Origin of the sequence: Polaromonas sp., assembly GCF_030680935.1 — a bacterium.
Classification (GTDB): Bacteria; Pseudomonadota; Gammaproteobacteria; order Burkholderiales; family Burkholderiaceae_C; genus Polaromonas.
The window spans coordinates 55,455-111,214 of sequence record NZ_JAUXUP010000042.1; the positions used below are offsets into that span (position 1 = coordinate 55,455).

The 55,760-nt window shown below is 63.1% G+C and carries 56 protein-coding genes (2 of these 56 cut by a window edge); 33 read left to right on the forward strand and 23 right to left on the reverse strand.

Annotation, left to right across the window (positions count from 1 at the left end):
- From Q8L50_RS11160 to Q8L50_RS11170, 3 genes are all read left to right on the forward strand, one after another.
- Positions 1-1,818: the 3' portion of an efflux RND transporter permease subunit gene (locus Q8L50_RS11160; RefSeq protein ID WP_305348744.1), read on the forward strand. 1,356 nt of this gene lie to the left of the window's left edge; 1,818 of the gene's 3,174 nt are visible here — the last part of the coding sequence; its start codon lies off the left edge, out of view; its stop codon occupies positions 1,816-1,818.
- Between the two features lie 211 nt (positions 1,819-2,029).
- Positions 2,030-3,037, forward strand: a complete 1,008-nt coding sequence (locus Q8L50_RS11165; protein ID WP_305348745.1) for a sodium:calcium antiporter — start codon at positions 2,030-2,032, stop codon at positions 3,035-3,037.
- A gap of 168 nt (positions 3,038-3,205) precedes the next feature.
- On the forward strand, positions 3,206-4,540 hold the full coding sequence (locus tag Q8L50_RS11170) for a TAXI family TRAP transporter solute-binding subunit (protein WP_305273042.1): 1,335 nt from the start codon (positions 3,206-3,208) through the stop codon (positions 4,538-4,540).
- Positions 4,541-4,703: 163 nt separating this feature from the next.
- On the opposite strand, the gene Q8L50_RS11175 is transcribed toward Q8L50_RS11170, so the two are convergent.
- Both Q8L50_RS11175 and ettA read right to left on the reverse strand, forming a co-directional pair.
- Complete coding sequence (locus tag Q8L50_RS11175; RefSeq protein WP_305273039.1) at positions 4,704-5,240, reverse strand: DUF1415 domain-containing protein; 537 nt, start codon at positions 5,238-5,240, stop codon at positions 4,704-4,706.
- A 126-nt stretch (positions 5,241-5,366) separates the two neighbouring features.
- Positions 5,367-7,028 carry an energy-dependent translational throttle protein EttA gene (ettA, locus tag Q8L50_RS11180; protein WP_305273035.1) on the reverse strand — a complete coding sequence of 554 codons (1,662 nt, stop codon included), beginning with the start codon at positions 7,026-7,028 and terminating at the stop codon, positions 5,367-5,369.
- Positions 7,029-7,314: 286 nt separating this feature from the next.
- Between ettA and Q8L50_RS11185 the strand changes: the two genes are divergently transcribed.
- Both Q8L50_RS11185 and Q8L50_RS11190 read left to right on the forward strand, forming a co-directional pair.
- Positions 7,315-9,006, forward strand: coding sequence for a DEAD/DEAH box helicase (locus Q8L50_RS11185; RefSeq protein ID WP_305273032.1), 1,692 nt, complete (start codon positions 7,315-7,317; stop codon positions 9,004-9,006).
- A 7-nt stretch (positions 9,007-9,013) separates the two neighbouring features.
- Complete coding sequence (locus Q8L50_RS11190; RefSeq protein ID WP_305348746.1) at positions 9,014-9,577, forward strand: epimerase; 564 nt, start codon at positions 9,014-9,016, stop codon at positions 9,575-9,577.
- Positions 9,578-9,655: 78 nt separating this feature from the next.
- Here Q8L50_RS11190 and Q8L50_RS11195 read toward each other — a convergent pair whose 3' ends face one another.
- The 8 genes from Q8L50_RS11195 to Q8L50_RS11230 all read right to left on the reverse strand — a co-directional run bounded on the left by Q8L50_RS11195 (position 9,656) and on the right by Q8L50_RS11230 (position 16,540).
- Complete coding sequence (locus tag Q8L50_RS11195; RefSeq protein WP_305348747.1) at positions 9,656-10,039, reverse strand: hypothetical protein; 384 nt, start codon at positions 10,037-10,039, stop codon at positions 9,656-9,658.
- A gap of 57 nt (positions 10,040-10,096) precedes the next feature.
- Positions 10,097-10,615, reverse strand: coding sequence for a gluconokinase (locus tag Q8L50_RS11200; RefSeq protein WP_305348748.1), 519 nt, complete (start codon positions 10,613-10,615; stop codon positions 10,097-10,099).
- A 31-nt stretch (positions 10,616-10,646) separates the two neighbouring features.
- Positions 10,647-11,852: a mandelate racemase/muconate lactonizing enzyme family protein gene (locus tag Q8L50_RS11205; protein WP_305348749.1), complete on the reverse strand. Its 1,206-nt coding sequence runs from the start codon at positions 11,850-11,852 to the stop codon at positions 10,647-10,649.
- Between the two features lie 63 nt (positions 11,853-11,915).
- A complete protein-coding gene (locus Q8L50_RS11210) occupies positions 11,916-12,920 on the reverse strand; it encodes a TRAP transporter substrate-binding protein (protein WP_305273017.1) in 1,005 nt (334 codons plus the stop codon).
- A 42-nt stretch (positions 12,921-12,962) separates the two neighbouring features.
- On the reverse strand, positions 12,963-14,261 hold the full coding sequence (locus Q8L50_RS11215; protein ID WP_305273014.1) for a TRAP transporter large permease subunit: 1,299 nt from the start codon (positions 14,259-14,261) through the stop codon (positions 12,963-12,965).
- The gene (locus tag Q8L50_RS11220) at positions 14,258-14,815 is read right to left on the reverse strand and encodes a TRAP transporter small permease (protein WP_305273011.1); all 558 of its coding nucleotides are present in this window, start codon (positions 14,813-14,815) and stop codon (positions 14,258-14,260) included. The genes Q8L50_RS11215 and Q8L50_RS11220 overlap by 4 nt, the downstream gene beginning before the upstream one ends.
- Before the next feature lie 26 nt (positions 14,816-14,841).
- Entirely contained in the window at positions 14,842-15,585 is a 744-nt protein-coding gene (locus Q8L50_RS11225; protein WP_305273008.1) for a FadR/GntR family transcriptional regulator, read from the reverse strand.
- Positions 15,586-15,589: 4 nt separating this feature from the next.
- The gene (locus tag Q8L50_RS11230; protein ID WP_305348750.1) at positions 15,590-16,540 is read right to left on the reverse strand and encodes a 2-hydroxyacid dehydrogenase; all 951 of its coding nucleotides are present in this window, start codon (positions 16,538-16,540) and stop codon (positions 15,590-15,592) included.
- A gap of 86 nt (positions 16,541-16,626) precedes the next feature.
- On the opposite strand from Q8L50_RS11230, the gene Q8L50_RS11235 reads away from it, so the two are divergent.
- The 10 genes from Q8L50_RS11235 (at position 16,627) to Q8L50_RS11280 (ending at position 27,374) form a co-directional block, all read left to right on the forward strand.
- Entirely contained in the window at positions 16,627-18,369 is a 1,743-nt protein-coding gene (locus Q8L50_RS11235; protein ID WP_305273003.1) for an IlvD/Edd family dehydratase, read from the forward strand.
- Between the two features lie 15 nt (positions 18,370-18,384).
- Positions 18,385-19,389 (forward strand): D-erythronate dehydrogenase, encoded by a 1,005-nt coding sequence (denD, locus tag Q8L50_RS11240; RefSeq protein WP_305273000.1) that lies wholly within the window; start codon positions 18,385-18,387, stop codon positions 19,387-19,389.
- Positions 19,390-19,394: 5 nt separating this feature from the next.
- The gene (locus Q8L50_RS11245) at positions 19,395-20,291 is read left to right on the forward strand and encodes a 2-dehydro-3-deoxygalactonokinase (protein WP_305272997.1); all 897 of its coding nucleotides are present in this window, start codon (positions 19,395-19,397) and stop codon (positions 20,289-20,291) included.
- An 18-nt stretch (positions 20,292-20,309) separates the two neighbouring features.
- Positions 20,310-20,948 carry a 2-dehydro-3-deoxy-6-phosphogalactonate aldolase gene (locus tag Q8L50_RS11250; protein ID WP_305272994.1) on the forward strand — a complete coding sequence of 213 codons (639 nt, stop codon included), beginning with the start codon at positions 20,310-20,312 and terminating at the stop codon, positions 20,946-20,948.
- The gene (locus Q8L50_RS11255) at positions 20,945-21,760 is read left to right on the forward strand and encodes an SDR family NAD(P)-dependent oxidoreductase (protein ID WP_305348751.1); all 816 of its coding nucleotides are present in this window, start codon (positions 20,945-20,947) and stop codon (positions 21,758-21,760) included. Before Q8L50_RS11250 ends, Q8L50_RS11255 begins: the two co-directional genes overlap by 4 nt.
- Positions 21,761-22,197: 437 nt before the next feature.
- Complete coding sequence (locus Q8L50_RS11260; RefSeq protein ID WP_305272989.1) at positions 22,198-22,647, forward strand: DUF302 domain-containing protein; 450 nt, start codon at positions 22,198-22,200, stop codon at positions 22,645-22,647.
- Between the two features lie 11 nt (positions 22,648-22,658).
- Positions 22,659-22,904, forward strand: coding sequence for an SHOCT domain-containing protein (locus Q8L50_RS11265; protein WP_305348752.1), 246 nt, complete (start codon positions 22,659-22,661; stop codon positions 22,902-22,904).
- Positions 22,905-23,024: 120 nt separating this feature from the next.
- On the forward strand, positions 23,025-25,427 hold the full coding sequence (locus Q8L50_RS11270; RefSeq protein ID WP_305272982.1) for a heavy metal translocating P-type ATPase: 2,403 nt from the start codon (positions 23,025-23,027) through the stop codon (positions 25,425-25,427).
- A 24-nt stretch (positions 25,428-25,451) separates the two neighbouring features.
- On the forward strand, positions 25,452-26,714 hold the full coding sequence (locus tag Q8L50_RS11275; protein ID WP_305348753.1) for an MgtC/SapB family protein: 1,263 nt from the start codon (positions 25,452-25,454) through the stop codon (positions 26,712-26,714).
- Positions 26,715-26,729: 15 nt separating this feature from the next.
- Complete coding sequence (locus Q8L50_RS11280) at positions 26,730-27,374, forward strand: DNA-3-methyladenine glycosylase I (RefSeq protein WP_305272977.1); 645 nt, start codon at positions 26,730-26,732, stop codon at positions 27,372-27,374.
- Between the two features lie 71 nt (positions 27,375-27,445).
- Here the strand turns inward: Q8L50_RS11280 and Q8L50_RS11285 are convergent, their stop codons facing one another.
- The 3 genes from Q8L50_RS11285 to Q8L50_RS11295 are packed head-to-tail and all read right to left on the reverse strand — an operon-like array spanning position 27,446 to position 30,586.
- Positions 27,446-28,846: an MATE family efflux transporter gene (locus tag Q8L50_RS11285; protein ID WP_370869785.1), complete on the reverse strand. Its 1,401-nt coding sequence runs from the start codon at positions 28,844-28,846 to the stop codon at positions 27,446-27,448.
- An 11-nt stretch (positions 28,847-28,857) separates the two neighbouring features.
- Positions 28,858-30,108 carry an MFS transporter gene (locus tag Q8L50_RS11290; RefSeq protein ID WP_305272971.1) on the reverse strand — a complete coding sequence of 417 codons (1,251 nt, stop codon included), beginning with the start codon at positions 30,106-30,108 and terminating at the stop codon, positions 28,858-28,860.
- A complete protein-coding gene (locus Q8L50_RS11295) occupies positions 30,101-30,586 on the reverse strand; it encodes a MarR family winged helix-turn-helix transcriptional regulator (RefSeq protein WP_305272968.1) in 486 nt (161 codons plus the stop codon). The genes Q8L50_RS11290 and Q8L50_RS11295 overlap by 8 nt, the downstream gene beginning before the upstream one ends.
- A gap of 50 nt (positions 30,587-30,636) precedes the next feature.
- Between Q8L50_RS11295 and Q8L50_RS11300 the strand changes: the two genes are divergently transcribed.
- Positions 30,637-31,200: a PaaI family thioesterase gene (locus tag Q8L50_RS11300; protein ID WP_305272965.1), complete on the forward strand. Its 564-nt coding sequence runs from the start codon at positions 30,637-30,639 to the stop codon at positions 31,198-31,200.
- Positions 31,201-31,473: 273 nt separating this feature from the next.
- Here the strand turns inward: Q8L50_RS11300 and Q8L50_RS11305 are convergent, their stop codons facing one another.
- Positions 31,474-32,223: a transglutaminase family protein gene (locus Q8L50_RS11305; protein ID WP_305348755.1), complete on the reverse strand. Its 750-nt coding sequence runs from the start codon at positions 32,221-32,223 to the stop codon at positions 31,474-31,476.
- Between the two features lie 157 nt (positions 32,224-32,380).
- Here Q8L50_RS11305 and gloA point away from each other — a divergent pair, with 157 nt between their 5' ends.
- The 14 genes from gloA (at position 32,381) to Q8L50_RS11375 (ending at position 45,672) form a co-directional block, all read left to right on the forward strand.
- A complete protein-coding gene (gene gloA, locus Q8L50_RS11310) occupies positions 32,381-32,791 on the forward strand; it encodes a lactoylglutathione lyase (RefSeq protein ID WP_305348756.1) in 411 nt (136 codons plus the stop codon).
- Positions 32,792-32,804: 13 nt separating this feature from the next.
- Positions 32,805-33,485, forward strand: coding sequence for a TetR/AcrR family transcriptional regulator (locus tag Q8L50_RS11315; RefSeq protein ID WP_305348757.1), 681 nt, complete (start codon positions 32,805-32,807; stop codon positions 33,483-33,485).
- 214 nt (positions 33,486-33,699) lie between these two features.
- Positions 33,700-34,287, forward strand: coding sequence for an NAD(P)H-dependent oxidoreductase (locus tag Q8L50_RS11320; RefSeq protein WP_305272956.1), 588 nt, complete (start codon positions 33,700-33,702; stop codon positions 34,285-34,287).
- The gene (locus tag Q8L50_RS11325; protein WP_305348758.1) at positions 34,284-35,549 is read left to right on the forward strand and encodes an amidohydrolase family protein; all 1,266 of its coding nucleotides are present in this window, start codon (positions 34,284-34,286) and stop codon (positions 35,547-35,549) included. The genes Q8L50_RS11320 and Q8L50_RS11325 overlap by 4 nt, the downstream gene beginning before the upstream one ends.
- Complete coding sequence (locus Q8L50_RS11330; protein WP_305348759.1) at positions 35,546-36,400, forward strand: creatininase family protein; 855 nt, start codon at positions 35,546-35,548, stop codon at positions 36,398-36,400. Before Q8L50_RS11325 ends, Q8L50_RS11330 begins: the two co-directional genes overlap by 4 nt.
- 77 nt (positions 36,401-36,477) lie before the next feature.
- On the forward strand, positions 36,478-37,461 hold the full coding sequence (locus tag Q8L50_RS11335; protein ID WP_305272946.1) for an ABC transporter substrate-binding protein: 984 nt from the start codon (positions 36,478-36,480) through the stop codon (positions 37,459-37,461).
- Entirely contained in the window at positions 37,461-38,276 is an 816-nt protein-coding gene (locus tag Q8L50_RS11340; protein ID WP_305272944.1) for an ABC transporter ATP-binding protein, read from the forward strand. Before Q8L50_RS11335 ends, Q8L50_RS11340 begins: the two co-directional genes overlap by 1 nt.
- 10 nt (positions 38,277-38,286) lie before the next feature.
- Positions 38,287-39,093, forward strand: a complete 807-nt coding sequence (locus Q8L50_RS11345) for an ABC transporter permease (protein ID WP_305348760.1) — start codon at positions 38,287-38,289, stop codon at positions 39,091-39,093.
- Between the two features lie 81 nt (positions 39,094-39,174).
- Positions 39,175-40,545: an FAD-binding oxidoreductase gene (locus Q8L50_RS11350; protein WP_305348761.1), complete on the forward strand. Its 1,371-nt coding sequence runs from the start codon at positions 39,175-39,177 to the stop codon at positions 40,543-40,545.
- The gene (locus Q8L50_RS11355) at positions 40,542-40,997 is read left to right on the forward strand and encodes a RidA family protein (RefSeq protein ID WP_305272934.1); all 456 of its coding nucleotides are present in this window, start codon (positions 40,542-40,544) and stop codon (positions 40,995-40,997) included. The genes Q8L50_RS11350 and Q8L50_RS11355 overlap by 4 nt, the downstream gene beginning before the upstream one ends.
- A 174-nt stretch (positions 40,998-41,171) precedes the next feature.
- The gene (locus tag Q8L50_RS11360; protein WP_305348762.1) at positions 41,172-42,119 is read left to right on the forward strand and encodes an ABC transporter substrate-binding protein; all 948 of its coding nucleotides are present in this window, start codon (positions 41,172-41,174) and stop codon (positions 42,117-42,119) included.
- 12 nt (positions 42,120-42,131) lie between these two features.
- The gene (locus tag Q8L50_RS11365; RefSeq protein ID WP_305348763.1) at positions 42,132-43,184 is read left to right on the forward strand and encodes an aromatic ring-hydroxylating dioxygenase subunit alpha; all 1,053 of its coding nucleotides are present in this window, start codon (positions 42,132-42,134) and stop codon (positions 43,182-43,184) included.
- A complete protein-coding gene (locus tag Q8L50_RS11370) occupies positions 43,178-44,254 on the forward strand; it encodes an aromatic ring-hydroxylating dioxygenase subunit alpha (protein WP_305348764.1) in 1,077 nt (358 codons plus the stop codon). The genes Q8L50_RS11365 and Q8L50_RS11370 overlap by 7 nt, the downstream gene beginning before the upstream one ends.
- Entirely contained in the window at positions 44,251-45,672 is a 1,422-nt protein-coding gene (locus Q8L50_RS11375; RefSeq protein WP_305348765.1) for an amidohydrolase family protein, read from the forward strand. Before Q8L50_RS11370 ends, Q8L50_RS11375 begins: the two co-directional genes overlap by 4 nt.
- Before the next feature lie 90 nt (positions 45,673-45,762).
- Here the strand turns inward: Q8L50_RS11375 and eda are convergent, their stop codons facing one another.
- The 3 genes from eda to Q8L50_RS11390 all read right to left on the reverse strand — a co-directional run bounded on the left by eda (position 45,763) and on the right by Q8L50_RS11390 (position 48,959).
- Positions 45,763-46,425, reverse strand: coding sequence for a bifunctional 4-hydroxy-2-oxoglutarate aldolase/2-dehydro-3-deoxy-phosphogluconate aldolase (eda, locus tag Q8L50_RS11380; protein WP_305348766.1), 663 nt, complete (start codon positions 46,423-46,425; stop codon positions 45,763-45,765).
- Positions 46,416-48,236 (reverse strand): phosphogluconate dehydratase, encoded by a 1,821-nt coding sequence (gene edd / locus Q8L50_RS11385; RefSeq protein ID WP_305348767.1) that lies wholly within the window; start codon positions 48,234-48,236, stop codon positions 46,416-46,418. Before edd ends, eda begins: the two co-directional genes overlap by 10 nt.
- Before the next feature lie 168 nt (positions 48,237-48,404).
- A complete protein-coding gene (locus Q8L50_RS11390) occupies positions 48,405-48,959 on the reverse strand; it encodes an OmpA family protein (RefSeq protein ID WP_305348768.1) in 555 nt (184 codons plus the stop codon).
- 103 nt (positions 48,960-49,062) lie between these two features.
- On the opposite strand from Q8L50_RS11390, the gene Q8L50_RS11395 reads away from it, so the two are divergent.
- Complete coding sequence (locus Q8L50_RS11395; protein WP_370869786.1) at positions 49,063-49,698, forward strand: gamma-glutamylcyclotransferase; 636 nt, start codon at positions 49,063-49,065, stop codon at positions 49,696-49,698.
- A gap of 48 nt (positions 49,699-49,746) precedes the next feature.
- Positions 49,747-50,262, forward strand: a complete 516-nt coding sequence (locus Q8L50_RS11400) for a superoxide dismutase family protein (RefSeq protein ID WP_305348769.1) — start codon at positions 49,747-49,749, stop codon at positions 50,260-50,262.
- A gap of 2 nt (positions 50,263-50,264) precedes the next feature.
- Here Q8L50_RS11400 and Q8L50_RS11405 read toward each other — a convergent pair whose 3' ends face one another.
- On the reverse strand, positions 50,265-50,858 hold the full coding sequence (locus Q8L50_RS11405) for an NTP transferase domain-containing protein (RefSeq protein WP_305348770.1): 594 nt from the start codon (positions 50,856-50,858) through the stop codon (positions 50,265-50,267).
- A 23-nt stretch (positions 50,859-50,881) separates the two neighbouring features.
- Between Q8L50_RS11405 and pdxH the strand changes: the two genes are divergently transcribed.
- On the forward strand, positions 50,882-51,532 hold the full coding sequence (gene pdxH / locus Q8L50_RS11410; RefSeq protein WP_305348771.1) for a pyridoxamine 5'-phosphate oxidase: 651 nt from the start codon (positions 50,882-50,884) through the stop codon (positions 51,530-51,532).
- 7 nt (positions 51,533-51,539) lie between these two features.
- Here the strand turns inward: pdxH and folK are convergent, their stop codons facing one another.
- From folK to Q8L50_RS11435, 5 genes are all read right to left on the reverse strand, one after another.
- Positions 51,540-52,082 (reverse strand): 2-amino-4-hydroxy-6-hydroxymethyldihydropteridine diphosphokinase, encoded by a 543-nt coding sequence (gene folK / locus Q8L50_RS11415; protein WP_370869787.1) that lies wholly within the window; start codon positions 52,080-52,082, stop codon positions 51,540-51,542.
- 8 nt (positions 52,083-52,090) lie between these two features.
- The gene (gene pcnB / locus Q8L50_RS11420) at positions 52,091-53,692 is read right to left on the reverse strand and encodes a polynucleotide adenylyltransferase PcnB (protein WP_305348773.1); all 1,602 of its coding nucleotides are present in this window, start codon (positions 53,690-53,692) and stop codon (positions 52,091-52,093) included.
- A 62-nt stretch (positions 53,693-53,754) separates the two neighbouring features.
- Complete coding sequence (locus Q8L50_RS11425) at positions 53,755-54,444, reverse strand: HAD family hydrolase (RefSeq protein ID WP_370869788.1); 690 nt, start codon at positions 54,442-54,444, stop codon at positions 53,755-53,757.
- Positions 54,441-55,127, reverse strand: a complete 687-nt coding sequence (hda, locus tag Q8L50_RS11430) for a DnaA regulatory inactivator Hda (protein WP_305272894.1) — start codon at positions 55,125-55,127, stop codon at positions 54,441-54,443. Before hda ends, Q8L50_RS11425 begins: the two co-directional genes overlap by 4 nt.
- Before the next feature lie 6 nt (positions 55,128-55,133).
- On the reverse strand, positions 55,134-55,760 hold the 3' portion of the coding sequence (locus Q8L50_RS11435; protein ID WP_305272891.1) for an AI-2E family transporter. 444 nt of this gene lie beyond the right edge of the window; 627 of the gene's 1,071 nt are visible here — the last part of the coding sequence; the start codon falls outside the window, past its right edge; the stop codon is at positions 55,134-55,136.

Consider the following 55,760-nt stretch of genomic DNA (forward strand, 5'->3'; position numbering starts at 1 on the left):
TCGCTGCTGATCATCACGCTGTCTTTCATCCCCGTGTTCACACTGGAGGCCCAGGAGGGGCGGCTGTTTGCCCCGCTGGCGTTTACCAAGACGTATGCCATGGCGGCGGCGGCCGGCCTGTCAGTCACCCTGATTCCGGTGCTCATGGGCTACCTGATTCGCGGTCGTATTCCCGACGAAAAGGCCAACCCGCTGAACCGGGGGTTGATCAGGCTGTATCAGCCGCTGCTGGGCGCGGTGCTGAACTGGCCCAAGCTCACGCTGGGCATCGCCGCGCTGCTGCTGGCCGTGAGCCTGTGGCCCTTGCAGCATATTGGCGGTGAGTTCATGCCGCGTCTGGACGAGGGCGACCTGCTCTACATGCCATCCGCCCTGCCCGGCCTGTCGGCAGGCAAGGCGGCGGAATTGCTGCAGCAGACCGACCGCCTGATCAAGACGGTGCCGGAAGTGCTCAGTGTTTACGGCAAAGCTGGCCGGGCAGAAACCGCGACCGACCCTGCTCCCATGGAGATGTTCGAGACCACCATTCAGTTCAAACCCAAAGACGAATGGCGGCCCGGCATGACGCAGGACAAACTGGTCGAGGAGCTGGACCGCATTGTCAAGGTGCCGGGGCTGGCCAACATCTGGGTGCCGCCCATCCGCAACCGCATTGACATGCTGGCCACCGGCATCAAGAGCCCGGTGGGTGTGAAGGTGGCGGGTGCGGACCTGGCAACCATAGACCGTGCCACCGGCGAGATCGAACGCGTGCTCAAAGACGTGCCGGGCGTCAGCAGCGCCCTGGCCGAGCGCCTGACCGGGGGGCGTTATGTGGATGTGAACATCCGGCGCGACGATGCGGCCCGCTTCGGCATGAACATCGCCGATGTGCAGGCCGTGATCAGCTCGGCAGTGGGCGGCGAAAACCTGGGGGGGAGCAACGGCGAGGTGGTGATCGGACTGCAGCGCTTTTCGATCAACGTGCGCTACCCGCGTGAAATCCGCGACTCGCTGGACAAGCTGCGCAAGCTGCCCATCGTCAGCGAACGCGGGGCACGGCTGGTGCTGTCGGATGTGGCCGACATCCGCATCACCGACGGCCCGCCGATGCTGCGCAGCGAAAACGCCCGTCTGTCAGGCTGGGTCTATGTGGACATCCGTGGCCGTGACCTGCGCTCGGCAGTCAAGGACATGCAGGCGGCAGTGGCGGCGCAGGTCAAGCTGCCGCCGGGGTATTCCATTTCCTGGTCGGGGCAGTTCGAGTTTCTGGAGCGGGCCACGGCCAAACTCAAGGTGGTGGTGCCGTTCACGCTGCTGATCATTTTTGTGCTGCTGTACCTGACCTTCAAGCGTTTTGATGATGCCTTCCTGATCATGACCACCCTGCCCTTTGCGCTGATTGGCGGCATCTGGTTGCTCTATCTGCTGAGCTACAACCTGTCGGTCGCCGGAGCGGTAGGTTTCATCGCGCTGGCCGGCGTGTCGGCCGAGTTCGGCGTCATCATGCTGCTCTACCTCAAGCAGGCCTGGGACAAGCGTATCGCAGAAGGCAAGACCACGGGCGCCGACCTGGTGGATGCGATCAACGAAGGCGCAGTGCTCAGGGTAAGGCCCAAGGCCATGACAGTGGCTGTCATCCTGGGCGGCTTGTTTCCCATCATGTGGGGCAGCGGCACCGGCTCGGAAGTGATGCAGCGAATTGCCGCGCCCATGGTCGGGGGCATGATCACCGCGCCGCTGCTGTCGATGTTTGTGCTGCCAGCCGCGTATCTGCTCATCCGGCGCAGGCGCTGCGCGGCAGAAGGCAAGCCGGCCGCAGGGAGCGGGGCTGTTTGACATAGCGCAAGCCCGCAAGGTTTCGCGGGCGCCAGGCGCACGCATCGGAGCCGCAGCATGGCTTTTTTGCGCTAGGCTGACACTTCGGCCTGTTATCGCTGTTTTTGCAAAATGCACCCGTGGCGTCGGCAGGCTCCAATCCACGATCGCCCATGACCGCCTCACGTCTTCCCCCGCGCAGAGTCGTGCACCTTCGACAGGGGCAGCCAGCATGAACCTGATCATGCTCGTCCTGCAGTTTCTGCTGTGCGCTGTGCTGATCGCCGGTGCAGGCTATGTGCTGTGCCAGAGTGCCGATCACATCGCAAAAGCCACCGGGCTGACAGGAGGCTGGATGGGCCTGGCGTTGCTGGCCACGGTAACCTCGCTGCCCGAGCTGGCCTCGGGCATCAGCGCCGTCACGCTCATCGATGCACCCAACCTGGCCGTGGGCAACGCACTGGGTGCCTGTGTGTTCAACCTCGTCTTCCTGGTGGTGATAGACGCATTGCAGCCGCGCCAGCCGATCTACCGCCACGCCAGCGCGGCGCACCTGCTGTCCGCCGCCTTTGGCGTCGTGATGCTGGGCTTTGTCGCCATGAGTCTGCTGCTTCCCGCCGCCACACCTGCCATGCTGCATCTGGGGCTGTACAGCCCGGCCCTGTTGGCGCTTTACCTGCTGGCACTTCGCAGCGTCTTTGCGCACGAGCAATCGCTGCGGCGAGAAGTTGACCCCGATGCAGCCTCCGGACCACCGCCGCAGTTGAGCCTCCATTGGCGCCGTTTCGGGATGGCGGCGCTGGTGGTGCTGGCTGCCGGCAGCTGGCTGCCCTCCATTGCCGACCAATTGGCCCAGACCATGGGCTGGAGCCGGAGCTTTGTCGGCACGCTGCTGATGGCCTTGGTCACGACGCTGCCCGAAATCGCCGTCACGCTGTCAGCGCTGCGCCTGCGTGCACTCGACATGGCCATCGGCAACCTGCTCGGCAGCAACCTGTTCAACGTGACCATTCTGGCGGTTGACGACATCTTCTACACCCGCGGGCCGCTGCTGGCCAATGTCTCGCCCGTACATGCGGGTACGGCCGTCGCCGCCGTGGTCATGAGCGGGCTGGTGATGATCGGGCTGGTGATGCGGCCGCAGGGCCGCGCACTGCGTTTTGTGAGCTGGGTGAGCGTGGGGCTGCTGGCCATCTATCTGCTCAATGCGGCGCTGGTCTTTCTGCACGGCGACGCCTGACCCAGGCAGAATGAATCGGGTTCCCCGGTCCATGCTTCCGGAAGACCTCCCTTATTGCTATGCTGGCTATAGCATCCAGCGTCCGCCAGTCAAGGGCCTGCAGCCGCTTTCATCAAAACTCTAACGCAGCGCCACAGGCCGGTCGATCATGCATGATAAGGTGCACCCATGCCCAAAACCATACGTTACACCCTGCTGTCCCTGCGCGACCTGTGGGTGTCGGCCGGGCCGTTCATCGTCGTCGCCTTGACGCTGCTGGTGGCGGCCTACTGGTGGCTGGACCCCAACCCACCCAAACGTGTCACCCTGGCCACGGGCCCGGCGCAAAGCGCTTATGAAGAGTTTGGCAAGCGTTACGCCACACTCCTGGCGAAAGACGGCATCGAAGTCATGCTGCTGCCTTCGCAGGGCTCTGCACACAACCTGCAACTGCTGCGCGAAGGCAAGGCCGACCTCGGTTTTGTGCAGGGTGGCACCAGTACTTACGACGAAGCAGACGCAGAATCCCTGACTTCGCTGGGCAGCCTGTTTGTTGAACCGCTGTGGCTGTTTTACCGTGAAGAGCTGGCGCGAAGAGCCAAAAAAGACTCAGCCATCACTTCACTGGTTCAGTTGCAGGGGCTGCGTATCAACCTGGGCACACCAGGCAGTGGTGTACCCAATCTGATGGGCAAGTTGCTTGAGAGCAACCGGATCGAGCCGGCAAGCCTCAAAGTCTCGAACCTGGACCAGACGCCAGCCACCGTGGCCTTTCTGAACGGTGAACTGGATGCCATCGTGTTTGCCTCGGCCCCCGAATCCCTGATGGTGCAGATGCTGCTGCAGACACCCGGCGTCAAGCTCATGAATTTCACCCACAGCGAGGCTTACTCCAAACGGTTTTCTTTCCTGAGCACTGCGCGCCTGCCGCAAGGCGTGGTGGATCTGGCGCGCAATGTTCCGGCCGAAGACGTCAATCTTGTGGCGCCCACGACGTCGCTGATAGCCAGAACCACCACCCATCCGGCGCTTGTGCAGTTGTTTGCACAGGCCGGCAATGTGATTCACGGGCCGGCAGGCTGGTTCAAGGCGGCGCGTGAATTCCCCAACCGCGACAACAGCGAACTGCCCATTTCAAAGGAAGCCGAACGGGCGATCAAAAACGATGCACCGCTGCTGCAGCGTTACCTGCCCTTCTGGGTGGCCAACCTGGTCGAACGCATGTGGCTGGTGATGGGCATCATCATTGCGGTGATGCTGCCGCTGTCGCGCATCGTGCCGCCGCTCTACGAGTTCCGCGTGCGTTCACGCATCTTCAGGTGGTATGGGCAACTGCGAGACATTGAAAACCGCATCGCCGAAACACAGAACACGAGCACCCTTCTCGATGAGCTCAACGCGCTTGAAGGCCGGGCAGAAAAAATCAGTGTTCCGCTGTCCTACACCGACGAGCTGTATGCGCTGCGCAGCAACATCCACCTCGTGCGCAAGAAGCTGCAACGCCTGGACGCGCCGTCACCCTGATAAAAACCTTGAAGCGGGCGCGGAGTTTCAGCGCGCCGGGCCTTTAGTGGCGCCGAGGCGTTGACTGGAATGACCCGAAAGGTCACTACCTGGAAATCATCACCCGGCCTTATGGCAGTGACGGCTGAGCCGGCGCCACACCCGTAAACGGCTGAAGTCCCGGCTAAAGCCCTAGCGCCTTCCAGCCTGCAAGCCCCAGCTTCTCCAGCGTGGCGACGTTCTGCGCAAAAATCGCCTCGGCTTCCGGAAAAGCCTCGACCGCCCGCTCCACGCTTTCTTCGCGCAGCAAATGCAGGATGGCAAATGGCGCCCGGTTGGTGTAGTTGCCAATGTCCTCTGGCCCGGTGCCTTCAAACTGGAACTTCGGGTGAAAACTGGCGAGCTGCACCACGCCTTCCAATTCATGTTCATCGACCACTCCTTCCGCGATTTCCAGGAAATCGTTGAAGTCCAGAAAATCATCGAACAGGGTCGGGTGAATCAGCAGCGTGGTGTCGATCTCTTCAGCCGGCGTTGCCACCAGTAAATCCAGCTCCCGGTCCAGCTCCTCGAGCAGATCATCAGCATGGCGCGCCTTGCTGACCACCAGGCGCACCTGGTTTTTTACGTAAACCGCTTTGGCAAACGGGCACAGGTTGAGCCCTATCACGGCTCTTTCAAGCCATTGCCGCGTTGCGGCGAGTACAGCCTCGTCAGTCATCGGCGCGACCAGAACCTGCGACGTGGGTCCCTTCAAGCAGGGGCCGCGGAACCGGCTTTGCCGGGCTGCAGGCGCAGCGCCCCCCCGGGGGGCAGCGCAGTACACGAAGTGACAAGCGTGGGGGCATTATTTGAGCGCTTTGAACCGCATGCGCTTCGGCTTGGCGCCCTCTTCACCCAGACGTTTCTTCTTGTCAGCCTCGTATTCCTGGTAGTTGCCATCAAAGAAGGTCCACTGGCTGTCGCCCTCTGCGGCAAGAATATGGGTGGCAATCCGGTCCAGGAACCAGCGGTCATGGCTGATCACCATGATGGAACCCGCAAACTCCAGCAGTGCATCTTCCAGCGAGCGCAGGGTTTCCACATCCAGGTCGTTGGACGGCTCATCGAGCATCAACACGTTGCCGCCGGCAATCAATGTTTTGGCCAGATGCAGGCGTCCGCGCTCGCCGCCCGACAAAGTACCGACGCGTTTTTGCTGGTCGGCGCCGTTGAAGTTGAAGCGACCGGCATATGCGCGACTCGGCATGGTGAACTTGCCGACGGTGAGCATGTCGAGCCCGCCGGAGATGTCCTCCCAGACGGTCTTTTCGTTGGCCAGGTCATCACGGTGCTGGTCCACAAAGGCCATGCGAGCGGTCTTGCCGATGACCACTTCACCGCTATCAGGCTGCTCCTTGCCGGCAATCAGTTTGAACAGCGTGGACTTGCCGGCCCCGTTGGGACCAATGATGCCGACGATGGCGCCAGCCGGCACCTTGAAGCTCAGGTTGTCGATCAGCAGGCGGTCACCAAAAGACTTGCTGACGTTCTTGAACTCGATGACTTCGTTGCCCAGGCGCTCGGCCACGGGGATGAAAATCTCCTGGGTTTCGTTGCGCTGCTGGTATTCGAAATCAGACAGCTCTTCAAAACGTGCCAGACGCGACTTGCTTTTGGCCTGACGCGCTTTGGGGTTCTGGCGTGACCATTCGAGCTCTTTCTTCAAGGCCTTGGCACGGGCTTCCTCGCCCTTTTGCTCCTGCGCCAGGCGTTCGCCCTTCTGGTCCAGCCAGCTGCTGTAGTTGCCTTTCCAGGGAATGCCGCGACCACGGTCCAGCTCCAGAATCCACTCGGCCGCGTTGTCCAGGAAGTATCGGTCATGGGTGATGGCCACCACGGTGCCGGGGTAACGCTGCAAAAATTGCTCCAGCCAGTCCACCGATTCGGCGTCCAGGTGGTTGGTCGGCTCGTCAAGCAGCAGCATGTCCGGCTTGGACAACAGCAGGCTGCACAGCGCGACGCGGCGCTTTTCACCGCCGGACAAGACGCCGATCACGGCGTCCCAGGGCGGCAGGCGCAGTGCGTCAGCGGCGATCTCCAGCTGGTGCTCGGAATCGGAGCCGGAGGTCGCAATGATGGCTTCGAGGCGCGCCTGCTCGGCGGCCAGCGCGTCGAAGTCCGCATCAGGCTCGGCATAGGCGGTGTACACCGCTTCGAGTTGCGCCTTGGCGGCAAACACCGCACCCATGCCGGCTTCGACACTTTCGCGCACGGTGTGCATGGGGTCGAGTTTGGGTTCCTGCGGCAGGTAGCCGATGTTCAGGTTCGGCATGGGAGTCGCTTCACCCTCGATCTCGGTGTCCAGACCCGCCATGATCTTGAGCAGGGTGGACTTGCCCGAGCCGTTGGTGCCCAGCACGCCGATCTTGGCGCCGGGGAAAAAGCTGAGAGAAACGTCCTTGAGAATTTGACGCTTGGGCGGCACAATTTTGCCGACCTTGTTCATGGTAAATACGTACTGGGCCATCAGGGTTCAACTTCTAAAAAGGGGAAACAAAAAAGGGGAGGCGTGAGCGCAAGTCAGCCGTTGATTTTCGGCGATTTTTTGCGGGCATCCCTTGATTATCGTTCCGTGCGACAATACTCGGGTTGCTGGCTCCAGTTGCCTGCAACATTCGGGCACACCTCAGTGACAGTTTCGGCAACGATGCGCGGTGTTTTTAGCCCAACCCCCTGACCCCATCTGCCTTTGACTGGCGGGATGCCCACAAGCTCCCACAGGCCGATCCTGAGCACTCCTGCAGTGCAAAAAAATGACTTTTGAAAATCTGAACCTGGCTCCGGCCATTCTTAAAGCCGTGCTTGAGCAAGGCTATGACACCCCCACTCCGATCCAGGCCCAGGCGATTCCTGCCGTCCTTGCCGGCGTCGACCTGCTGGGCGGCGCCCAGACCGGTACCGGCAAAACGGCAGCCTTCGTGCTGCCCATGCTGCAGCGCCTGTCCAGTGAGCCAGCCCTGAAAAACAAGCGCGGCGTCAACGCCGTGCGCTGCCTGATCATGACCCCGACGCGCGAACTCGCCGCCCAGGTGGAAGAAAGTGTGCGCGTTTACGGCAAGTATCTGGAGCTCAGCTCCATGGTCATGTTCGGCGGCGTTGGCATGGGCGCGCAGGTTGACAAACTGCGCCGCGGCGTCGATATCCTGGTGGCTACCCCCGGTCGCCTGCTGGACCACGCCGGCCAGGGCACGCTGGACTTGAGCCAGGTGCAAATCCTGGTGCTCGACGAAGCCGACCGCATGCTGGACATGGGTTTTATCCATGACATCAAGAAGGTACTGGCCCTGGTGCCCAAACAAAAGCAGTCGCTGCTGTTTTCCGCCACCTTCAGCGACGAGATCCGCGAACTGGCCAACGGCCTGCTGAAGAACCCGCAAAGCATCCAGGTCACACCGCGCAACACAACCGTGCAGCGCATCACGCAGACCATTCACCCGGTCGGTCGCGGCAAGAAAAAAGCCCTGTTGACACACATCATCAACGAGCACAACTGGAGCCAGGTGCTGGTGTTCACACGCACCAAGTTCGGCGCCAACAATGTGGCCGAACACCTGACGAAAAACGGCATCCCTGCGATGGCCTTGCACGGCAACAAGAGCCAGACCGCCCGCACCCAGGCGCTGGCCGATTTCAAGAGCGGCAGCATCCGCGCGCTGGTGGCTACCGACATTGCCGCCCGCGGCATTGACATCGACGAGCTGCCACACGTTGTGAATTATGAAATCCCCAACGTCAGCGAAGACTATGTGCACCGCATTGGCCGCACCGGCCGTGCCGGCAACAGCGGCGAGGCTGTGAGCCTGGTCTGCCTGGACGAAGAAGGCTTCATGCAGGACATCGAGCGTTTCACCAAACAAAATATTGAGAAGGTGACAGTTCCCGGTTTTGAAGCCGAGCCTGGCGAAAAAGCCGAGCCGCTGGCCATGGGCCGCCAGACCATCTGGGGTGGCATCGGCAAGCCGCCAAGCCGCGACGTGATGCAGGCAGCCGCCAAGGCCGCTCGCAGCGAAATGATGACGCGTATCCGCGAGACCAAGCCGCAAGGTGGCCGTGGTGCCGGCAATGCAGGCGGTGGCAACGGTGGCGGCAATGGCGGCGGCCGTGGCCGCAGCGGCGGTGGCGGCAATGGTGGCCGCAGCCAGCCGCAGGGCGCCCAGCCACGTCAGAACTCGGGTTACGCCCAAGGCAACCAGCAGGCGCGCAATCCGAACGCCCAGCCACCGCGTCAGCACAACCAGGAGCGCGACGATGATGCCCAACCCACCAGCCATGTCTCCTCCGGCTTCCCCTCTTCCGGCCAGCCCACTGGCGGCAATCGCGGCAACTACCGGGGCGGCGGACGCCCCGCAGGCGGCGGTGGTGGCGGCGGACGCTCGGGTGGCGCTGGTGGCCGGGGCAACGGGTCTGGTCGGTCGGGAAATTCTGGCCCGTTTACTGGCCGATAAAAGGTATGTGGCGGTTCACTGTGTGGGCCGCCGCGCACCGTTTCAGGTACACCCCAAACTGGTGGTGCACCTGACGGACGCACTTTCTGCATTCACGGCCCCGCCGGTGGACGATGTGTTCATCGCCCTGGGCACCACGATCAAGGGCGCGGGGAGCCAGCAGGCTTTCCGTGCCGTCGACTTTGACGCCGTGCTGGCCGTGGCCCGCTCCGCGCGTGCCGCTGGTGCGCGCAGGCTGGGCATCGTCAGCGCCATGGGTGCCAACGCCAAATCGACTGTCTTTTACAACCGCGTCAAGGGCGAGATGGAAAACGCCGTCGGCCGTCTGGCTTATGACCGCGTGGTGCTGGCCCGCCCTTCGCTGCTCAGCGGCGACCGCAGTGCCCTGGGCCAGCCCGGACGTGGCGCAGAAAAACTGGCGGCGACAGCCATGCGCCTGCTCAGGCCTGTGACCCCCGCCAACTACCGCGCGATTGCCGCTGCAGATGTGGCCGCTGCGCTGGTAGGCGCCGTGCAGGCAAGCCCCTCAGGCCACACCGTGCTGCTCTCGGGCGACATGCAGCCCCGCTGAAAACATCAGGTCTTTTGGCTCTCCAGCCCTTACCCGGCGGGCGAAAGCAGCTATCACTTCGATAGCACACTGGGGCATTCATCCCTGCAAAAACAGCGTGACCAGCGAGTCCGGCCCGACCTGCCGGCTCCAGTGGCCGTGCACCGCTGCGTTAAATGTGGCGCCAGCCGGAAGCAGGTCAGCGGAATAAAAATGATCGCCGGGACTGAACACCCGCGACACCCCGCCCTGCAGGCCAATTTCCATCTGCCCACCCAGAATGAACACCCATTGCGGCTTGGGCGTGCAGTGGAACTGGCTGCGAAAACCCACCGGGCTGTGGCGCAATTGGTAGCCGCTGGACGGTGCCAGCGGCGACAGCATGGCCTGCGGCGACCCTTCGCTGAGTGCGACCGGTTCCTCGCGGAATCTGGCGCGGCCATCGGTATCGGTGAAGAGAATGACTTTGGTGAAATTGGTCATGGCAAGAACTGGTCCCAAGTCCGGAAAAGAAACGATTCAAAAGTTTGGCAAAAAAACTCAGGGGGCGATGCCGGTCTCACGCCGGCTGGCCACAATGGCGGCGACGATGTCTTCAGGCCGCTCCGCCACATCAAAGCCCTGAACATTTTCTCCCGCGCCGGGCGGCTCCAGCGTGGCGAGCTGGCTGTCGAGCAGCGACGGCGGCATGTAGTGTCCGGTGCGCGCGGCCATACGCGCCGCCAGCAACGCGTGCTCACCATGCAGGTAGACTAAATACAAATCTGGCGCGCCGCTACGCAGGATGTCGCGGTAAGCGCGTTTCAGGGCAGAACACGACAGCACCAGCCCCTGCCCTGCGACATGCGCTTGCCGCAAGTGTTCGGCCAGCACCTGCAACCAACCCTCGCGGTCTTCATCGCCGAGTGCAAAACCGGCCGCCATGCGTGCCACGTTGCGCGCCGGATGCAGCGTATCGCCCTCGAGAAACGCCAGTCCCAGGGCGGCAGCCAGCTGGGCTCCGACGGTGCTTTTGCCGCAACCGCTGACACCCATGACGACAAAAATATCGGAACACATCACGGTCATATTCTGCCGTAGCCCATTTACTTCATTTGGACCAGCGCACCGTGGCATCAGCCCGAAGGTGCAGGTCGGGCAGCAGCTCCAGCCCCAGGCCCGGCTTGCCGTTCAGGCTCAGCATGCCCAGGGTCACCGTGGGTAACTCGGTCACCAGTTCCTTGTACCAGCCGGTGTAGAAAGCGCGCACACTTTCCTGTATCAGCGCATTCGGCGCATGCAGCGACAGGTGACTGGACGCCGCCCAGACCACCGGCCCGGTACAGTCGTGCGGCGCCACCGGCAACTGCCAGGCATCGGCCATGGCGGCAATCTTGCGCGCCTCGGTCAAGCCGCCGCACCAGCTCAGGTCCAGCATGGCCACACCGGCGACGCCGGTTTGCAGGTAATCCTTGAAGCCCCATTTGTAACTCAGGGTCTCGCTGGCGCAGATCAGCGCATCGCAATCTTTCGAGTACTGTTTGAGCAGGTCCAGCGAGTCCATGCGGATCGCGTCCTCGTGCCAGAAGGTGTTGAAGGGTTTGAGTGCCCGCGCGATCTTCTGCGCCATGGGCAGTCGCCACAGGCTGTGAAACTCAACCATGATGTCCATCTGCTCACCCACGGCATCGCGGATTTTGCGGAAGGGCTCCAGTGCCAGATCGAGATCGGCGTTGCTGATGTACTGGCCGTCGCTTTTTTCGGCAGCGGGATCGAAAGGCCAGATCTTCATCGCTGTCACACCCTCGGACAGCAGGGATTCGGCCAGTTCATCGGCCCGGTGCAAAAAGCCTTCCAGATCTTCGTAAGGCCCGGCATTGGTTTTCTTCGCCGCACCTATGCCCCAATTGGCGCTGCTCTGGTTCACGGTGCTGCGCACGTACTGGTAACCGGCGCAGGTGTTGTAAATGCGTATGCTGTCACGGCTCTTGCCGCCCAGCGCCGTATACAGCGGCATGTTGGCAGCCTTGCCAAAAATGTCCCACAAGGCAATGTCGACGGCAGAGTTGCCGCGCGTTTCCACACCCGAGCCACGCCAGCCCAGGTAACCGGTGATGTCCTTGTTGCGCGCCTCTATGGCCAGCGGGTCTTTGCCCAGCAGCTTGGGACCGGCCCATTCATGAATGTAGGCTTCGACGGCCGCAGCGCCCATGAAGGTCTCGCCGAGCCCAGTCAGGCCCTCGTCCGTATGGATGCGAACCCAGATGATGTTGGGAAACTCGCCGAGTCTCAGGGTTTCAACTTTGGTGATCTTCAAGGGTATCTCCGAAAAAAAGGCCGCAGGAGCTCTACCTCCTGCGGCCCCGGTTGATCATGACAATCAGCCGCCGCGTGCTTTCTTCAGGGCATCGAGCACGGTGGTCACTGCTTCACTGCCAATGGTCGGCACGTTGCGCTCATACACCGGCTTGACCTTTTCAAACATGCGGCGCTGCTCGGCTGCGCTCACCTCGTTGACCTGCATGCCCTTGGTCTTCAGACTGGTCAGCGATTTTTCGTTGAGTGTGCGGTTGGCAGCGCGCTGGACCTTCTGTCCTTCCATCGCCGCTTCGCGCAACACAGCCTGCTCCTGCGGGTTCAGCTGGTCCCACAGCTTTTTGCTGTACAGCACCAGGAAAGGGGTGTAAGCGTGGCGGGTGACGCTGAGGTACTTCTGCACTTCATTGAACTTGGAGGTTTCAATCGTCACAAAAGGATTTTCCTGACCGTCAATGGTTTTGGTCTCTAACGCGGTGAACACTTCGCCAAAAGCCATGGGCACGGCATTGGTGCCCAGGGTCTTGAAGGTATCGAGGAAAATATTGTTCTGCATCACCCGGACCTTGACGCCGTCAAAGTCTTCAGCTTTGGCAACCGGCCGCTTGCTGTTGGTCAGATTGCGGAACCCGTTTTCCCAGTAAGCCAGGTTGATCAGGCCAGCTTCTTCAAGCTTCTTGTTGAAGTAGGCTCCGGCAGGGCCGTCAAGCACCGCATCAGCTTCTTTTTCATTGGCAAACAGAAAGGGCAGATCGAAGGCGCCGAGCTCCTTGACGATGCCTACCAGTGGGGATGACGAGGTACACACCATCTCCTGGGTGCCGGCGCGCAATGCCTGCGTGGCCGGAAGGTCACCGCCCGCCGCGCCGCCCCAGAAAGCGTTGATTTTCATTTTGCCGCCGGTTTTTGCCGCCAGCACTTCCTGCATTTTCTTGACGCCGACGCCGACCGGATGGTCCTCGTTGACCCCATTGGTGAACTTGATCGTGCGATCGGCAAACTGCGCGAACGACGAGGTGGCGACTAGCAAGGCGGCGGCCGCTAGGGCCAGGGTTCTGCGTTTGAACATGGTTGTCTCCTTTATATAAACGACAGGGTTGGGAAAAAGTGATTACCGCATCCACCACTGCAGGGGAACGGTAACAATCGCGGGGAAAAGCACCAGCAGGAAAAGCACGGCCAGCTGCGCCATCAGGAAAGGCAGCACCCCCTTGAAGGCGTCGTCCATGCTGATTTTGGCGACGCCACACACCACGTTGAGCACGGTGCCCACTGGTGGCGTGATCAGACCGATGGCGTTGTTCATGATGAACATGATGCCGAAGTAGACGGGATCGATGCCGGCCTTGAGTACCACCGGCATGAGAACCGGCGTGAGAATCAATACCGTGGGCGTGAAATCCAGTGCCGTGCCGACAACAATGATGAGCACCATCATCACCAGCATCAGCAGCATCTTGTTGTCCATGAAGGGCGACATCAGTTCGGCAACCTCCGTGGGGATGTTGGCCACCGTGATCAACCAGGCGCTGACCATGGCGGCAGCCACCAGGAACATCACGACCGCAGTCGTCTTGCCAGCTGCCAGTATCAGCCCGTAGAGCTGCGACCACTTCAACTCCCGGTAGATGAACATGCCGACAACAAAGCTGTAGACCGCGGCCACGACGGCAGCTTCGGTCGGCGTGAAGATGCCGAACTTCATGCCACCGATGATGACGATGGGCAGGGTCAGGGCAAAGCCGCCCTGGGCCGTGATGTGCAGGCGGCCAGCCATGGACAGCTTGGGCGCGGGCTGCACATTTTCCTTTCTGGCAATCCACCACCAGGTCAGGCCGATGGCTACACCCATGAGCAGGCCGGGAACAATGCCCGCCAGGAACAGCTTGGTGATGGAGACATTGCCGGCCACGCCGAAAATGATCAGCCCGATGGACGGTGGAATCACCGGCGCAATGATGCCGCCCGACGCTATCAGGCCGGAGGCGCGCCCGACGTTGTAGCCGGCTGCACGCATCATCGGGATCAGCAATGCGGCCAGGGCGGCGGTATCGGCAATGGCCGAGCCCGACAGCGAGGCCATGATGACTGCGGCAATCACCGTGACATAACCCAGCCCGCCGCGATAGTGCCCGACCCAGGCCATCGCCAGATTGACAATACGCCGGCTGATGCCGCCCGCATTCATGAACTCCCCGGCCAGCAGGAAGAAGGGCACGGCCAGCAGCGGGAAGTTATCGGCCCCTTCGACAAAGCGTTGTGCCAGGATCTGGCTGTCAAAGGTCACCAGCCCACTGGTTGCAGCCAGAAAAGCCATCAGTGTCACGCCGCAAACCAGCAGCGCATAAGCGATCGGCATGCCAATCGCCATGGCGGCCAGCAGGCTGAGGATGAAAACGCTAACAGTCATGCCTTGGCCTCTTTGAATTGTTTCTCGACGTCGGCCAGACCTTCGGTTTCGATCACCTGCACCAGTTCCTGTTCGCTGATCTGACCGGTGCACAAGCGGTACAGCACATTGAGATTGATGATGGCCATCACCACCGCCACCACGTAGCCGATGCCATACACCCAGATCATGGAAATACCCACCACCGGTGAGACATTGGTCACCTGCAAGTCGTGCATTTTCCAGGTTCCCAGCAGGAACAAGCCGTTGCAGAACAGCATCAATGCTTCACTGAGAAAAAGGCAGACTTTCTTGCCCATCACCGGCAAATGTTTGATCAGGGTGTCCACGCCGAGGTGCCCACCTTCATGCATGGCCACCATCGCACCTATGTACGTCAGCCAGATAAAGAAGTAGCGCGACATTTCATCCGAAACGGAAATGCCGGAGTTGAAGGCATAACGCAGCACCACGTTGCCGAAAACCATGACGACCATGGCGACCATGCAGACAACCACCAGAAGTTCAAGCAACTTGAAGAACCAGTAAATCGATTGATCGATTGCTTTTTGCATGACTGTTTTGCGTCTCTCTTTGATGCTCAGGCGGCCTTGAGCTGCCGTGCAGGAACACTCAGGACGGGCAGGCGCCGGCGCGAAGCCAGCACTTCCTCGATGTCTTCTTTCGCGCCGTCAATCAGTACCCGTATTGCCCGTTCGGCTTCGTCGGGCTGGTGCGCTATGACTGCGTCGAGCACGGCACGGTGCAGCGGCAGTGAGTGGGCCGGACCGTCCTTGCGCCGCGTGGAAATTTCAAAGCTGGTGCGCAACAGTGCGCCCAGCGCCTTGCTCATCTGCACCAACATGCGATTGCGGCTGGCGCGCAGCAGACCCTGGTGAAACCGCAGGTCATACGTCACGTAATCGCCACCGTCTTCCACCGCGCGTTTCATGCCGGCGTAGGCTGCCTCGACCTCGGCGATGTCCTGCGCCGTGGCGCGTTCGGCCGCCAGCCGCATTGCCGCAGGCTCCACCACGCGGCGCAAATCCTGCAAGTCGCGCAAAAAATCGGCGGTCAGGCCGGCTTTGGACTGCCAGATGATCACATCGGGATCAAACCAGTTCCAGTGGTCTTCGGACAGTACCCGCGTGCCGACCTTGGGACCGGTCGTCATCAAACCCTTGGCAATCAGCGACTTCACCGCTTCCCGAACCACGGTGCGGCTGACACCAAGTTCCTGGCACAGCACCGGCTCCGGCGGGATCGACGCACCCACGGCATAACGCCCCGCGACGATGGCTTCGCCGAGGTGGTCAACCGTGTTTCCGTGGACGTTTTTGATCATGAAGTCACTGCCACTCAGGCACCGGACTGACAAGCGGCTGACCCGCAAAGTGCGCATGCAGGTTGGCCGCTGCCAGCTCAGCCATGGCCTGCCGTGTTTGTCGGGTGGCGCTGGCGATGTGCGGGGTCAGCACCACGTTGTCCATGCCCCACAAGGCCTCGGAAGGATGTGGCTCTTTCGCAAACACGTCAAGGGCCGCTCCAGCAATCACGCGCTTGCGCAGCGCATCAACCAGCGCGTCTTCATCCACCACCGAGCCACGCGCGACATTGATGAGGTAGCCCTCCGGGCCCAGCGCTTTGAGCACGTCCGAATTGATCAGGTGGTGCGTGCCAGCGCCGCCAGGCGTGATCACGATCAGAAAATCCACCTGCTCGGCCAGCGCCGTTGCCGTTGGGTAATACGCATAGGCCACGCCGGGCTGGGCCTTGCGACCGGTATAGGCAATCGACATTGAAAAGGCTTCAGCCCGCCGCGCGATGGCCTGGCCGATGCGCCCAAGCCCGACGATACCGAGGCGCGCGCCCGACACCTTGCGCGTCAGCGGCATGGGGCCTTCCTTGCCCCAGCGACCGGCACGCACATATTGATCGGCCTGGGGGATGCGCCGGGCGATCGACAGCATCAGGCCGATGGCCAGATCGGCCACCTCATCATTGAGCACGCCGGGCGTGTGCGTGACAGGAATACTGCGCTCAACTGCAACGGACACATCTACGCCGTCGTACCCTACACCCATGATGGACACCACTTCAAGCGCAGGCAACTGGTCCATCAGTGCACGCGGGACTTTCGATTCACCACTGCCAGCGATGCCGCGTATCAGTGGCGCAACTTTCGCGAAGGCGACCGGATCAGTTTCGTGCAGGCGGTCGTGTACCTCGTAAGCAGCATGAAGCTGCTCTGCAAACAGCGGCGCAAGCTTGGCAACGGTCAAAATATGGGGACGGGACAAGGATCACTCCTGCGCTCATGGTTATTACTAGGATTTGCGGCGCAATGGTATGACGATAATACGTTTACCAATTAAGGATTTTCCCTATGACCGAACAGAAGACGCCGAAAAAGAAGCCCGAAGAGTTGCGCAGCCAGCAATGGTTTGGCCGCCAGGACCGTGACGGATTTGCCTACCGCAGCTGGGTAAAAGGCAAGGGCGTGCCACACGACCAGTTTGACGGCCGACCGGTGATTGGCATCTGCAACACCTTCAGCGAGCTGACGCCGTGCAACAGCCATTTCCGCACGCTGGCCGAGCAGGTCAAGATCGGCGTGTACGAGGCCGGCGGCTTTCCGCTGGAGTTTCCGGTGATGTCGCTCGGCGAAACCCTGCTGCGCCCGACCGCCATGTTGTACCGCAACCTGGCCAGCATGGACGTGGAAGAAAGCATTCGCGGCAACCCGATCGACGGTGTGGTGCTGCTGATGGGCTGCGACAAGACCACACCCTCGCTGGTCATGGGTGCGGCCAGTGTGGACCTGCCCACGGTCGGCGTCAGCGGCGGCCCCATGCTCAGCGGCAAATGGCGCGGCCAGGAACTGGGCTCGGGCACCGGCGTCTGGAGCATGAGCGAACAGGTCCGCGCTGGCACCCTCAAACTCGCCGATTTTTTTGAGGCCGAGAGTTGCATGCACCGCAGCCACGGTCACTGCATGACCATGGGTACCGCCAGCACCATGGCCAGCATGGTCGAGGCGCTCGGTATCGGCCTGCCGGGCAACGCCGCCTACCCTGCTGTCGACGGCCGGCGCAACGTGCTGGCGCGCATGGCGGGCCGCCGCGCCGTGGAGATGGTGCACGAAGACCTCACGCTCTCAAAAATCCTCACGCGTGAAGCATTTGAAAACGCCATCAAGACTTTGGCTGCCATAGGAGGCTCGACCAACGCGGTGATCCATTTGATCGCCATGGCCGGGCGTATCGGCATCAAGCTCACGGTCGACGACTTCGACCGCCTGGCCAGCGAACTGCCCTGCCTGGTCAACTTGCAGCCTTCGGGCAAATTCCTGATGGAAGACTTCTGCTACGCCGGTGGTCTGCCGGTGGTCATGAAGGAAATCGCGCAGCATCTGCACACGGGCGCCATCACTGCGAACGGAAAAACCATAGGCGAAAACATTGCCGATGCGCAGAACTACAACACCGAGGTGATCCAGCCACTGGCCACGCCCTTCAAGGACAAGGCCGGCATTGCGGTGCTGCGTGGCAACCTCTCGCCGCGCGGCGCGGTCATCAAGCCAAGTGCCGCGACCCCGGCGCTGATGGTGCACACCGGCCGTGCCGTGGTGTTTGAAAACATCGAGGACTTCCATGCCCGCATCGACGACGAAGACCTCGACATCGACGAAACCTGCGTCATGGTGCTGAAGAACTGCGGGCCCAAAGGTTACCCGGGCATGGCGGAAGTGGGCAACATGCCGCTGCCGCCCAAGGTGCTGCGCAAAGGCATCACCGACATGGTACGCATCAGCGACGCGCGCATGAGCGGAACCGCCTACGGCACCGTGGTGCTGCACACCGCGCCGGAAGCTGCTGCTGGCGGCCCGCTGGCGGTGGTGCAGAACGGCGACATGATTGAGCTCAACGTACCTGAGCGCAAGCTGCAGTTGCTGATCAGCGACGAAGAGATGGTGCGGCGCCTGAGCCTGTGGAAAGCGCCGCCACCCCCTTTGTCGTCGGGCTACTGGAAGCTGTATGTCGACCACGTGTTGCAGGCCGACGAAGGTGTGGACCTGGACTTTCTGGTCGGCAAGCGCGGCGCGTTTGTGCCGCGCGACAATCACTGATCATCAAGGACTGATATGAAATTACTCGTTACCGGCGGCGGCGGTTTTGTGGGCGCACGACTCTCCCGCGAGTTGCTCAAAACCGGCCAGCTCAATGGCCAGACCATCGCCGAACTTCACATTGCTGATCTGTTTGCGCCCCCAGCCGATCTGGCCGCAGACCCCCGGGTGAAAGCGCACACCGGCCCCCTGCTGAACCAGTCCGAGTTGTTTGCCAGCGGATTCGACGCAGTGTTTCACCTCGCCTCCGCAGTCTCGGGGGAGTGCGAGCTGGATTTCGAACTCGGCTTGCGCTCCAATCTTGACAGCACCCGGCTCCTGCTGGACGGGCTGCGGGCGGCAGGCAACAGCCCTCGCCTCGTGTTTGCCAGCTCGGTGGCGGTGTTCGGACCCGACAAGGCCAACCCGTTGCCCGATCTGGTGACCGATAACACCCTGCCTTCACCGCAAACATCCTACGGTACGCACAAGTTGATGTGTGAGTACCTGATCGCCGACTACACACGCAAGGGTTTCATCGACGGCCGGTCCGCCCGCCTGATGACGGTCACCGTGCGCCCCGGCAAACCCAATGGTGCCGCTTCGTCGTTTTTCAGTGGCATCATCCGCGAGCCGCTGTCCGGTGTCGAAACCACTTGCCCGGTCGATGAGGATGTCACGCACCCGATGTCATCGCCGTCGAATACCGTGCGTGGCCTGATCACCGTGTTCGAAGCGACCAGCGAAGCCATGGGCGGGCGCCTTGCGTTGAACCTGCCCGGCCTGAATGTTCGCGTGGGCGACATGTTGCAGGCGCTTGAGGACGTGGCCGGGCCAGCCGTACGCAAGCGGGTGCGTTTTGAACGGGATGAACGTATCGCCGCCATAGTGGCCAACTGGTCCCGTGGCGCCACCGCAGAGCGGGCGCAAAAACTCGGCTTGCGCCCTGACGCGTCTTTCAGGGCCATCATCGAGCAATACATCGCGGACTGCCAGCAACCGGGTTATCCGGCCGACGCGCTGCAAGGCCTGCAACGCTGAACCGCATGAGTGCCCGCACTTTGCTGGCAGTGGACTGGGGCACCTCGTCCCTGCGAGGCGCATGGCTGGACCCGCAGGGTCAAGTGATCGAGGAGCGCGCTTTTGCACGCGGCATCCTGACGGTTTCACCCGGCGGATTTGCTGCGGTTTTTGACACCTGTTTTGGCGACTGGCTGCGTGACAAAAACACCTTGTGCCTGATCGCCGGCATGGCGGGCAGCAAACAGGGTTGGCAGGAGGCGCCCTACTGCGCCTGTCCGGCAGGCTTTGACGAAGTAGCGTCGCATCTGGCCTGGGTTCAGGCCGGACGCATGGCCATCGTGCCGGGTCTGTGCTGCGAAAACGCCGGCGTGCCAGACGTCATGCGCGGCGAAGAAACCCAGGTCCTGGGTGCCCTGCAACTGCTGGACATCCAGGACGCCCTGCTGGTGCTGCCCGGCACCCACAGCAAGTGGGTGACTGTGCAGGCCGGAAAAATACGCAGCTTCAGCACCTTTATGACCGGCGAGTTCTACGCGCTGCTGCGTCAACATTCGATTCTGGCGCGTACGCTGCCACAGAACGACGGCGACCTGGATCAGGACGCCTTTGACCAGGGCGTTGGGCTGGCCCTGCAGGGTGGCAGCTTGCTGCAAACTGCCTTCAGCGTGCGCACGCTGTCGCTGTTTGAACGCATGACCGGCCCGGCGTTGGCAAGCTACCTGTCCGGTCTGGTCATTGGCGAGGAAACACGTTCGCAATCCGTGGCTCCCGGCACGCGTGTCGTCCTCATCGGCTCGGACGCGCTGACCCAGCGTTACGAGCGCGCGCTGATGCAGCGCAAAGTGTCTGTGCAGCGTGTCGGGGCCGAGGCGGCCTGGCAAGGGCTGTGGGCGCTGGCGCAAACCATTCAAGCTGATTGAACAATCCATCCTCAAGCCATGACACCCCACGAAAAATTTGAAGCCGCACTGGCACAGCTTCCCCTGATCGCCATCCTGCGCGGCCTACAACCGCAAGAAGCTCTGCCCATCGGCCAGGCACTGGCAGGACTGGGCTGGACCCTGCTGGAAGTGCCTCTTAATTCGCCCGACCCGATGAAAAGCATCCATACGCTGGCGGCGGCCTTGCCCCAGGCGCTTGTCGGAGCCGGCACGGTGTTGACCGTGCAGGACGTACAGCAGGTGCACGCAGCTGGGGGCCAATTGATCGTCTCACCCAATTTCAACCCGGCAGTGGTACGCGAGGCGGTGCGCCTGGGCCTGGTCTGCTTGCCGGGCGTGATCACGGCCAGCGAGGCGTTTGCGGCGCTCGATGCAGGAGCCACGGGTTTAAAGATTTTCCCGGCCGAAATGATCACTCCAGCGGTGCTGAAGGCCTTGCGCGCAGTGTTGCCGACCGACACCCGGGTCCTGCCAGTGGGCGGCATCACACCGGACAACATGGCACCCTACTTCGCCGCAGGGGCAAACGGCTTCGGCATTGGATCGGCGCTCTACAAACCCGGTATCACGGCGGCTGAGGTGCACGCAATCGCTATAAAATTCATAGCTTCTTGCGCAGGTAACATAAGGGCATGAACCCAGAAACACCCTCAAAAATATCGTTTGGCCTGGCCGGTCGCGTTTGTATCGTCACAGGCGGCGCGCAAGGCATCGGAGAGGCTTGCATACGGCGCTTCGCCCGCGAAGGCGCCAGGCCAGTGATTGCCGATATCGACGACGCGCGCGGTCAGGCGCTGGCCGGCGAATTGGGCGCGCTGTATGTGCATTGCGATGTGGGTGACAAGGCGCAGGTGGATGCGCTGGTGGCACAGACCATGGCGGCGTATGGCCGCGTCGATGTGTTGGTAAACAACGCAGGCATCTTTCGCGCAGCGGATTTTCTGGAAGTGACCGAGGCCGACTTCGACATCGTGCTGCGCATCAACCTCAAGGGTTCCTTCCTGGTCGGCCAGGCGGTGGCGCGCGTGATGGCCAGGGCCGAAGCAAGGCCAGGCATCGACGGCTCCACCGCGCGGGGCAGCATCATCAACATGAGTTCGGTCAACGGCATGCTGGCCATTCCCACGATTGCCAGCTACAACGTCAGCAAGGGCGGCATCAACCAGCTCACGCGTGTGATGGCACTGGCGCTGGCCGACAAGGGCATCCGCGTCAACGCGGTCGCGCCTGGGACCATCGCCACCGAGCTGGCCGCCAAAGCCGTGCTGACCAGCGACGAGGCCAAGGCAAAAATCATGAGCCGCACCCCGATGAAGCGCCTGGGCACCCCTTCGGAGATTGCCGACACCGTAGCCTACCTCGCCAGCGATGCTGCCAGCTACATCACCGGTGAAATTGTGGTGGTTGATGGCGGGCGCATGACGCTGAACTACACGGTTACGGTCTGACGGATGGGTGGCGGCGGGTGCCGCGCCTCCGGTTTTCAGTCGCCAGTTGACCTGGATCATGCGTGCGAGGGGATGGCGTCGCCTGAACCGTGGCAACTTCCCTAGACTGGGACATTCACTACCGGAGTTCACCATGACGCCCGTTCGTCTGCTTTCAGTTCTCGCAACCACAGCCGCGCCCGGATTGTCCGGCTGCCCCCCCCGAGACCACCCCGGCGCCTCAGCACCCTCCCAAGGGTCTGGCATGCCGTTGTCGCACATGGATGAGCACATCAAAGCCATCCGAGGCATACATGAGCGCATGATGGCGGCAAGACACCAGAGAACCGCAACCCGTTGATCGCAGAACACCCAAAGCCGAGGCAGGACAGCATGGCCATGATGCCGATGATGATGGACCGCATGCCACCGGCCGCCGCCAAACCCTGAAAGACACCATGAACACCCACCACAAGTCCCCCGCCGGAGCAGCCTACGGCTTTTACTGCAAACCAGGCGACAGCAGCTTTGCCAATCTCGTGCTTCGCACCACCGAAGCCCTCAAGGCTGAAGGCTTCGGCGTGTTGACCGACATCGATGTGCAGGCGACCATGAAAACCAAGCTGGGAGTCGATGTGCAGCCCTACCGCATCCTGGGCGCCTGCAACCCGCCGCTGGCGCACCGAGCCCTGATCGCCCAGCCCGATATCGGCCTGCTGCTTCCCTGCAATGTCATCGTGCGTGAAGATACCGATGGCAGCTTCACCGTGGGGTTCATGGACCCCGTGGCCGTGATGCAGATGACCGACGACCCCGAGGTAGCCCAGGTGGCCGGCGAGGTGCGCAGCCGTCTTGAGCGGGTGCGCTCGGCGCTGATGGCCACCCCCGGCGCTACAACGATAACTTGAGGAAAGTCGCTATGCACGGATGGTTTTACGACGGCGGCTACATGATGGGCATACACGGCGTATGGTGGCTGGCACTGCTGGTGGTTACCGGCGGGATATTGCTTTCCGGTTGGGGCCGCTTCACAGACCGCACAGATACCGGGCGGGAAGCGCCGCACGAGGTACTGCGCAGACGACTGGCCAATGGAGACATCACGGCGGCGGAATATGAGGAGCGCAAGGCGTTGCTGGATCGAGACGGCGGCCGGTCTACCTGAATCGCGGTCCGGATGGCCCTCTGCGGCGTAAGGCCAATACCCCGGGGGGTTTGACCTTTCCACCATGGGAAGGCTTATTCTTTTTGTGACGTCGTATCCCGAACAGAAAGGATGTTTTCCATGAAACACGCACCTCATTCCCATGGCGTGGCCGCTGGCCCTGCACATGAGCCTGGACATGACAACTGTCATGCGCACACTGAGGTCACGACGGGTCTCAAGGACCCCGTCTGCGGCATGGCCGTGACGACGGCATCGGAGCACCAGCTCGAGCACGAAGGCAAACCCTGGTATTTCTGCAGCGCCCGTTGCCGCGAAAAATTTGCAGCCGATCCGCCGGCCTATTTGGGCAAGCCGATGGCCGGACCCGGTCGTGAAGCGAAAGGTGCAGTTGCCGATGGGCAGGCTGCAGGCACCATCTACACCTGCCCCATGCACCCGGAGATCCGGCAGGACCACCCCGGCAATTGTCCGATCTGCGGCATGACACTCGAGCCCGTCATGCCCAGCCTGGAGGAGGAGGACAACCCGGAACTGGCCTCCTTCACACGTCGCTTCTGGTGGACCCTGCCGTTTACCGTGGTGGTCACTGTGCTGGCGATGTTTGGTCACCAGCTCGGCTGGTTCGGCATGGCGACACAGAGCTGGATCGAACTCGTGCTGACTTTGCCCGTGGTCTTGTGGGCAGGCTGGCCTTTCTTTGTGCGGGGCGCACAGTCGGTCATCCACCGCAGCCCGAACATGTGGACCCTCATCGGACTGGGTACCGGCGCCGCCTTTGTCTACAGTGTGGTTGCCACAGTGGCGCCGGGCGTCTTCCCGGACTCGTTTGTTTCCATGGGCCGCGTCGCCGTCTATTTTGAGGCGGCGGCCGTCATCATTTCGCTGACGCTGCTCGGCCAGGTGCTGGAATTGAAGGCGCGTTCGCAAACCTCGGCCGCCATCAAGTCCCTGCTGGGCCTGGCACCCAAGACCGCCCGCCGGATCAAGACCGACGGCACGGAAGAAGACGTGCCGCTGACGCATGTGCATGTGGGCGACAGCCTGCGCGTGCGCCCCGGCGAGAAGGTGCCGGTCGATGGTGTCGTCACCGAAGGCAGCAGCGCGGTCGACGAATCGATGCTGACCGGCGAACCCTTGCCCGTGAGCAAGCGGGCGGGCGACAAACTCATTGGGGCTACGCTCAATACCAGCGGGGCTCTGGTCATGCGTTCCGAACGCGTCGGCGCGCAGACCATGTTGTCGCAGATTGTGCAGATGGTGGCACAAGCCCAGCGCTCGAAAGCGCCCATGCAGCGCATGGCCGACCAGGTCGCCGGCTGGTTTGTGATGGCAGTGGTCGCCGTCGCGCTGCTGACTTTTTTCAGTTGGGGATTTTTCGGGCCGCAGCCTAGCTGGGTCTATGGCCTGATCAATGCAGTGGCGGTGCTGATCATCGCCTGTCCCTGCGCACTGGGCCTGGCCACGCCGATGTCCATCATGGTTGCCACCGGCAAGGCGGCCGGCCAGGGCATTCTTTTCCGCGACGCAGCAGCCATCGAACACCTGCGCAAGGTCGATGTGCTGATTGTCGACAAGACCGGCACGCTGACGGCCGGCAAGCCGGCGTTTGACCAGGCCGTCCCGGCCGACGGTTTCAGCGCCGACGAGGTGCTGCGGCTGGCCGCCAGCCTGGACCAGGGCAGCGAACACCCGTTGGCAGATGCCATCGTGAACGCGGCGCGTGAGCGCGGTCTGGTGCTGGACAAACCCGAAAGTTTCGAGTCGGCCAGCGGTATCGGCGTCAGCGGGCGGGTGGCCGGCCGTGCCCTCGCCCTCGGCAACACGGCGCTGATGGAGCAGGCTGGCGTGGCCGTGGGCGCATTGCTGGACCAGGCAGAAGCCTTGCGCGCCGAGGGCGCCAGCGTGATGCACCTGGCCGTGGACGGCCAGCTTGCCGGCCTGCTGGCTGTGGCCGACCCGGTCAAGGCCAGCACGCCGGAGGCGCTGGCAACGCTGAAAGCCGCTGGCCTGCGTGTGATCATGGCCACGGGGGACGGCCTGACCACCGCCAAAGCAGTGGCGGCCCGCCTCGGCATAGACGAGGTCCACGGCGGCGTCCAGCCCGCCGACAAGCTGGCGCTGGTCAAGCGCCTGCAGGACGAAGGTCGCATCGTCGCCATGGCGGGCGACGGCATCAATGACGCGCCGGCCCTGGCCCAGGCCAATGTAGGCATCGCGATGGGCACCGGCACCGACGTGGCCATGAACAGCGCCCAGATCACGCTGGTCAAGGGTGATCTGCGCGGCATCGCACAGGCCCGCATCATCTCGCAAGCCACCATCGCCAACATGAAGCAGAACCTTGGCTTCGCCTTTATTTACAACGCGCTGGGTGTGCCGCTTGCGGCTGGTCTTCTCTATCCCTTCACGGGCTGGTTGCTGTCGCCCATGATTGCGGCGCTCGCCATGAGCCTGAGCTCTGTATCAGTGATCAGCAACGCACTGCGGTTGCGCGCAGAGCGCCTGCGCCCCAACGTCTGATCACCTGTTCCCGAAACTGCTGCCGTGCCGATTCAGCTTGACTCTTCCACGCTGCTGGGTCTGAGCGTTGCGTTGGGCATCGGCCTCCTGATTGGCGCGGAGCGCGAACGGCGCAAAGGCAGCGGCCCGACGCGCGGCGCAGCCGGCATACGAACTTTCGCCATCATCGCCCTGCTCGGCGCCGTCGCGGTACTGCTGGGTGGTACGGCAGTGCTGGTGGCCGTGACATTGGTTGTGGGTGCACTGGCCCTGGCTTCCTACGTCCGCACGCGCGAGAACGATCCCGGGATGACCACCGAGGTCGCCCTGCTGCTGACCTGCCTGCTCGGCGGGTTGGCCATGCGTCATGCCGTGCTGGCGGCCGGCATTGGGGCGGCACTGGCCGCGTTGCTGGCAGCAAAAACCCGCCTTCACCATTTTGTGTCGCGTGTACTGACCGAGCGCGAGTTGCACGACGCCTTGTTGTTCTCGGCCGCGGCACTGATCGTGCTGCCGCTGGCCCCGGACCGGTTCATGGGCCCTTTCGATGCCGTCAATCCCTACGACGTCACGCGTCTGGTGGTGTTGGTGATGGCCATCAGCGCACTCGGTTATGTGGCAACGCGCGCCCTGGGGCCGCGCTACGGACTGCCGCTGGCCGGGTTTGCGGCCGGCTTCATCTCGAGCACCGCCACCATTCATGCCATGGGCACGCGTGCCGCCGGGTCAAGCACACAGGCAGACGGGGCGATCGCCGGTGCAGCGCTCTCCAGCGTGGCCACCATCGTCCAGTTGGCCGTCGTGGTGGCGGCGGTGCAACCGGCACTGCTTGATGCGTTGCTGTGGCCGCTGGTGTTCGGCGGCGTTGCGGCCTGCGCCTACAGCCTGCTCTTCTTTCCGCGCGGTACTGCAGCGGCAGACAAACCGCACGGCCCGCCGGAAAACCAGGACATGGGCCGCGCCTTTAACCTGAAAACCGCGGTGTCCTTTGCAGCCGTGGTCAGCGTCGTGCTGGTGGTGTCATCGGCCCTCAGCGATTGGCTGGGCGCGCGTGGCACCCTGCTGGCCGCTGGCGTGACCGGCCTGGCCGACGCCCATGCGACCGCCGCCTCGGTGGCCTCGCTGGTGCAGGCCGGTAAGCTGCCGCTGAACGCGGCTCTCTGGCCCATCGTCGCAGGCCTGAGCACCAACTCGCTGATGAAAGCTGCCGTGGCGTTCCACGCGGGCGGCAATGCCTACGCGGCGCGCATTGTCCCGGGGTTGGTGCTGGTCATCGCCGCGGTCTGGCTCGGCGTGTGGATGGGATGAAAACTAGAATCTGGCATGCCTGCTGATGCCACACCTTCCGGCCTTTATACCGACGAACCCGGCAGCACGCGCTGCGCCTGGTGCCAGGCCACGCCGACCTACCGCCACTACCACGACACGGAGTGGGGCTTTCCGGTGGCCGACGAGCGCAGGCTCTTCGAGAAGATCTGTCTGGAAGGTTTTCAGGCCGGCCTGAGCTGGCTGACCATCCTGAACAAGCGCGAAGCCTTTCGCAGCGCGTTCGCCAACTTCGATGCCGAGCAGGTGGCGCGTTTTGATGCTGTCGACGTGCAGCGCCTGCTCGGCGATGCCGGCATCGTGCGTCACGCCGGCAAGATTGCATCAACCATCAACAATGCCCAGCGCGTGCTGGACCTGCGCCATGAGTTTGGTTCGCTCGGGGCCTATGTCTGGCGGCTTGAACCGGATGCTGCGGGCCGGCCCGAACACATCACGCTGGAAGCCGTACGCGCCCTGCCCCATTCGCCCGCCTCGGCGGCACTGTCCAAAGACCTGAAGAAGCGCGGCTGGACCTTTGTCGGGCCAACCACGATGTACGCTTTCATGCAGGCCATGGGCCTGGTCAACGACCATCTGGAAGGCTGTGCCAGCCGCGAGCTGGCGCTGGCGGCGCGCGCCGCCTTCATGCCACCGGCTTGAAGGCGGCATTCATTGCTATGAAATGAATAGCTGCTTGTGCCCGTCGCCAAAGGGCTGCAGGCCTTTTTTATTCAAATTTCGGCAGGCCGCATTCTTTTCAGCAAACCTGCCGTGCTGCGCGGCCAACCAACGCCGCCAAACCACGCACCGCCAGCCACCGCCCACGCATTGAGCACGCCGTAGATCACCAGCGCCACGGCCTGCGCCAGAAAAACGCCGGCCAGACCGCCGCCCCAGCGCAGGGCCAGCCAGCCACCCGTGATGGCCACCGCCAGCCGCGCCAGGTTGCCTAACACTGGCCAAAGCAACCGGCCGGCACCTTGCGATGCAAAGTACAGCGCCAGGCCGATGCCGAAGAAACCATAGGCCGGCCCCACCACCCGCAGGTAAACACTTCCGGCTTCGATCATGGCCGGGTCGCTGTTGAACAGCGAGAGCCACGCACCGGGAAACGCGGCCGCCCACAGCCCAATAGCCTCCGTCATCGCAAACGCCATGACCGCGCCTGTCCAGGTGGCGCGCAGCGCCCGCTCATGCTGGCCCGCGCCCATGCAGGTGCCGACCATGGCGACCAGCGGGGCGCCAAAGCCGAACACCAGCGGCACCAGCAAATACTCGAGCCGCGAGGCCGTGCCGTAACCGGCAATCGCCGCCGTACCAAACCCACCGACCAGCGCGGTGGTGACGACTATGGCCAGATTGGTGGCCACCGTGGACACCGTGCCGACCAGGCCGACACGCAGGATGTCCTTGAACAGCACCCAGCGGAAGCGGATGTTGGCCAGCGACGGACGCAGCAGGCTTTTCGGCGACCACAGGTAGGCTGCCAGCACCAGGCTGCCCACCAGGTAATAGGCCAGCAGCGCAATGGCGCCGCCGGCGATACCCAGGCCGGGAATCGGCCCCCAGCCAAAAATCAGCAGCGGCGACAGCGGCAGCAGCACCAGCGCACCCAGCACTGTGACCTTGGCCGGCACCGCCATATTGCCGGTGCCGCGGATCACCGCCGAAAGCGTGTTGAAAATCCAGACCAGCACCGCGCCTGCGAACACCCAGTTGGAATACACCAGGGCCGCTTCCAGCGCCCCGCCGGTGCCGCCCATCTGGACGTACAACCAGCGCCCGCCGCCCAGCACCACCACCGTGAAGAGCAGCGCAAAAACTGCGGCGATCACCAGGGCGTGTATCACCAACGCATCGGCGTCGCCGCGGCGCCGCGCGCCCAGTGCGCGTGCAATGGCCGAAGCAATGCCACCGCCCATGGCGCCGGCCGAGGTCATCTGCATCAGCATCACGACCGGAAACACCAGCGCCATGCCAGCCAGCGCGTCGGTACCCAGTTTGCCAACAAAGTAGGTTTCGATCAGGCCAACACCGGCCTGCGCCAGCATCACCAGCACATTGGGTGCAGACAGGCGCAGCAGCGTCGGGGCAATCGGCGCCTCCAGAAGAAGGCGGGTACGCTCATCCATCTCGCCGCTCATCACGCAGCCAGTCGGACAATGCGGGCCTCACGGATCGGCAGATGCACCAGTGCCGCGCCGGCAGCCAGCACGATGTCGATGTACCAGACCCAGTCGTAGCTGCCGGTCGCCTCGAACACATAACCACCGAGGTAGGCCCCAAAGAACCCTCCGATCTGGTGAGTCAGCATCACGATGCCGAACAGCATGGCCATGTTGGCGGTACCGAACATCTTGGCGACCAGGCCCGCCGTCGGCGGCACTGTCGACAGAAAGGTCACGCCCATGACAGCGGCAAAAATCAACATGACGGCTGGCGTTTTGGGCGCCAGCAAAAAGACCAGCACCGCGATGCCGCGCGTCGCATACAACAGCGCCAGCAATGACTTCATGCGCCAGCGGCCCACAGCCCAGCCCATGGCCAGGCTGCCCACGATGTTGAACAGGCCGATCATGGCCAGTGCCCAGCCACCGATCTCAGGCGGCAGACCACACGCGGCAACCACACCCGGCAGATGGGTTGCCAGGAAGGCGACGTGAAAACCACACACCAGAAAGCCAAGGCTCAGGTAGCGGTAACTGGGCGTCGCCAGCGCCTGGCTGATGGCCTCGCGTGCGCTCAGGGCCTTTGTTCCGGAGGCCGCTGCAGCCTGCGCTGCGAGCGCCTGCGAATTGCCCTTGAGCACCCACACCGCAGGCAAGGCCAGCAGCAAAAAGACACCGAGCCACTGCATCGCACTGGCCCAGCCAAGCGAGGCGGTCAGGCCAATGGCAATCGGCGCCATCGCAAACTGGCCGAAGGAGCCGCCCGCGTTGACGATGCCACTGGCAAAACCGCGTTTTTCCATCGGCACCAGCCGTGCGGTGGCGGCCATCAGCACCGAAGGGCCAGCCATGCCCGCACCGCCCGCGGCCAGCACGCCGATGGCAAGGATCAGGCCCGCGGTGCTGGTCATCAGCGGCGTGATGATGGTGCCAATGGCCACCAGCACCACACCCACAAAAATCACGCGGCCAGTGCCAATGCGATCAGCCACAGCGCCGGCAAAGGGCTGGGTCAGGCCCCACCAGAGCTGGCCAAAGGCAAACGCCAGGCTGATGCTGCCTATGCCCAGCGCGGTCGAAGTGTTGAGCGCCGACAGGAAAAGACCCATGGTCTGCCGCACGCCCATGGTCAAGGCAAAGGTACCGCCCGCTGCAAGCAGGACCAGCCACAGCACCGTGTTGTTCCTGCTTGCGGCAGGCGCTGCGGCGATGGTCGTGTCACTCATCGTCGGCTCCAGGCAACGGGGAAAGGCGTTCCAGCGACGCATCAATCAGCGCGTGCAGGGCCAGTACCTGCTCCACGCCCAGGAGCTGGTTGATGCCCTCCTGCGCCACGCGCCAGCGGCGCTGCGCCTCGCTGCGTTTTTCACGGCCGCTGTCGGTGATGCTGACCAGCCGGCTGCGGCCGTCACTGCCCGCCTCCAGCGTCAGCCAACCCGCGTTTACCAAGGGCTTGAGATTGCGCGTCAGGGTAGAGGCATCTACTTTCATGGCGCGGGCCAGGTCGCCGGGGCGCAGCGGCCCGAGCTTGAATACATGCGACAGCAGTGAATACTGCGTGGTCTTGAGCCCGGTCTTTCCCACTTCTACATCGTAGTGCTGGGCAACGCGGCGCAACAGCTGGCGCAGCTTGAAGTTGGTGCAGCCCTGCGGCCGGAGGTCGAGCGGCGCCGGCCTGGATGTTGCGGATGTGACAGTGTTCATTATTTGATTGTAGCTACAATTGTTGTATATGCAATCAAAGGAACTGAACAATGACCCCGGAAGAAACACTGGCTTTGTGGACTGAGGAGCGCGAAGCTGTTGTCGCCCGCATGTTGGCCGGCGGCGGCAAGCCGGGCCAGGCCCGCCCCGAGATGGTAGCCGGCAAAACCGGGTTGGAGGTGCTGCAGGCCATGCTGGCGGGCGAGCTGCCCTTTCCCCACATCGCCGACACGCTGGACTTTTCGCTGGTCGAGGTGGCGCCTGGCAAAGCGGTCTTTCAGGGCACGCCACAACTCAAGCACTACAACCCGCTGGGCACGGTACACGGCGGCTGGTATGCCACGCTGCTGGACTCCGCGTTGGGCTGCGCAGTGCACACCATGATGCCCGCAGGCCGTGGCTACACAACAGCCGAGCTGGGCCTCAACATTGTGCGGGCGGCCTCACACCAAACGGGTCCGTTGCGTGCAATTGGTACGGTGATCCATTGCGGCCGCCAACTGGCGACAGCCGAGGCTCGCCTCGTCGGGCCCGACGGCAAGCTGTACGCGCATGCCACGACCACCTGTCTGGTGTTTGCCATGCCCACCGACAAGGCCGGTGGCAGCAACTAGGGCCTGTTCACACTATTTATGCAAGATGCGTTGCGAGTCAAAAAGGCCATGCGCGAGGCGCAAAACGCAGCCGGGCTGACGCCCGGCAAGGCTTTGCAACGCTGCGCATGGCCTTTTTGGCCGCAACCCGGAGGGAATATGGTTAAAACAACGCCACTCGTTGTTGCACTCCTAGCCCAGCCGCCCAGGCTGGGCGTCGTCGCGCGCCTGGATTGGCGCTGTTTTAATCATATTCGCACTTGCATAAATAGTGTGAACAGGCCCTAAGCTGCGTTAAACCGCCTGGCCAGCCAATGGCGTCGACTGCGTTCTGACCTGCTCGACGCGGCGGTTCACCAGGGCGGCAGCCAGCATCCACTTGGCGCGGCTCAGCCAGCCCAGGGCCAGGTCTGCGTGCTCTTTGTGGCTGTAAAAATGCTCAGGGTCATGGGCCACACCCCAGTCGTGCACCGGCATGCTGGTGGGGTCGGAATCGTGGTACTGCGCATGGGCGGCATGGCGGCCGTCCCAGAAATGCTGTCCGCGCACATGAACGCCGTAACCCAGAAGACTGCCCTGCTGCACCAGCAAGTCCGCCGCCCGGGTCTCCAGCAGGCTGTCGGCCACATAGGTATCGGTCTGAACCCAGCCGCCGTCCAGATACACCTCGCCCACCGCATGGGTGGTGGTGCTGTGGGGAGCATCAATGATTCCCTTGAGAAAAGTGCTGGGCAGACTGACAAAACGCAAGCGCGCCGGCACCCCGACCGAACGCAGCATGGCTACAAGCAGCGTGCCTTTGGTATGGCAGTCCCCTCGACCCGCCCTCAGCACCGAAGCCGCAGTGACATGGTCAAAGCCCGCCACGCAGCCAAAAGGCATCGCCTTGATGAAGTCATGCACACACACGGCCTTCTGCACATCGGTGGTCGCCAGTTGCGTGATACGTATGGCCTGGATTCTGAGCTTGGGATCGTCAAGGTCCAGCAGGCGGGTCGGTCGCAGCCATTCTTGCGGCTGGTCGTTTGGAAAAGGCAGGGTCATGAAGGGCCGGGGCAATTTGGATTCAGCGCATTATGCAGGTCACGCGAAGCCAGCCCTGGTACACAGTTGTATACATGACACAGACTCAAGTTGCTGCGCGGAGTTGCCGGATTACCGCACAATGTGGCGCTGGTCAACCAGGACAAGGACATCCACCATGAGGCTTTTGCACACCATGCTGCGCGTTGGCAATCTGCAACGTGCGATTGATTTTTACACCCAGGTCCTCGGCATGAAACTGCTGCGCACCTCGGAAAATCCGGACTATAAATACAGCCTGGCCTTTGTCGGCTATGGCAACAACCCTGAGCATGCAGAGATCGAGCTGACCTGGAACTGGGACACCGACCACTACGACATGGGCACCGCCTACGGACACATTGCCCTCGGTGTGCCCGACGCCTATGCCGCCTGTGAAAAGATCAAGGCAGCAGGCGGCAACGTCACGCGCGAGGCCGGGCCGGTCAAGGGCGGCAAAACCGTCATTGCGTTTGTCACCGACCCCGATGGATACAAGATAGAGCTGATCGAACGTGCCGAAGGCACGGTCGGCGCCGGGTTGCGCTAGGAGCCTTCGTCGCATGACACGGGCACATCCCAAAGCCGTCAAGGCGCCAGTCGGCCCTGCCGACAAAGTCCCGCGCAATACACGGCGTAGCCGGGAGCAGATGATGGCCGCCATCCACGCCGCAGCCATCGCCGAGTTCAGTGAAAACGGCCTCAAGGGCACCTCTACCCAGGCGATTGCCGCGCGCGCGGGATTGACCAAACCGCAACTGCATTACTACATCCAGGGCAAGGAGGAGCTTTACGGCGAGCTACTGATGTCGGTGGTGTCCGACTGGAAGGGCATGTTTGCCGCCGACTCCAGCGATCCGGCCAAAGTGCTGGGCGACTATATCCGCTCCAAAATCCATGTCGCCTTCGACAAGCCAGAGGTCTCACGCATCTTCACACGCGAAGTGCTGGATGGCGGCCACAACCTCGAAAAATTCTGGCCCGACTCGCGCCGCCGCACGCGCCAGAAGGTAGCCGTGATCAATGAATGGATCGCTCGCGGCCTGATGAAACCGGTAGATCCCCACACCCTGCTGATGAGCATCTGGGCCATGACACAGTTTTATGCCGACTCAGCCGTCCAGGTGCAACAACTGCTGGAGCCACGCCAGCCTGCCTGGACGCCCGACCGGGACCGCCTGGTCAAGGAACTGACCACCCTGATCCTGCGCGGCTGCGGTATCAAGCTTCCACGCGAGACCTGACCCGACGCCCTTCCGGGGGTGCCCCTCTGGCATAACTTTTGCTAGATTTGACCAATCGATCAGATTGATTGGTCAACATTGAAAAACCATTCCGCCACACCCTTGTCGATTCCCTGCAGCCGCTGCCCAAATCGGGGCGTGACTGTAACAATCCGCCGCCCGATGATCCAGCGTGGTGCATGGCAGCACCGCGTTGACCTGAGCTAGAACGGCAATGCACGTTCTGGTCGTCTATTGCCACCCGGTTGAAACCAGCTTTCATGCCGCGCTGCACCAGGAAGTGGTGAAAAACCTGTTGGCTGCCGGGCACACCGTCGATGACTGCGACCTGTACGCAGAAGGCTTCAACCCGGTGCTCTCGCGCGAGGAGCGCCTGGGTTACCACGAGGTGCCTTCCAACCAGTTGCCGCTGGCCGGGCATGTTGAGCGGCTGGCGCGCGCCGAAGCTATCGTGTTCTGCTTTCCCACCTGGTGTTTTGGCCTGCCGGCCATGCTCAAGGGTTATTTCGACCGACTCTTCATGCCGGGCGTGGCATTTGACATCAGTGACCCGGCCAATGTGAAGCCCATGCTGACCCACATCAAGCGCATCTCGGCGGTGGTGACCTATGGTCGTCCGCGCTGGGTGGCCTGGTACATGGGCGATCCGCCGCGCAAGATCATCACGCGCTACATGCGGCGCCTGACCGGCAATGTGGCGCGGGTGGACTTTCATGCGCACTACCACATGAATGTGGCGACCGAACCCCAGCTCAAACGTTTCATGCAGCGGGTCAGCGCAGCCATGGCAAGGTTTGCATGAACGCGTCAACTGCGCTGCGCAATACGCGCTTGCCGCGCTGGCTGTTGCCCGCCCTTTGGCCGACCCATGCGGGTGAGCCGGTGCTGGCCGACCTCACGCTGGACGCCGGTCGCATCAGCGCTGTCCGGCCCGCTGCGCCTGGCCCGGCGCTGGTCGGTCACTGGGACCTGCAAGGGGCCCCGGTGCTGCCGGGTCTGGTGGATGCACACACCCACATCGACAAAACCTTCACGCTGCCGCGTATCGGCGAAGTCCAGCCCGGCTTGCTGGGCGCCATCGACGCCATGATGGCCGACCGCCTGCACTGGACCCCCGCCGACGTGCACGCCCGCGCCAGCCGCGCGCTGGAGTGGGCCTGGGCCGCGGGCTGCGTGCACTTGCGCACCCATGTGGACTGGTGGGAGCCCGACACCACACCGGTGGCCTGGAGCGTGATGGCCGCCCTGGCCGCTGAATGGCAGGGCCGCATCCAGCTCGAGCAGGTCAGCCTGATCAAACTCACGCTGTTTCAGGACTTGGCGCAGGCGCGCAGGCTGGCCCGGCAGGTGGCTGCCACCGGCCCGCATGCGCTGCTGGGCGCGTTCGTACACACCAGCAACTGGGACGGGCAGGCCCTGCGCCATGTGTTCATCGCGGCCGGGGAAGCCGGGCTGGATGTCGATATACATGTGGACGAAGAGCTCAACCCCAAGGCTCAGGGGTTGGCAACGACTGCGACCATCCTGCGCGAAACCGGCTTCAAAGGCCGTGTGGTCTGCGGCCACAGCTGCGCGCTGGCGGCCCAGCCCGAAAGTCAGGCCCTGGCCACGCTGGATGCAGTGGCGCAGGTGCCCATCACCCTGGTCTCATTGCCCATCACCAACCTGTTGCTGCAGGACGCTGTCACCGGCCGCACGCCACGCCAGCGCGGCATCACGCTGGTGAAAGAAGCGCGTGCACGCGGCATACCGGTGCTGCTGGCCAGCGACAACGTACAAGACCCGTTTTGCCGGGTGGGCAGCTACGACCCGGTGGAAGCGCTGGGGGCTGCGGTTCTGGCGGCGCAGCTGGATCACCCCTTCGACGTCTGGTCGGAAAGCCTGTGCCGCCGAGACTGGTTGCAGCGCGGCCCCGCAGCAGCCGCGTCCTTGGTGGGCGCTGCGGCAGACCTGGTCATTTTTACCGGTACCGACGCCTGGGGCTGGCCTTCCCGCAGCAGTCAGCGGGTGGTGCTGCGCAGCGGCGTTCCGATTCCCTCCTTGCCAGAAAGGCAGTTTGCATGATCCACGGTTACATCCCGCCCCACCGCTTCCTTCCCTACCTGAGCTGGACCGACATTGCCGCCCTGCCCGACCGCGAAAACACGGTGATTGTGTTGCCGGTAGGCGCCATCGAGCAGCACGGCCCGCACCTGCCCTGCTCGGTGGACAGCGTGATCTCGTCCGGTGTGCTGGGCAAGGCGCTGGAGCGCCTGCCGGCCGACATCCGCGCCTTCGGCCTGCCACCCATCACCTACGGCAAGTCTGACGAACACCTGCACTTCCCCGGCACACTCACGCTGACCGGTCCGACCCTGCTGGCCACCATCACCGAAATTGGCGAGTCGGTGTACCGCGCCGGTTTTCGCAAGCTGCTGCTGGCCAATGGCCACGGCGGCCAGCCCCAGGTGCTGGAGATGGCGGCGCGCGAATTGCGCCTGCGACATGGCGACTTTGTGATCGTGCCCTACCACGTCTCGCGCCTGGCCAACTCGTCCGGCAAATACATCTCTGAGCAGGAGCGCCGCCTCGCCATGCACGCCGGCCATTCAGAGACGGCGCTGATGCTGGCGCTGGCGCCCGATACGGTGCACATGGAGCGCGCGGTTGCCAATTTTCCGCCGGTGTTTCCAAGCAAGGTGTTGTCGGCCGACGGCCGCCCGGCCTGCGCCTGGACGGCGCGCGACTTTGGCCCCAGCGGCGTGATTGGCGATCCGTTTGGCGCCACCACCGAGCAAGGCCACGACATCCTCGACACGCTGGCCGACAGCTGGGTCCAGGCCCTGACCGATCTGTTTCATATGCAGTGGGTCACGCGTGAGGTCGAGTCCTGGGGTTATGGCCACCAGCAGGGCCATATCCAGCAGGCACTTTGACGAGTTGCAGGCGCGCAACTTGCATCAGCTCCTTTGATTTTTTACCTGTGTTCAACCCTTCTATCCATGAGGTCACCATGAAGAAACTTACCGCACGCACTTTTGTCGCCGCTACGCTCGGCCTGGCCCTGGCCGCCGGTGCCCAGGCACAGGAAAAGCTCACCTACATGACCAACTGGTACGCCCAGGCCGAACACGGGGGCTTCTACCAGGCGGTGGCCACCGGCATCTACAAGAAGTACGGGCTGGACGTGACCATCAAGATGGGCGGGCCGCAAGTCAACATCCTGCAGCTGATGGCCGCCGGCCAGACCGACTGCATCATGGGCTCCAGCGATCTGCAGATGATGGTGGCGCGCAGCGGCGGGTTGCCGGTGGTGACGCTGGCAGCCGTGTTCCAGAAAGACCCGCAGGTCTTGATTGCCCATGAAGAAATCAAAAGCTTCGAAGACATGAAGGGCAAAACCATACTGATCGCGCCGTCCGCGCGGCAGGGCTACTGGCTCTGGCTGAAAAGCAAATACGGTTTTCAGGACGCCCAGACACGGCCCTACACCTTCAACATCCAGCCCTTTGTGGCCGATAAAAACACAGTGCAGCAGGGTTACCTGACCTCCGAGCCCTTCGCCGTGCAGAAGGCTGGCGTCAAGGCCAACACCTTCCTGTTTGCCGACCACGGCTGGCCCACCTACGCGACCACCATCTCCTGCATGGAAGACACGGTCAAGAACCGCAGCAAGGCCATGGCAGCTTTTGTCAGGGGCACGATGGAAGGCTGGAAGAGCTACCTGGCCGACCCGGCGCCAGCCAACGTGCTGATCAAGAAGGACAACCCCAACATGAGTGATGAGCAGCTGGCCTACAGCGTCGCCAAACTCAAGGAGATGGGCATTGTGACCGGCGGCGGCGCCAGCAAAAACGGCATCGGCAGCATGGACATTGACCGCGTCCGCAAGAACCACGCCTTTTTGCTGGACAACAAGCTGGTGGACGCCGGCAAGCTGGGGCCAACCACGGCCTACAACTTTGACTACATCAAGGACCTCAAGGTGATGCCTTGATGCGAGAGCTGTCAGCGGCCGTCTCTGCGGGCACGCCCGCCGTCGAGGTGCTGTCGGCGCACAAGACCTATCCCAACGGCACGGTCGCGCTGCAGCCGGTGGACCTGACCGTGCAGGAGGGCGAATTTGTCACCCTGCTCGGCCCCTCGGGCTGCGGCAAAAGCACGCTGCTGAAAATGGTCGCGGGCCTGCTCGCGCCTACCGATGGCCGCTTGCTGCTCTGGCGCAAGCCGGTCGAGCAGTTGCAGGAGGCCGGTCGCAAGCTGGCGTTTGTATTTCAGTCGGCCACACTCATGCCCTGGGCCAGCGTGTCGGCCAATGTCCGGCTGCCACTGGAGCTGGCCGGCGTGCCACGTGCCGAGGCTGACGGCCGGGTGGCCGAAGCGCTGGCCCTGGTCGGCTTGAGCAAATTTGCCGGCGCCCTGCCGCGCGCGCTGTCTGGCGGCATGCAGATGCGGGTGTCGATTGCGCGCAGCCTGGTGGTACAGCCCAATCTGCTGCTGATGGACGAGCCTTTTGGCGCGCTCGACGAAATCACCCGCCACAAGCTCGACGCCGACCTGCTGGCCCTGTGGCAGGACAAAAAACTCACCGTGGTGTTTGTCACTCACTCGATCCACGAGGCGGTGTTTCTCTCCACCCGCGTGGTGATGATGGCCGCGCGCCCCGGCCGGATTGTGGAAGAAGTGCTGATCGACGAGCCTTATCCGCGCACACCCGACTTCATGGTCACGCCGCGGTTTGCCGCCTATGCCAAGCGCCTGCAGGACAGCCTGCTGCGCGCCAGCCTGGACGGCGACGAACCCGGTCATTGAGGAGAACCGCATGCAACAAGCCCCCTTCTCGCTGACCTCCCCGCGTGTCCAGCGCATCCTCTACCCCGCCCTGGTGGCGCTGGTGCTGCTGGGCAGCTGGCAAGCGCTGGTCACAGGCTTCAAGCTGCCGCCCTATTTGGTGCCCTCGCCGCTGCTGATGTTCCAGACCCTGGTGACCGACTGGCAATCGCTGGGCGGCTCCTTGCTGGTCACGCTGAAAATCACCCTGCTGTCGTTTGCACTGGCCACCCTTATCGGTGTGTTGATCTCCTTCCTGTTTGTGCAAAGCCGCAAGATAGAAACCGCGCTGTTTCCCTATGCGGTTTTGTTGCAGGTCACACCCATCGTGGCAGTGGCGCCGCTCATCATCATCTGGGTAAAAGACCCCACCGCTTCGCTGGTGTTATGCGCCGCGCTGGTCGCGCTGTTTCCCATCATCTCCAACACCACGCTGGGGCTGCGCAGCATAGACCCCGACCTGCAGAGTTATTTTGTGATGAACCGCGCCAGCCGGTTGCAAACCCTGTGGCGCCTGCGCATACCGAGCGCCCTGCCCTATTTTTTTGGCGGTTTGCGCATCTCCAGCGGGCTGGCCCTGATAGGCGCGGTGGTGGCGGAATTTGTGGCTGGTACCGGCGGCGCAGCCACTGGCCTGGCCTACCAGATCCTGATGGCGGGCTACCAGCTCAACATACCGCGCATGTTTGCGGCCCTGCTGCTGATCTCGCTGGCCGGTGTTGGGCTGTTTGCACTGATGGCCTGGCTGACAAAAATGGCGCTCGGCTCCTGGCATGCCAGCGAGCTGACCCGTGATTGACACCAAATTTGCTATGTTATTGGTAGCTGCTTGCGCCCGAAGAATAAGGGCTGGAAGCCAAAACTACATGAAAGATATCCGGTGAACGCCCCTGCCCACCCCATTGAACAACTACACGCCGCCCTGCCCGACCTGGACTGGGTCACCGACGAGGGCCGCATCGCGCGCCTGTCCCAGGACTTCTCCTGGTTCAGCCCGGTACTCAAGCGCCAACTCGCCGATAAACGCGCCGATGCGGTGGTACGGCCGCGCAGCGAGGACGAAATCCGCCGCCTCATCAGCCTGTGCGCCAAACTGCGCGTGCCTGTCACCCTGCGCGGCAGCGGCACCGGCAACTACGGCCAGGTGGTGCCGCTGCACGGTGGCGTCGTGCTCGACATGAGCGGCTACAACAGTTTTTTGTGGGCGCGCAATGGTGCGGGCCGGGCCCAGGCTGGCATGCGCCTGTCGGACTTTGAAAAGGCCACCCGCCCCTTGGGCATGGAGCTGCGCTGCGTGCCGTCCACCTTCCGCAGCGCGACGCTGGGCGGGCTCTACGGTGGCGGGTTTGGCGGTGTCGGCTCGATCAACTATGGGCCGCTGGCTGCGCCCGGCAATGTGCTGGGCCTGAAAGCCATGACCTTTGAAGAAGAGCCGCAGATCATCGAACTGCGCGGCCCCGAGGCCCTGGCCATGCACCATATGTGGGGCAGCAACGGCCTGGTGCTTGAGCTCGAGATGGGCATGGCCCCCGTGCACGACTGGTCAGAACACATCGCCACCTTCACTACCTTTGACGAAGCGCTGGAGTTTGGCGACGCGGTCGCACGCGCGCCCGGCATCGTCAAAAAAGAGATCTGCCTGCTGGCCCAACCCATCCCCGACTACATGAAGCAGCTGGCCGACTACCTGCCCGCCGGTTGCCATGCGGTGATTGTGCTGGTGGCCTCAAGCAGCGAGGCGGCCATGCTGGAACTGGTGGCCCAGTACGGCGGCACAGTGACCTACCGCAAGACCGCAGAAGAGGTTGCTGCCAGCAACCGCACGCTGGTCGAATTCACCTGGAACCACACCACGCTCAATGCCCTGAAGGTGGACAAGTCCATCACCTACCTGCAAAGCGCGTTTATTCCCGGCCAACACGTGGAGCAGGTCAAACGCATGGAAAAGTTGTTGGGCGGCGAGGTACTGATGCACTGCGAATACATACGCGGCATGGACGGCCTGGTCACCTGCACCGCGCTGCAGCTGGTGCGTTTCAGCACCGAAGAGCGCCTGCAGGAGATCATGAAGATTTACCGCGACAACGACGTGCGTATCAACGACCCGCATGTCTTCATCGTCGAAGACGGCAAGGCTGGCGGCAGCTTGTCGCAAGCCGTGCTGGACACCAAACACCGCTTCGACCCGCTGGGACTGCTCAACCCCGGCAAGGTGCGTGCCTGGCTCAAGCAACCGGCAGAGAATGTATGACTGCGGGCCAGCCCATGGCCAGTTACGCAGCCGCGCGGCGCGCCGGCGACTTCGTCTTTGTCAGCGGCGTGGTCGCTGTTGATCCTGCGCGCAAGGTCATCCTGCAAAGCTACGAAGAGCTGCCCGGGCCCGCGCTGCTAGCCCTGCGCGGCCTCGGTTATGTCACTGGCCAGATGACCGTCGATATTTACGAGGCCCCAGCGGTGGCGCAAAGCTGGTTTGTGCTGGAGCGGATTCGCCAGATCGCGCAGGAGCATGGCGGCGACATGGCCGATGTCGTCAAGCTGGTGCAGTATTTCCGCGATCTGCGGCACTACCCGTTTTACAACCGCGTGCGCGGGCTTTTCTATCCGGGCGGCGCCCCCGTCAGCACGGTGGTGGAAGTGTCGCGTTTCATGCCCGGCGACGGGGCCTTGATTGAAGTGGAGGCGACGATTTATCTGCCGCAATAAGACCCGGCAGACCGCCCTGCAAGGCATGAAATTTGCATCTTGTTTTTCAGAGTAGAAGCTGGCAGTGACTCCCAAGGTCACGGGTCATTGCTCTGGCAGCGTCATGAGGCATCCCCTCCGCGCTGTGCGCCGTTTTGGTGCTTTGTGTTCAACCAACATAACCGGAGAATCTGCATGAAAACTCTTTTCGCGACCCTGTGTTTTGCCGCCGCCGCGAGCCTGGCTCAGGCGCAAGACAAAGTCACCTTCCTCACCTCCTGGTACGCGCAGGCCGAGCATGGGGGCTACTACCAGGCCATCGCCACCGGCATCTACAAGAAACACGGCCTGGACGTCACCGTCAAGATGGGCGGCCCGCAGGTCAACGCGATCCAGATCATCGCCGCCGGCCAGGCCGACTTCATCATGGGCAAGGACTTTCAAACCCTGTCGGCCATCGAGAACGGCGTGCCCCTGACCACGGTTGCGGCCGTGTTCCAGATGGAGCCGCAGGGCATGGTCACACATCCCGACGTGAACAGCCTGGCCGACCTCAAGGGCAAAACCATCCTGATGGCCACCAGTGGCCGCACCAGCTGGTGGCCCTGGCTGAAGATCAAGCACGGCCTGAAGGACGACCAGACCCGTCCCTACAGCTTCAGCATGGCGCCCTTCTTCGCAGACAAAAATGTGGCGCAGCAAGGTTACCCCGGCTCCGAGCCTTTCATCGCCGAAAAAGCCGGCCAGAAAATCAAGTTTTTCCTGTTTGCCAATGAGGGTTACCCGCCGTACGGCAACACCATCGTCACGACGCGGCAGATGATCAAGGACAAGCCCGACGTCGTGCAACGTTTCGTCAAGGCCACCCTGGAAGGCTGGAAAAGTTATCTCGAAAATCCCGCGCCGGGCAATGCCCTGATCAAGCAGGACAACCCCAAGATGGAGGACGAGCTGATCGCCTACTCGGTCAAGACCATGAAGGAGATGAAGTTCCTCGACAGCGGCGATGCAGCCAAGGCGGGCGCCGGCGTGATGACAGACGCGCGCTGGAAACAGACCTACGACCTGATGGTCACCAGCGGGCAGCTCAAGCCGAACCCGAACTGGCAACAGGCCTACACGCTGCAGTTCCTGAAGAAGTAGGGGAAGGCAAGCATGCTCGTCACCCAACAACCCGTGCTGCGGCGCTTCTGGTATGCCGTGATGGCTATGGACAAACTGGCAGCCGGACCGCAACCCTTCACCCTGCTGGGCGAAAACATCGTGATTTTCAAACGCGCCGACGGCAGCCCCGCTGCGCTGCGCGACCGGTGTTGCCACCGTACCGCCAAACTTTCCAAGGGCACGGTGCAAGGAGACTACATCGTGTGTGGCTACCACGGCTGGACTTACGATGGCAGCGGTGCCTGCGTGAAGATTCCACAAAACCCGGACATGCAAATTCCGGCGGGTGCGCGCGTGCCGGCTTTTTATTGCCAGGAAAAATTTGGCTACGCGTGGGTCGCGCTCGATGAGCCCTTGGTACCGCTGATGGACACGCCCGAAGACAGCGACCCGGCCTACCGGCGTATTCACCAGTTTGACGAGGCCTGGAACACCAGCGCGCTGCGCATGATGGAAAACTCCTTCGACACAGCGCATTTTGCGTTTGTGCACAAGGGCACTTTCGGTCAGGGCAACCAGCCCAAGCCGACATTTTTTGAACTGCGTGAAACCGGCTACGGTTTTGAGGCCGAAGCCATCGTGCCGATCAACAACCCGCCCGAGTCGCACCGCATCACCGGCAGCACAGCACCCACCACCACGCGGCACTTCTTCAACCAGTGGCACATGCCGTTTTTGCGCCGGCTCGGCCTGGCCTATCCGAACGGGCTCAAACACACCATCTTCACCTGCGCCACACCGATTGACGATGAGCGCATCCAGCTTATCCAGTGGCTGTACCGCAATGACACCGAGGCCGATTGCCCTGCGGCCGAGCTCAATGCCTGGGATACACGTGTGGTGATGGAAGACAAGGAGATTCTGGAATCGGTCAACGCTGATGCGCCAGTTGACGTGACGCGCCGGGACGAACAGAGCATGCTGAGCGACCGGCCCGGCATGATCATGCGCAAACGCCTGCTGGACCTGCTGAAGGAACACGGCGAGACCGAAGTCCATGGCTGGGGCCGCGTCATACCGATCCGGGAGGCCGCCACATGCTGACCACCCAACAGGCGGTGCTACGCCGCTTCTGGTACGCGCTGATGCCGATCTCGCGGCTTGACGCCGGTCCCCAGCCCTTCACCCTGATGGGCGAAGAGCTGGTGCTCTGGAAGCAGGCCGACGGCACACCGGCCGCACTGCGCGACCGCTGCTGCCACCGCACCGCCAAACTGTCCAAAGGCACGGTTCAAGGCGACCACATTGTGTGCGGCTACCACGGCTGGACATACGACTGCACCGGCAGCTGCGTGAAAATTCCGCAAAACCCGGACATGCAGATTCCGGCCGGTGCGCGCGTGCCGTCTTTTCGCTGCCAGGAGAAATACGGCTATGTCTGGGTGGCGCTGGAAGACCCATTGCGACCGATTCCGCACTTTCCGGAAGACGGCGCGCCCGGTTACCGCCGCATTTTCCAGTTTTACGAAGAGTGGAAAACCAGCCCGCTGCGCATGATGGAAAACTCCTTCGACAACTCGCACTTCTCGTTTGTGCACAAGGCCAACTTCGGCATTCTGGAGCAGCCCAAGCCCGCGCCTTATGAGTTTCGCGAGACCGACTACGGTTTTGAGGCAGAAACCACCGTGCCGATACGCAACCCCGCGCAGGGACACCGCGTGACGGGTAGCACCGAAGACATCACCCACCGGCACCTGATCAACCGTTATTACCTGCCGTTTGCGCGGCGGTTTGGCTGTACCTACCCGGCCAGCGGCGTGCACCACATCATCTACAACTGCGCCACGCCGATCGACGACGAACGCATGATGCTGGTGCAGTGGCTGTACCGCAATGACAGCGAAGAAGCGTGCAGCACGCAGGAGCTGATTGACTGGGACGCTGCCATCACCGCCGAAGACCGCGACATTTTGGAGGCGACCGACGCCGACGCCTGCGTGGACACCACACGCCGCGTCGAGTTTCACATGCCGTCGGACAAGCCCGGCCTGGTCATTCGCAAACAATTGCTGGACCTGCTGCACGCGCATGGTGAAGAAGAAATCCACCGGGGCTCGCCGTCCATGCAGAAAAAGCGCATCGCTATTGAGGTGGACACAGGGCCGGCAGCATGAAGCTGCTGATCCGCAACGCCGCGGCGATTCTGACCGGGCTGTCCGGCAGCGCCGCGCGCCATGCCGGCCCGGACATCCGGGTACGCGATGGAAAAATTACAGCGATGGGCCAGCTCAGTACCGAGCCCGGCGAGCGCCAGATCGATGCCAGCGGCTGCGTGGTCTACCCGGCCTGGGTCAACACCCACCATCACCTGTTCCAGTCGCTGCTCAAGGGCGACCCGCTGGGCATCAACGCCACGCTGACGCCCTGGCTCAGCGCCACGCCCTTCCGGCTGCGGCCCGCCATGGACGAGGACATGTTCCGGCTGGCCGCACGAATTGGCCTGGTTGAGCTGGCGCTTTCTGGCTGCGCCACGGTGGCCGATCACAATTACCACTACTGGCCCGGCATGCCTTTCGACAGCTCGGCGATTTTGTTTGAAGAAGCCGAAGCGCTGGGCCTGCGTTTTGTGTTGTGCCGGGGTGGAGGCACGCTCTCGCGCATTGCGTCCGACAACCTGCCCCCCAGCCTGCGGCCCGAGACACTGGACGGCTACCTGGCTGACATCGAACGGGTGGCGGCGCGGTTTCACGACAGCGCACCTGACAGCATGCGGCGCGTGGTAGTAGCGCCAACCACACCGCCGCATTCGATGCGGCCCGAAGAACTGCGCGAGTGTGCCGCCTTTGCGCGCAGCCATGGTCTGCGGCTGCATTCCCACCTGTCAGAGACCGTGCATTACCACGACACGGTGCAGGCGCAGCACGGCATCACGCCGGTGCGTTTTGCAGAGAGTGTTGGCTGGCTCGGGCCTGATGTCTGGTTTGCCCACCTGGTCAAGCTCGATGCCGACGAGATTGCGCTGCTGGGCGCGACGGGTACCGGCATTGCCCACTGCCCGCAAAGCAATGGCCGGCTAGGCAGCGGGATTGCACCGGTGCGCGCGCTGGAAGATGCGGGCGCCCCGGTGTCCATCGGCGTAGACGGCGCCGCCTCCAACGAAGCGGCCGACATGTTGTCTGAAACCCATGCCGCCTGGCTGATGCAGCGCGCCCGCGCGGGCGAGGCCACGCTGGCCCAGCACCGCGGTGGCCAGGGCGAGGCGCAGGCGGCGCAGGCCGCCACGGTGGAAGACGTGGTGCGCTGGGGCACGGCGGGCGGCGCGAAGGTACTGGGCCTGCCCGCCGTTGGCACGCTGGCAGAAGGACAGGCGGCCGACATCGCGATCTACGCGCTGGACCGGGATCCGCGCTACTTCGGCCTGCACGACCCGGCCATTGGCCCGGTGGCCAGCGGCGGCAGCGCACACCTCAAGGCCCTGCTCATCGGCGGGCGGGAGATTGTGCGTGATGGCGCCCTGCCTGGGCTGGACCTGCAGGAGCTGGGCCGACAGGCCAGGGCGGCGGTGGCACGGTTGGTGACCACGCCGTATTGACTGCGAATTTGCTATATTTTTAGTAGCTATTCGCGCACACTCCATAAGGGCTGGAGCCCATTCTGACTATCGAAAAGTAGCGTGGCATGCCTAGGAGCCCGGGCGGGGCAGCCCACAGGCCTGCCGCGCCAGATCACTGACCCGCGCCCAGTCGCCCCGCGCCAGTGCGTCGGCGGGTACCAGCCACGAGCCCCCCACACAGGCCACATTGGGCAGCGCCAAAAACTCGGCCGCGTTGGCAGCCGTGATGCCGCCGGTGGGGCAAAACACCACATCACCAAAAGGCCCGTTCCAGGCCTTGAGCAGCGCCAGCCCGCCGGCCTGCAGGGCGGGGAAGAACTTCAGCTCGGTAAAGCCGTCTTCCTGCGCCGCCATGATCTCGCTGCCGGTGGCCACACCGGGCAGCAGCGGCAGGTGGGCGTCGCGGCAAGCGGTGCCTACCGCGTGGGTGTAACCGGGGCTGACGATAAAACGGGCCCCGGCCATGGCACAGGCCTGCACGTCGGCAGCGCTGCGCGCAGTGCCCGCGCCTATCACCGCCTCGGGTACATCGCGCGCAATCGCCTCAATACAGGCCAGCGCCTGCGGCGTACGCAAAGTCACTTCCAGCATGCGGATGCCGCCGGCCACCAAAGCCCGGGCCAGCGGCACGGCGTGCGCCACATCGGTCAGCACAATCACCGGAATAACCGGCGCATCGCGCATGACCTGCAGCGCCGTGAGCGCCGAATCGACATCAACTTTCACATCCATGAAGGTGCTCCTTCTTCAGCCGTCAAGGCATGCCTGCGCATGCCGGCAAACAACTCGCGCCCCAGGCCCAGACCATTGGCCTGGCGCAAGGCCTCGGGCATCTGCGCGCTCTCGCGCGCAGCCCACTCCTCGTCGGCTACGCGCACCTGCAACACTCCGGTGATGGAGTCGACCAGGATCACATCGCCGTCACGCACCTTGGCCAGCGGCCCGCCAACGGCCGCTTCGGGCGACACATGAATCGCCGCCGGCACCTTGCCCGAGGCGCCGCTCATGCGCCCGTCGGTGACCAGCGCCACGCGAAAACCTTTGCCCTGCAACACGGCCAGCGGCGGCGTGAGTTTGTGCAGCTCGGGCATGCCATTGGCCTGCGGCCCCTGCCAGCGCACCACACAGACCACGTCACAATCCAGCTCGCCGGCATTGAAGGCCAGATGCAGGGCCTCCTGCGAATCAAATACCCGAGCCGGCGCCTCGATCACATGGCGGTCATCGGGCACGGCCGACACCTTGATCACGCTGCGCCCCAGGTTGCCTTGCAGCAGCTTGAGGCCGCCACTGGCATTGAAAGGCTGGCTGACAGGCCGCACGATGGCCTCGTCTTTTGACGCGCCCATCTCATGCCAGGCCAGCTTGCCGCCCACCATGGCCGGCTCGCGCGTGTACTCGCGGATACCGCCTTCGCGCACCGTCAGCACATCCTCGTGCATGAAGCCGCCATCGAGCAACTCGCGGATCACAAAACCAGTACCACCCGCCGCCTGGAACTGGTTCACATCGGCACTGCCGTTGGGATACACATGGGTGAGCAAAGGCACCACATCCGACAGGTCTGAAAAATCATTCCAGTCAATCAGGATGCCGGCCGAACGCGCAACCGCCACCCAGTGGATCAGGTGGTTGGTGGAACCGCCGGTGGCCAGCAGCGCGACCATCGCGTTGACGATGGCTTTCTCGTCCACGATTTTTCCAATCGGTGAAAAGCGCTTCGACGACTTGACGATGCCCAGCACGGTGCGGGCCGCCTCGCGGGTGAGCTCATCACGCAGGTCCCCGCCGGGCTGCACAAAGGCGGTACCTGGCACATGCAGACCCATGGCCTCCAGCAGCATCTGGTTGCTGTTGGCCGTGCCGTAAAACGTGCAGGTGCCGGGGCTGTGGTAACTCTTGAGCTCGGCGTCCAGCAGTTCGTCACGCCCGACCAGCCCCTGCGCCGCCAGCTCGCGCACGCGGGCTTTTTCCTTGTTGGGCAAGCCCGAGGGCATGGGCCCTGCGGGCACAAACACCGTCGGCAAATGGCCAAAATGCAGGGCGCCTATCAGCAGGCCCGGCACTATCTTGTCGCACACGCCCAGCATCAGCGCGGCGTCAAACATGTCGTGGCTCAGGGACACGGCGGTGGCCATCGCAATCACGTCGCGGCTGAACAGGCTGAGCTCCATGCCGGCGGTGCCCTGCGTGACGCCGTCGCACATCGCGGGCACGCCACCGGCCACCTGGGCGGTGGCACCCTGCAGCCGTGCCTCCCACTTGATCAGGTCAGGGTAAGGCTGCATCGGTGTGTGCGCCGACAACATGTCGTTGTAAGCGGTGACGATGCCGATGTTGGGCGCGCGCTGCGTGACGACCTTGAAGCGGTCGTCCAGCGGCATGCCGGCCACCGCATGTGCAATGTTGCCGCAACCCATGCGGTCCACGCTGATAGCCCGGGTGGCGGCGCCGTCCAGCCGCTGAAGATAGGCCTGGCGGTTGTCGCGGCTGCGCGCGCGTATGCGCTCGGTCACAGCGGAAATGTTGGGGTGTAGGGTCATGGGTGTCGGTTGCAGTCAAGTGCGACCGGATCACCGGAGTGATCCAGAATCGAGTCGGGTTGGTAACTTTATTACGTCGTTCATGGTACTGGGTTACCGCGCTTTTGCAAAGGCGCGGGTTACAAACCGGTTACTTGGCAGGGGCAAGAAAACCGTGTCGGGGGCAGCCTACTGCAGCGTGATCTCGACGCGGCGCGCCTCGGCATCAGCACCGGAGCCGGTCATTTGCTGCGGCTTTTGCAGGCTGACCTGGCGATCAGGCACACCCGCTGCCAGCAACGCCTCGTGCACCGCCAGCGCCCTGCGGTGCGCAAGCTCGGCATTGGCAGCCGCATTGCCTTTTGAATCGTGAAAGCCCGCAATCAGCACTTTTTTTCCGCCTCTGGCCGCCTTCACCACGTCAACCAGTGCATCGGCCGCGCCGTCGGCCAGGTCGGCACTGCCAGACGCGAAATAAAATTTCACGACGCCGTACTCCACCGTGACGCTGGCCGCGTCGGAAGTGGCTTGCGCTGAAGTCGCGGTGGGGGGAGTGGCCACTGCTGCAGGTACCGGCGTGGGCACGCGCGTTGCGGCGGGTGGCGCCGCCGCAAGATCCAGCGCGGCATCAACCACCGGACGATAAAGCGCAACACCCATGACCAGAGCGACCACCGCGATCACGATGACCAGCACCAGGCCCAGTACCAGCCCCTGCTGCGCATCATCCGATTGCAAAAACATGCAGAACATCTCCGTAAAACCGGGCCACTCTTTGACACTTGCCAACGCCGGAAAATCAGGCGAAGGCGCTGACAGCCCAAGCATGTCATTGTAAAGTGTGGCTGTGCACACGCCCCCGCATTCCCCCCTGCTACCGGTCCGCGATCCGGCCCCCATGCTGGCGCGTTTTCTGCATCAATGGGGTGGGCACGACGACCTCTGGATTTTTGGCTACGCCTCACTGATCTGGCGCCCCGATTTTGACTTTGCCGAGCTGCGCCGCGCCAAGGTGCACGGCTGGCACCGGGCGCTGAAGATGTGGAGCCGCATCAACCGCGGCACGCCCGAATGCCCCGGCCTGGTGTTTGCCTTGCTGTCGGGCGGCAGTTGCCACGGTGTGGTCTACCGCGTGCCCCGGCATGATGTGCCCGAGGTCATGGCGACTTTGTGGAAGCGCGAGATGGTCACTGGCGTTTATGACCCGCGCTGGTTGCGCTGTAGCACGGCCAAGGGTAACGTGCAGGCGCTGGCGTTCACGCTGTCAAGGCGCAGCCCGAATTTCACCGGGGACCTCAGCGCGGCCCGCTACCAGCAGATCTTTGCCGACTCGTGCGGGCGTTATGGCACCACCCACGACTACGCCCGCCAGACGCTGGAGAGCCTGCACAGCCACGGCATTTCCGATGCGGCGCTGGCGCGACTGCTCCAGCTGGCCCAGCAAGAGCAGGCCGAGCTTGCCAGCGCAAGGCCGCCCGACTAAAGTGCTGACAGGACATTCTTCCTGTTTCAATCCCGTCCGGAGACGCTCATGAAAACCCCCCTGATTCTTCTGGCTTCCATCGCCTTGCTGGGCGCCTGCGCCAGCACACCGCCCGGCCCACGCGCCAGCGCGCAATTGCAATCGACCACTGGCAACGCCGCCAGCGGCAGCGTCACTTTTGTGCAGGCTGGCAGCAAGGTGCTGGTCAGCGGCGAAGTGCGCGGCCTCAAACCCAATGCCGAGCACGGGTTTCATGTGCATGAAAAAGGCGACTGCTCCAGCGGCGACGGCATGAGCACAGGCGGACACTTCAACCCCACTGGCGCACCACATGGCAGCCACGGCGCGGGCATGCACCACGCGGGCGACCTGCAATCCTTGAAGGCCGATGCCGCCGGCGTCGCCAAATTCAGCTTTGAGTCCAGCATGATTGCTGTCGGCAGCGGCGTGACCGACGTGGTCGGCAAAGGCCTGATCGTGCACCGCGACCCCGACGACTACAAAACCCAGCCCACCGGCAATTCCGGCCCGCGTCTGGCCTGCGCGATCATCAATCGCAGCTGAACCTAGGCCTGGCGCGCCGCCAGCAAAGCCTCGGCGCGCGCCAGATCGTCCAGCGTATCGACATCGGTCACCACGCCGACATCATCGAGCTCCAGACTTGCTACTGAATTGATAGCTGCATACGCGCGAACGACAGGGGCTGCGCCCTGATTTCCCTCTAAAACCAGAAGCTGATCGCGGCACGCCGCAGAAAACCCGACGGGGTGGCCACGCACGCCCTTGTGCGTAGGAATCACCACCGCATGTTGTTGCATCAACGCCTGGGCCACGGCCCGCAGCGACGCGCCCTGCACCAGCGGCAAATCACCCGGCAGGATCAGCCAGCCAGCCGCATCCGGTGTGGCCCGCACGCCGTCAGCAATCGAATCGCCCATGCCGGGCCGCGAGACATCGGCCTGCACCACATGGTGCCGCAGCCCGCTGGCCTGAACCGCATCCAGCACATGCTGCAGCACCGGCTTGCCGGCCAGCAACGCTGCCAGCTTGTGTGTGCTGCCGCCGCTGGCAGTAAAACGTTCACCTCGCCCGGCGGCCAGCACAATGACCGTGGGCAGCGCATGAGGTGGGGCGGATACGGGCGATGAGGACAGGGACATGGTGGACTACCTATACTGCCAGTATGTCAGAGCCCGCCCAAAACATCGCCGACCTGCGCAAAAGTTACGAACGCGCCGAACTCAATGAAGAAGCGTCGCACGCCGATCCCCTGAAGCAGTTTGATCAATGGCTGAACGAAGCCATTGCGGCGAAGGTGCCCGAACCCAACGCGATGACGCTGGCCACCGTGGCTGGCAATGGTCGCCCCTCCACCCGCGTGGTGCTGGTCAAGGGGTATGACGAGCGCGGCATGGTCTGGTACACCAACTACGACAGCCGCAAGGGCACCGAGATCGCAGCCAATCCTTTTGCCGCCCTGCAGTTTCACTGGGTGGAGCTCGAGCGCGTGGTCCGTATCGAGGGCCGGGTGGAAAAAGTGTCGGCTGAAGAAAGCGACGCTTACTTTCACAGCCGGCCACTGGATTCACGCATAGGCGCCTGGGCCAGCCCGCAAAGCGAGGTGATCTCAGGCCGCGGTGTGCTGGTGGCCAATGCCGCCAAATATGGCGCGAAATTTTTGCTGCAGCCACCACGGCCGCCGCACTGGGGTGGCTACCGGCTGGTGCCGGACAACTGGCAGTTCTGGCAGGGACGCAGGAGCCGACTGCATGACCGGCTGCGTTATACGCAGCAGGCTGAAGGCGGCTGGTTGCGCGAGCGGCTGGCGCCCTGATGACTTTTCAGGACGCGTCGGTATTGAGCCACTCAATGAGCTGACCAGCCACCGCATCCAATTGGACGGAACGCACCAGCCCCGGCGCAATCTCCGCCAGCGGCACCAGCACAAAAGCGCGTTGCCACATGCGCGGATGCGGCACCGTCAACTGGGGCAAATCAATGCGGCTTTGGCCGTACAACAGCAAGTCCAGGTCCAGCGTGCGGGGTGCATCGCGGTAGGGTCGCTCGCGGCCGGCGGCTTGCTCCAGCGCCTGCAATTGCGCCAGCAGCTCAAGTGCGGGCAAGCTCGTATCCAGCCCCACCACGGCGTTGATGTAGTCGGGCCCTGCGGCCTGCCCGGCCTGCCCGGCCTGGCCGGCCTGGCCGCTGACCACAGGCGCGGTGCGGTACAGGCTGGAGCGTTGTGCCACGCGGGTCTGTGCAAGTTGGTCCAGCGCGTGTATGGCTTGTTGCACCGATGCTCTTGCGTCGCCCAGGTTGGCGCCTATACCGACATAAGCCCTGACCTGCTGCACGGGATCACTCCGCGGTTGAGGGGCCGGCATGCGTGGGCTCAGTAGTCGCCGGGCGCGTCAGACGGTGGGCTGGCCGACATGGCACCGCCTTCGCGGTTGGCCGGCTTGCGGCGGCGCCTGCGCTTTTTGGCGGGCGCGGCATCGCCGCCCTCACCGCTGGCTGACGCTGGCGCCGTGGCCTCGCCGGCGTCAGGATTGCGCGTAACGTCCGGCTCTGCCCGCTTCACGCGGGTCCGCGGCTGGTGCGGCTTTTGGGATTGCGCCAGCCGGATCTGCTCGATCATTTCGTGGCGCTCGTCGTCGTAAGCGGTGCTGAACTTTTCCCACCACTCTGACAGCTCCAGATCAATCTCGCCGGTCTGTGCGCGCAGCCGCAAGAAGTCAAAGCCGGCACGAAAACGCGGCTGGTCCAGCAGCGAGTACGGCGAGCTGCCGGTGCGTTTTTCAAAACGTGGCTGCATGGTCCAGATCTCGCGCATGTCGGTGCCCAGTTTGCCGCGCCCCGATACATCGCCGATCTTGGCGTTGAAGGCGTCGTCGATCGCGTCCTGCAGCGCGGGCATGACGTGTTCGCCGCGCTGCAGGCGTTGCTCCCAGCCGTTGCGTACATCGGCCCACAACACGCAGGACAGCAAGAAGCTGGGCGCGACAGGTTTGCCCTCGCCCACGCGGCGGTCGGTATCCAGCAGGGCCAGCTGCAAAAACGGCTCTTCAGCGGTATCGACCACCACATCGAGCAGCGGGTAGATGCCGGTGTTGAGCCCCAGAAACTTCAGCTGCTCGATGCTGGCCAGCGCGTGGCCGGTTTGCAGCAGCTTGAGCATTTCGTCGAACAGGCGCGACTGCGGCACGTCGGCCAGCAGGGTTTTCATCTTGCGCAGGGGCTCGACGGTCTTGTCTTCAAACTTGAAACCGAGAGCGCTGAGCTTGGCGGCAAAACGCACGGCGCGGATGATGCGCACCGGGTCTTCGCGGTAGCGCGTAGCCGGGTCACCGATCATGCGGATGATTTTTTTCTTGGCGTCGCGGATGCCGTGGTGGTAATCGACCACGATCTGCGTTTGCGGGTCGTAATACATCGCGTTGATGGTGAAGTCGCGGCGGGCAGCGTCTTCTTCCATCGGGCCCCAGACGTTGTCGCGCAACACGCGGCCAGAGGCATCGACGGCGTGTTTCATGCCGGCCAGCTCGCTTTTGCTGGTGCGCTCGTTGCCGCCCACCTGCTCGGCCAGGCTGCTGTCCAGATGCGCACGGAAGGTCGACACCTCAATCACCTCGTGCTCGCGGCCACGGCCATACACCACGTGCACGATGCGAAAGCGCCGGCCAATGATGAAGGCGCGGCGAAACAGGCCCTTGACCTGCTCGGGCGTGGCGTCGGTGGCCACGTCGAAGTCTTTGGGGCGCAAACCAACCAGCAGGTCGCGCACCGCGCCGCCAACGATGTAGGCTTCGTAGCCGGCCTGCTTGAGGGTGTGCACCACATCCATCGCGCGGTCATCGACCAGCTTGGGATTGATCGCGTGGTCCTGGGGGCCGACTTCGCGGCGCTCGCCGAAAACTGATTTTCTGGAACTTTTGGCGGGGCTGGCGGGGCTGGCAGACTTGCCAAACAGCTTGTCGATAAATTTTTTGATCATTGAATCAGGAGATTTTGCCGGGCCGGCCGCGCTTGCAGGGCAAGGGCCGCAGTCCCCGGCAGTTAGAACAGCTCAAGTATGCGCCATCCGCGCTCGGTGGCGAGCGCCCGCAGGCGCGCGTCGGGGTTGGTGGCCACGGGGTGGGTGACTTTTTCCAGCAAAGGCAGGTCGTTCATGGAATCGCTGTAAAACGTGCTTTCCACGCTGTCCCAATCCAGTTTGCGCTCGGCCAGCCATTGCTGGACCCGGGCCACCTTGCCTTCCCGGAAAGACGGTATGCCGCGGATTTGGCCGGTGGGCTCGCCACTGGCATCGCGCTCCAGCTCGACGGCGATCAGCTCGTCAACACCGAAGACATCGGCGATGGGGCGGGTCACAAAGTCGTTGGTGGCGGTGACGATAGCCACCGCATCCCCCGCCGCCTGATGCTGCCGAACCAGCGCCAGCGCTGCGGGATGTATGCCTTTTTGCACGATTTCCCGCATGAAACTTGCGCGAGCAGCTATTGATTTTATAGCGCCCTGGTCACGAATGGCCTGCGTCGCAAAACGCACATAGGCATGGATGTCGAGTGTGCCGGCCTGGTAGTCGGCAAAAAATTCGGTATTGCGGCGCTTGAAGTCACTGGCGTCACACCAGCCCAAGGCAATCGTGAACTCACCCCACTCGTAGTCGGAGTCAAAAGGAATCAGCGTGTGATCGAGGTCAAACAAGGCTACGCGCTGTTTTTTGGCGCCGGGGGTCAAGGTCACAGGTTCTCCAGCATGGATTTGATCAGCGGGATGGTGATGGCGCGCTGGGTCTGCAGGGCATAGGCATCCAGCTGGTCGAGCAGTTGCATGAGGTTGCCCAGATCGCGCGAGAAGCGGTTCAGGATGAAATCCATCGCCTCGTCGCTTAAAAACACGCCGCGCGCATCGGCCTCTTGCCGCAACACGGCGCGCTGGTCGGTCTCGCTGAGCGCCTGCAAGGCAAACACATGGCCCCAACCCAGGCGCGTTCGCAGGTCTTCGCGCAGGCTCAGATCGGCGGGCGGTGCCACGCCGGCAGCCAACACCCAGCGCGGGTGGCCATCGGTCGCGTTGAGGGCATTGACAAACCAGTTGAAGGCAGCCTGCTGCTGCACGGCGGTGTAGAGGTGGCAGTCGTCCAGAATGACGGCGGCCCAGCTTTCACTGAATTCGGGCGGCTCCAGCACCGAGGCATCCAGCCACCCAACCGTTGCCCCCTGCTCGCGCAGCGACTCGCTGACAGCCTTGAGCAAATGCGTCTTGCCGCTGCCAGATTCGCCCCAAAGGTAAGTCGGCACTGGCGAGCGCAGGCTGTTGCCGGCCCACAACTCCAGGTGTTTAAGCGCCGCCTCGTTAGCTCCAGCAAAAAAATTTGCAAACGACGGAGGGGATGCCAAGCCGATATCCAGGGCGATTTGCTTCATCGTGCCTTAGCCTTGATAAAGCTTGCTCAGCATGTAGCTGGCGCGCAGCCGGCGGATCGCCACCAGCAGCACCGCGCTGGCCGGAAGTGCAATCAGCACGCCCAGAAAGCCAAACAACTGGCCAAAAGCCAGCAGCGCAAAGATGACCGCCAGCGGGTGCAGCCCGATACGCTCACCGACCAGACGCGGCGTCAGGTAAAAACTCTCGACCAATTGCCCTGCCCCATACACGCCGGCCACCACCAGCACGCCGTAAAGGCTGCCAAATTGCAGAATTCCGGCCAGAAGCGCCAGCAGCATGCCCAGGCCAAAGCCCAGGTAGGGAATAAAAAAGGCGAGCCCGGTGAACACGCCGACAGGCACGGCCAGGTCGAAGCCGAACAGCGCCAGCGCCACACTGAAGTAGACCGCCAGCACCCCCATCACCAGCAGCTGCCCGCGCAGGTACTGGCCCAGCACCGTGTCGGCCTCATCCATGAAATTGTCAAACGACGGACGCAGTTTGGGTGGCACCAGCTCGATCAGCAGCGCCACAAAGCGGTCCCAGTCCTTGAGCAGGAAAAACAGCGCCACAGGAATCAGCACGCCATTGCCGATGATGGCCAGCGCCACGCTGCCGCCCAGCTTGAGGGA

What these genes read in the sequence shown, in the direction of transcription:
- edd (WP_305348767.1), bottom strand. Translation starts at nt 48,236, where the DNA reads ATGACCCTACACCCCAACATTTCCGCTGTGACCGAGCGCATACGCGCG.
- Q8L50_RS11250 (WP_305272994.1), top strand. Translation starts at nt 20,310, where the DNA reads ATGACACCCCACGAAAAATTTGAAGCCGCACTGGCACAGCTTCCCCTG.
- Q8L50_RS11400 (WP_305348769.1), top strand. Translation starts at nt 49,747, where the DNA reads ATGAAAACCCCCCTGATTCTTCTGGCTTCCATCGCCTTGCTGGGCGCC.
- Q8L50_RS11390 (WP_305348768.1), bottom strand. Translation starts at nt 48,959, where the DNA reads ATGTTTTTGCAATCGGATGATGCGCAGCAGGGGCTGGTACTGGGCCTG.
- Q8L50_RS11270 (WP_305272982.1), top strand. Translation starts at nt 23,025, where the DNA reads ATGAAACACGCACCTCATTCCCATGGCGTGGCCGCTGGCCCTGCACAT.
- Q8L50_RS11165 (WP_305348745.1), top strand. Translation starts at nt 2,030, where the DNA reads ATGAACCTGATCATGCTCGTCCTGCAGTTTCTGCTGTGCGCTGTGCTG.
- Q8L50_RS11375 (WP_305348765.1), top strand. Translation starts at nt 44,251, where the DNA reads ATGAAGCTGCTGATCCGCAACGCCGCGGCGATTCTGACCGGGCTGTCC.
- Q8L50_RS11360 (WP_305348762.1), top strand. Translation starts at nt 41,172, where the DNA reads ATGAAAACTCTTTTCGCGACCCTGTGTTTTGCCGCCGCCGCGAGCCTG.
- Q8L50_RS11210 (WP_305273017.1), bottom strand. Translation starts at nt 12,920, where the DNA reads ATGTTCAAACGCAGAACCCTGGCCCTAGCGGCCGCCGCCTTGCTAGTC.
- Q8L50_RS11290 (WP_305272971.1), bottom strand. Translation starts at nt 30,108, where the DNA reads ATGAGTGACACGACCATCGCCGCAGCGCCTGCCGCAAGCAGGAACAAC.
- Q8L50_RS11220 (WP_305273011.1), bottom strand. Translation starts at nt 14,815, where the DNA reads ATGCAAAAAGCAATCGATCAATCGATTTACTGGTTCTTCAAGTTGCTT.
- Q8L50_RS11215 (WP_305273014.1), bottom strand. Translation starts at nt 14,261, where the DNA reads ATGACTGTTAGCGTTTTCATCCTCAGCCTGCTGGCCGCCATGGCGATT.
- Q8L50_RS11340 (WP_305272944.1), top strand. Translation starts at nt 37,461, where the DNA reads ATGCGAGAGCTGTCAGCGGCCGTCTCTGCGGGCACGCCCGCCGTCGAG.
- eda (WP_305348766.1), bottom strand. Translation starts at nt 46,425, where the DNA reads ATGGATGTGAAAGTTGATGTCGATTCGGCGCTCACGGCGCTGCAGGTC.
- Q8L50_RS11195 (WP_305348747.1), bottom strand. Translation starts at nt 10,039, where the DNA reads ATGACCAATTTCACCAAAGTCATTCTCTTCACCGATACCGATGGCCGC.
- Q8L50_RS11175 (WP_305273039.1), bottom strand. Translation starts at nt 5,240, where the DNA reads ATGACTGACGAGGCTGTACTCGCCGCAACGCGGCAATGGCTTGAAAGA.
- Q8L50_RS11285 (WP_370869785.1), bottom strand. Translation starts at nt 28,846, where the DNA reads ATGGATGAGCGTACCCGCCTTCTTCTGGAGGCGCCGATTGCCCCGACG.
- Q8L50_RS11265 (WP_305348752.1), top strand. Translation starts at nt 22,659, where the DNA reads ATGCACGGATGGTTTTACGACGGCGGCTACATGATGGGCATACACGGC.
- ettA (WP_305273035.1), bottom strand. Translation starts at nt 7,028, where the DNA reads ATGGCCCAGTACGTATTTACCATGAACAAGGTCGGCAAAATTGTGCCG.
- Q8L50_RS11185 (WP_305273032.1), top strand. Translation starts at nt 7,315, where the DNA reads ATGACTTTTGAAAATCTGAACCTGGCTCCGGCCATTCTTAAAGCCGTG.
- Q8L50_RS11200 (WP_305348748.1), bottom strand. Translation starts at nt 10,615, where the DNA reads ATGTGTTCCGATATTTTTGTCGTCATGGGTGTCAGCGGTTGCGGCAAA.
- Q8L50_RS11335 (WP_305272946.1), top strand. Translation starts at nt 36,478, where the DNA reads ATGAAGAAACTTACCGCACGCACTTTTGTCGCCGCTACGCTCGGCCTG.
- Q8L50_RS11325 (WP_305348758.1), top strand. Translation starts at nt 34,284, where the DNA reads ATGAACGCGTCAACTGCGCTGCGCAATACGCGCTTGCCGCGCTGGCTG.
- gloA (WP_305348756.1), top strand. Translation starts at nt 32,381, where the DNA reads ATGAGGCTTTTGCACACCATGCTGCGCGTTGGCAATCTGCAACGTGCG.
- Q8L50_RS11260 (WP_305272989.1), top strand. Translation starts at nt 22,198, where the DNA reads ATGAACACCCACCACAAGTCCCCCGCCGGAGCAGCCTACGGCTTTTAC.
- denD (WP_305273000.1), top strand. Translation starts at nt 18,385, where the DNA reads ATGAAATTACTCGTTACCGGCGGCGGCGGTTTTGTGGGCGCACGACTC.
- Q8L50_RS11170 (WP_305273042.1), top strand. Translation starts at nt 3,206, where the DNA reads ATGCCCAAAACCATACGTTACACCCTGCTGTCCCTGCGCGACCTGTGG.
- Q8L50_RS11235 (WP_305273003.1), top strand. Translation starts at nt 16,627, where the DNA reads ATGACCGAACAGAAGACGCCGAAAAAGAAGCCCGAAGAGTTGCGCAGC.
- pcnB (WP_305348773.1), bottom strand. Translation starts at nt 53,692, where the DNA reads ATGATCAAAAAATTTATCGACAAGCTGTTTGGCAAGTCTGCCAGCCCC.
- Q8L50_RS11330 (WP_305348759.1), top strand. Translation starts at nt 35,546, where the DNA reads ATGATCCACGGTTACATCCCGCCCCACCGCTTCCTTCCCTACCTGAGC.
- Q8L50_RS11305 (WP_305348755.1), bottom strand. Translation starts at nt 32,223, where the DNA reads ATGACCCTGCCTTTTCCAAACGACCAGCCGCAAGAATGGCTGCGACCG.
- folK (WP_370869787.1), bottom strand. Translation starts at nt 52,082, where the DNA reads ATGCCGGCCCCTCAACCGCGGAGTGATCCCGTGCAGCAGGTCAGGGCT.
- Q8L50_RS11245 (WP_305272997.1), top strand. Translation starts at nt 19,395, where the DNA reads ATGAGTGCCCGCACTTTGCTGGCAGTGGACTGGGGCACCTCGTCCCTG.
- Q8L50_RS11295 (WP_305272968.1), bottom strand. Translation starts at nt 30,586, where the DNA reads ATGAACACTGTCACATCCGCAACATCCAGGCCGGCGCCGCTCGACCTC.
- Q8L50_RS11255 (WP_305348751.1), top strand. Translation starts at nt 20,945, where the DNA reads ATGAACCCAGAAACACCCTCAAAAATATCGTTTGGCCTGGCCGGTCGC.
- hda (WP_305272894.1), bottom strand. Translation starts at nt 55,127, where the DNA reads ATGAAGCAAATCGCCCTGGATATCGGCTTGGCATCCCCTCCGTCGTTT.
- Q8L50_RS11355 (WP_305272934.1), top strand. Translation starts at nt 40,542, where the DNA reads ATGACTGCGGGCCAGCCCATGGCCAGTTACGCAGCCGCGCGGCGCGCC.
- Q8L50_RS11365 (WP_305348763.1), top strand. Translation starts at nt 42,132, where the DNA reads ATGCTCGTCACCCAACAACCCGTGCTGCGGCGCTTCTGGTATGCCGTG.
- Q8L50_RS11300 (WP_305272965.1), top strand. Translation starts at nt 30,637, where the DNA reads ATGACCCCGGAAGAAACACTGGCTTTGTGGACTGAGGAGCGCGAAGCT.
- Q8L50_RS11315 (WP_305348757.1), top strand. Translation starts at nt 32,805, where the DNA reads ATGACACGGGCACATCCCAAAGCCGTCAAGGCGCCAGTCGGCCCTGCC.
- pdxH (WP_305348771.1), top strand. Translation starts at nt 50,882, where the DNA reads ATGTCAGAGCCCGCCCAAAACATCGCCGACCTGCGCAAAAGTTACGAA.
- Q8L50_RS11405 (WP_305348770.1), bottom strand. Translation starts at nt 50,858, where the DNA reads ATGTCCCTGTCCTCATCGCCCGTATCCGCCCCACCTCATGCGCTGCCC.
- Q8L50_RS11370 (WP_305348764.1), top strand. Translation starts at nt 43,178, where the DNA reads ATGCTGACCACCCAACAGGCGGTGCTACGCCGCTTCTGGTACGCGCTG.
- Q8L50_RS11345 (WP_305348760.1), top strand. Translation starts at nt 38,287, where the DNA reads ATGCAACAAGCCCCCTTCTCGCTGACCTCCCCGCGTGTCCAGCGCATC.
- Q8L50_RS11280 (WP_305272977.1), top strand. Translation starts at nt 26,730, where the DNA reads ATGCCTGCTGATGCCACACCTTCCGGCCTTTATACCGACGAACCCGGC.
- Q8L50_RS11320 (WP_305272956.1), top strand. Translation starts at nt 33,700, where the DNA reads ATGCACGTTCTGGTCGTCTATTGCCACCCGGTTGAAACCAGCTTTCAT.
- Q8L50_RS11225 (WP_305273008.1), bottom strand. Translation starts at nt 15,585, where the DNA reads ATGATCAAAAACGTCCACGGAAACACGGTTGACCACCTCGGCGAAGCC.